Raw genomic sequence first — 57,671 nt, forward strand, 5'->3', positions numbered from 1 at the left:
TCTCAAGGAGTTTTCCGTTTCGACTGCGCCGGAAGTGGGGCGAATTATAGACTTCTAAAATTCGCCGTCAACCCTTATTTCAAACTTTATTCAGCTTTCAGTGTGATACGTGCAAATGCCTTCTTGCCCGCCTGGCAAACGTGGGTCGCGCCCAGCACATATATAAAGGAGCGATCAACCACCTCGCCATCCACACGCACACCACCAGAAGCCAACAGATCACGCGCCGCTGCCGAGTTCTTCACCAGGCCTGCCTTATTAAGGACGGCCGCAATTGGCATATCTTCAGCAGAGGCCAGTTCGATCTCCGGCAGATCATCCGGCAGTTCGCCATCCTTCATACGATTACCGGCAGCGCGATGAGCATTGGCCGCAGCCTCCTCACCATGGAAGCGCGCGACAATCTCTTCCGCCAACTTGATCTTGATGTCGCGCGGGTTAGCCCCCGCCTCGACATCTGCACGGAAGGCATTGATCTCATCCATCGAACGGAAGCTGAGCAGCTCAAAGTAACGCCACATCAGCGCATCCGGAATCGAAACCAGCTTGCCGTACATCACACCTGGCGCTTCCTGGATACCGACGTAATTGCCCAACGACTTGGACATCTTCTTCACGCCATCCAGACCTTCCAGCAACGGCATGGTCAGAATGCACTGAGCCTCCTGGCCATACCCACGCTGCAGCTCACGCCCCATCAGCAGGTTGAATTTCTGATCGGTACCGCCCAACTCAACATCCGCGCGCAGAGCAACCGAGTCATATCCCTGAACCAGCGGATAGAGAAACTCGTGAATAGCGATCGGTTGGTTGGTGGTGTAACGCTTGTCGAAGTCATCACGCTCAAGCATGCGAGCGACAGTGTATTGCGAAGTCAGACGAATGAAGTCCGCCGGCCCCATCTGATCCATCCAGGTGGAGTTGAAAGCAACTTCGGTTTTCGCCGGATCCAGAATCTTGAACACCTGTGACTTGTAGGTCTCGGCGTTTTCCAAAACCTGCTCGCGAGTCAAAGGGGGACGCGTAGCGCTCTTGCCGCTTGGATCACCGATCATCCCGGTGAAGTCACCAATCAGGAAGATCACCTGATGCCCCAATTCCTGGAACTGGCGCAGCTTATTAATAAGCACGGTGTGACCCAAGTGCAGATCCGGGGCGGTTGGATCGAAACCAGCCTTGATACGCAGCGGCTGGCCGCGCTTGAGCTTCTCGATCAGCTCGGACTCGACCAATAGTTCTTCCGCACCACGTTTAATCAGCGCTAGCTGCTCTTCAACCGACTTCATAACAGACCCGCAAGGCTCAGATTCAAAGGGAACCAACCATACAAGATCGTGCACCAATTACAAGTTTTGCCCGGCGCACGGACACCAATCTGCAGACAGGGTGTCTGTAGACTTGCTTCGGGGATGATTTGGTTATATTTTATACAGTTATTTCATCTTCATCATGTCATTCATCTTTTCCAATTCATCTTTTTTCAAAGTCAAAATTACTTATGACCACTGAACCGTCTAAAGCGCCACCGCTTTACCCGAAGACCCACCTGCTCGCCGCAAGTGGAATCGCCGCCCTTCTCAGCCTGGCGCTCCTGGTATTTCCTTCCAGTGATGTTGAAGCCAAAAAGACGACCCTGAGCCTGGAACTGGAAAGTCCTGCTGAACAACTGACACAAGATCAAGACGCTGCTGACGCGATTCAAGCCACAAATGAGCCAGCAGCCTCACCTTTCGCCCAGATCGAAAACAGCACCGAAGAAACCCCGAAAACCGCTGAAGCCGCACCTGCCCCAGCTCCGGCTGCAGAGAAATCAAAAGCCCCGGGGCACCGCGAAGTCGTCGTCTCCAAAGGCGATACGCTCTCTACATTGTTCGAGAAAGTCGGTCTGCCAGCCGCTGCTGTGCACGAAGTGCTGGCCAGCGACAAACAAGCCAAACAGTTCAGCCAGCTCAAGCACGGCCAGAAGCTGGAGTTCGAACTGAACCCGGAAGGCCAACTGACCAGCCTGCACAGCAAGGTCAGCGATGTCGAAACCATTACCCTGACCAAGAATGACAAGGGCTACGCATTCAACCGCGTAACAGCCAAGCCGACCGTTCGCACGGCTTACGTGCACGGCGTGATCAATAGCTCCCTGTCACAATCCGCTGCCCGTGCAGGCCTGTCCCACAGCCTGACCATGGATATGGCCAGCGTCTTCGGCTACGACGTCGACTTCGCTCAGGACATCCGTCAAGGTGACGAATTCGACGTGATCTACGAGCAGAAAGTGGTCAACGGCAAGGCAGTGGGCACCGGCCCGATCCTGTCTGCGCGCTTCACCAACCGCGGCAAGACCTACACCGCCGTGCGTTACACCAACAAACAAGGCAACAGCAGCTATTACACCGCTGATGGCAACAGCATGCGTAAGGCGTTCATCCGTACTCCGGTGGACTTCGCCCGCATCAGTTCGAAATTCTCCATGGGCCGCAAACACCCGATCCTCAACAAGATCCGCGCCCACAAAGGTGTCGATTACGCAGCGCCACGCGGTACGCCGATCAAGGCTGCCGGCGACGGTAAAGTATTGCTGGCCGGCCGCCGCGGTGGCTACGGCAACACGGTGATCATCCAGCACGGCAACACCTACCGCACGCTGTATGGCCACATGCAAGGCTTTGCCAAAGGCGTGAAAACCGGTGGCAGCGTCAAGCAGGGTCAAGTGATCGGCTACATTGGTACCACCGGCCTGTCCACTGGACCGCACTTGCACTATGAATTCCAGGTCAACGGTGTTCACGTCGACCCACTGGGCCAGAAGCTGCCAATGGCAGATCCGATCGCCAAGTCCGAGCGCGCGCGCTTCCTTGCGCAGAGCCAGCCGCTGATGGCGCGCATGGATCAAGAGAAGGCCACCATGCTGGCTTCGAGCAAGCGCTAAGCCATGGCTCTTTATATCGGCGTGATGTCCGGCACCAGTCTCGATGGGCTGGACATCGCCCTGATCGAGCAGACCTCGGCGATCAAACTGATCGCCACGCATTACATCCCCATGCCTGAAACCCTGCGCGCCGAGCTGCTTGGCTTGTGCGCCAGCGGCCCCGACGAGATTGCCCGCTCGGCGATCGCCCAGCAGCACTGGGTCAAACTCGCTGCACAGGGCATCCATACCCTCCTCGATCAGCAGCAACTAAAGCCTGAGGCCATTCGTGCAATCGGCAGCCATGGCCAGACCATTCGTCATGAGCCCGCTCGTGGCTTCACTGTGCAAATCGGCAATCCCGCACTCCTGACAGAGCTGACCGGCATCACCGTGGTCAGCGACTTCCGCAGCCGCGACGTGGCTGCTGGCGGTCAGGGTGCCCCGCTGGTACCAGCCTTCCATGAGGCTTTGTTCGAAGAGCGTAACGGTAACCGTGCAGTCCTGAATGTCGGCGGTTTCAGCAATCTCAGTCTGATAGAACCGACCAGGCCTGTAGCCGGTTTCGACTGCGGCCCTGGGAATGTGCTGATGGATGCCTGGATTCATCAGCAACGCGGCGAGAACTATGATCGCAACGGCCAGTGGGCAGCCACCGGCACGGTCGAGCCAGTCTTGCTGAAAGCTCTGCTCGGCGACCCGTTCTTCGTGACCAAAGGCCCGAAGAGCACTGGCCGGGAAGTGTTCAACCTGCCGTGGCTGGAGCACCACCTCTCAAGTTTGCCGAGCTTCGCTGCTGAAAACGTTCAGGCAACGCTGCTCGAACTGACGGCGCAGACCATCGTCGAGTCGCTGCAAAGCGCTCAATCCGATACGCGGGAAATGTTGGTCTGCGGCGGCGGCGCTCACAACGCTACGCTGATGAAACGTCTTGCCGACCTGCTGCCTAACGCCACCGTCGCCAGCACCGCCACTCACGGCGTCGATCCGGACTGGGTCGAGGCAATGGCCTTCGCCTGGCTGGCCCATTGCTGCCTCGAAGGCATTGCCGCCAATCGCCCGAGCGTCACCGGCGCCAAAGGCCTGCGGGTACTCGGCGCCATCTATCCCAACTGAATAAAACGCCAGCAACAAAAAACGCCGCAGAACCGTAAGGCTCTGCGGCGTTTTGTTGTGCGCAGCGAGGTGCGATCAGATCGAGAACGAAGAGCCGCAACCACAGGTCGTGGTGGCGTTCGGGTTCTTGATCACGAAGCGCGAACCTTCCAGACCTTCCTGATAGTCCACTTCGGCACCCGCCAGGTACTGGAAACTCATCGGATCGACCACCAGACTCACGCCTTCGCGCTCGACGATGGTGTCGTCCTCGGCCACATCCTCATCGAAGGTGAAGCCGTACTGAAACCCTGAACAACCGCCGCCCGTAACGAATACGCGCAGCTTCAAGCGATCATTCCCCTCTTCATCGACCAGGCTCTTCACCTTGTGCGCAGCACCTTGGGTGAATTGCAAAGCCGTGGGGGTGAAGGATTCGACGCTCATGCTGACTATCTCCCGGCGTTACGCCGCCATAATGCGTGATGACGCGCATTATCCGCTTGTCCTAGAAAATCGGTCAACTATTGTTACGGTATATCAATAAACCCGACCAACTGCCCAGAATGCAAAAAGGCCCGTTTGACGGGCCTTTTTGCTGTGTTGCCGAACGTGTTACGGCAGCATACCGGCGTGGGAGAGGCCGAAGCGCTCATCCAGGCCGAACAGAATGTTCATGTTCTGCACCGCCTGACCCGACGCGCCTTTGACCAGGTTGTCGATCACCGACAGCACCACCACCAGATCACCATCCTGCGGACGATGCACAGCGATGCGGCAGACGTTGGCGCCACGTACGCTGCGGGTTTCCGGATGGCTACCGGCCGGCATCACGTCGACGAACGGCTCGTTGGCATAACGCTTTTCGAACAGTGCCTGCAGATCCACCGAACGATCAACCACGGTCGCGTAGAGCGTGGAATGAATGCCACGAATCATCGGGGTCAGGTGCGGGACGAAGGTCAGACCGACATCCTTACCGGCAGCGCGACGCAGACCCTGGCGAATTTCCGGCAGATGACGGTGACCTTTCACCGCGTAAGCCTTCATGCTTTCCGACGTCTCGGAATACAGCGAGCCTACAGCTGCGCCACGACCGGCACCGCTGACGCCGGATTTGCAGTCGGCGATCAGACGCGAAGTATCAGCCAGACCCGCTTCAAGCAGTGGCAGGAAACCCAACTGTGTGGCGGTTGGATAGCAACCCGGTACGGCGATCAGACGCGCCTTCTTGATCTGCTCGCGATTGACTTCCGGCAGGCCGTAGACCGCCTCGTCCAGCAACGCCGGCGCACCGTGTGGCTGTCCGTACCATTTGGCCCATTCTTCAGCGTCCTGCAACCGGAAGTCCGCTGACAGGTCGATGACCTTGGTGCCCGCAGCCAGCAGTTCACCGGCCAACGCATGGGCAACGCCGTGCGGGGTTGCGAAGAACACCACATCGCAAGCGCCAAGGGTTTTGATGTCCGGCACGCTGAACGCCAGGCCGTCGTAGTGGCCGCGCAGGTTCGGGTACATGTCAGCCACGGCCAGACCGGCCTCGGATCGGGAAGTGATCACCACCACTTCTGCCTGCGGATGCTGTGCCAACAGACGCAGCAGTTCGACACCGGTGTAACCCGTGCCGCCGACGATACCGACCTTGACCATAAACCTGCCCTCAACGAACCCACTGGAAAGCCGTCGATAATAGGGGCCGCGCGCCCCTGCGACAACCATCAAGGTGACGTGCGGACGCTCAAGCCTCTACTATCCCGGCTACCGTGAACCTGGGAATAACCAAAAATGCTCTATCTGTGGATCAAAGCGTTTCACATCGTCAGCGTCGTCTGCTGGTTTGCCGGGCTGTTCTACTTGCCGCGGCTGTTCGTTTATCACGCGCAAAGTGAAGACGCGATCAGCAAGGAACGCTTCAGCCTCATGGAGCGCAAGCTGTATCGCGGCATCATGGGCCCGGCGATGATCGCCACGCTGATCTTCGGCGGCTGGCTCATCTACCTCAATCCGGGCATCTTCAGCATGGACGGCTGGATTCACGCCAAGTTGACCCTGGTGGTGCTGCTGATCGGCTACCACCACATGTGCGGCGCGCAGGTAAAACGCTTCGCCCGTGGCGAGAACACCCGCAGCCATGTCTTTTATCGCTGGTTCAATGAAGTGCCGGTTCTGATATTGCTGGCTATCGTAATTCTGGTCGTGGTCAAGCCGTTCTAACTTCATAACAGCATCACACCTCGGGGGATTTCCAATGTCGCTGCCCGCTTTGCTCGAACAACGTCTGCGCTTGCCGATAGTGGCGGCGCCGATGTTCCTGATCTCCAACCCGGAGCTGGTGCTCGCCTGCTGCCGTAACGGCGTGGTTGGCAGCTTCCCGGCGCTGAACCAGCGTGAAAGCAGCGGCTTCAAGGCCTGGCTGGAGGAGATTGAAGCGGGCCTGGCGACACTGGACAACCCGGCGCCGTATGCAGTGAACCTGATCGTGCACAACAGCAATCCGCGCCTGCAGGCGGATCTGAACATCTGCGTCGAGCATAAGGTGCCGATTGTCATCACCAGCCTCGGCGCAGTGAAGGAACTGGTCGATGCCGTGCACAGCTATGGTGGACTGGTGTTCCACGACGTGACCACGCGCCGGCATGCCGAGAAAGCCGCCGAAGCCGGAGTCGACGGCTTGATCGCCGTCGCGGCGGGCGCCGGCGGCCATGCCGGCACCTGGAGTCCGTTTGCACTGATCGCCGAGATCCGTGAGTTCTTCGATAAAACCCTGTTGCTTGCCGGATGTCTTAACCACGGCCATGAGATTTTGGCCGCACAGCTGCTCGGCGCGGATTTGGCCTACTTCGGTACGCGATTTATCGGCACCACCGAAAGTCATGCGCCTGACGCCTATAAGGACATGCTGCTGACGGCCAAGGCGGCGGACATCATTCATACTCCTGCAGTCTCCGGAGTACCGGCCAGCTTCATGCGTCAAAGCCTGGAGGCGGCGGGTTTCGACATGGCCGCGCTGCAAGGCAAGGGCGAAGTCAATTTCGGTGACAAGCTCAAACCGATCAACGATGAAGCCAAGGCCTGGAAGACCGTGTGGTCGGCCGGCCAGGGCGTAGGCCAGATCGACGACCTGCCGAGCGTCGACCAGTTGATCGCCCGGCTCGACGCGGAATATCGTCAGGCGCTGGAACGCGTGGCGCAATTGCCCAAACGCTGGCCGCGCTGAGAAAAATCAGGCCAGTGATCGACCGACTGGCCTTACACTTGCTGACTTTCAATTGATTCGCGACAAGGATGCCCCGACCATGAGCGAACCTCGCTACAAGATCGTTTTCGACGGTGCTCTACAGCCCGGTGTCGATCTCACCACCGCCAAGCTCAATCTGGCGGCCCTGTTCAAAAGCGATGTTGCCGCCATCGAGCGCCTGTTCAACGGCAGCACCGTCGCTCTCAAACGCGACCTGACCCACAGCGATGCGCAGACTTATCTGCAAGCACTGAGCAAGACCGGGATCGACGCACGGATCGAAAGCGAAACGGCGATCGAACTGAGTCTGTCAGACGTGCATGAACAACCGGCGACTTTCAACGAACCCGCATCACCCTATGCGCCACCTCGGGCCAATGTCGGCGAAAACCTGCCAGCATTCGCAGTGCTCAAGCCCTTCAGCGTCGAAGGCCGGATCGGTCGCCTGCGGTTTCTGGCCTGGACGATGGTGCTGAGTCTGGTGACTCTGCCGATCGTGGGCATATTCGCCCTGCTCGCTCTCGGACTGGTCAGTGGCGACTCCACCACCGGCCTGATCATTGGCGGGATATTCGCGTTCTTCCTGTTCCTCGGCTTCATCATTGTCAGCATTCTGTTCAGCGTACAGCGCCTGCACGATATCGGCTGGTCCGGCTGGCTGTGGCTGCTGAACCTGGTGCCGTTCGTGGGCAGCTTCTTCCCGCTGGTGATCATGGTCGTGCCGGGCAACACCGGCGCTAACCGCTACGGCCCGCCACCGCCACCCAACAGCACCGCGGTCAAAGTGCTGTGCTCGTTGTGGATCGTGTTCTTCGCCCTGGTATTTGCCGGTGGCATGCTCGGCGGTATCTCGGCGATCCAGCAGGAATACGAAAGCAACCTTGAGAGCAGCTACGAAAGCGGCTCGGTCACTACCGATGAAGTCGAGGTCGAGACTGAACCGGCGAATTCCGTGGACGATGCAGCCGAAGCGGCCCCGGCCCCTGTAGACTCTGCGAAAGAATGAACAACGCTCCCCGCCGTGACACCTGCGTCGCTGGCGCGGAGCTGTTGCGATGGAGAATTGCATGACCCGTTACGCTCTGATCACTGGCGCCTCCAGTGGCATCGGCCTGGCCATGGCTGAAGCGCTGGCCCGGCGCGGCCGCAGCCTGATTCTGGTGGCCCGCCAGCGTGATCAGCTGGAAAGTATCGCGATCGAACTGACCCAGCGCTTTGGCGTGGAGGTGTTGTTCCGCGCCTGCGACCTGGGCGAGCCATTGCGCTTGTCCGGCTTCCTGCTGGAACTGGAAGAAGGCGACCGGCAGATCGATCTGCTGGTCAATTGCGCCGGCATCGGCACCTGCGGCCCGTTCCTCGCCCAGGACTGGATGACCGAGCAGGATCTGATCGAAGTCAACATCCTCGCCCTCACCCGCCTGTGCCACGCCATCGGCAACAGCATGGCGCTGCAGGGCGGCGGACAGATCCTCAACGTCGCCTCGGTGGCGGCGTTCAATCCCGGCCCGTGGATGAGCACTTACTACGCCAGCAAGGCTTACGTATTGCACTTCTCCGAAGCGCTGCGGGTTGAACTGAAACAGAGCGCGGTCAAAGTCTCGGTACTTTGCCCCGGCCCGACCCGCACCGCATTCTTCCGCACCGCGCAGCTCAACAGCGACAAACTCAAGGACAGCAAACTGCTGATGAGTCCCGAGGAAGTCGCGCTGTACACCGTGCGTGCACTGGAGAAAAACCGCGCCATCATCATTCCGGGACGACGCAACCGGTGGCTGGCCTTCCTGCCACGCCTCGGCTCGCGCTGGCTCAATCGCACCATCGTCGGCATGGTCAACAAGGCTTACTGCCCGCGCTGAACTGTCCTACGGCAAAACACTGGGCGGGGGCATTTCCCATGCGTACACTCAGGCCAGCCCCCACAACGGAGAAAACAGCAGTGGATACTCTGTTCACCAAGATCATCAACCGGGAGATCCCGGCCAAGATCATTTACGAGGACGACCAGGTTCTGGCGTTCCACGACATCGCCCCTCAGGCACCGGTGCATTTTCTGGTGATCCCGAAGAAACCGGTGCGCACCCTCAACGACCTGACCGAAGACGACAAGGCACTGGCCGGGCACATCCTGTTCACTGCCCAGCGTCTGGCGCTGGAGCTGGGCTGCGAGGAAGGCTTCCGGGTGGTGATGAACTGCAATGAAAAAGGTGGCCAGACCGTCTATCACATTCATATGCACGTACTTGGTCAGCGCCAGATGAACTGGCCGCCGGGCTGATTCACTGCATCCGCCCCTGTAGGAGCGGGCTTGCTCGCGAAAGCGGAGCGTCTGGCATTGATATTCTGAAGGTGCCGGCGCCTTCGCGAGCAAGCCCGCTCCCACCAAAAGCATGACCGCGTGGCAAATGACCCAGCGCAAACCTTCCCCGGCCGATTCGGTTAAACTGGCGGTCGAGATTTTTCCCGGAGGTCAGCATGACTACCCAACGTCACTACTCGCCGATTGACCGTCTTCTGCTGCAAGCCGATGCCGCGATGCGCACTCTGCTGCCCTTCAGTGGCCAGCCGTACCGTCCGTCGCCAGCCATTGTGCAGCCGGATGTGCAGATGAGCGATGAAGACACCCGCCACGTCGCCGGCCTGATGCGCATCAACCACACCGGTGAGGTCTGCGCCCAGGCGCTGTATCAGGGCCAGGCGCTGACCGCCAAGTTGCCGCAGGTGCGTGCTGCCATGGAGCATGCCGCCGAAGAAGAAATCGATCATCTGGTGTGGTGCGAGCAGCGCATCCATCAGCTGGGCAGTCACACCAGCGTGCTCAATCCGCTGTTCTACGGGATGTCGTTCGGCATTGGCGCCGTGGCCGGTCTGATCAGCGACAAGGTCAGCCTTGGTTTCGTCGCGGCTACCGAGCATCAGGTGTGTAAGCACTTGAACGAGCACCTGGAACAATTGCCGGCCGAGGACGAGAAGTCCCGGGCGATTCTGGAACAGATGCGCATTGATGAAGAGCATCATGCGGAGAGCGCACTGGATGCGGGCGGTTTCCGTTTTCCGGCGCCGGTGAAGTTCGGGATGAGTCTGTTGGCAAAGGTGATGACCAAGAGTACTTATCGGATCTGAGATCTGTATTGCCACAAAGGGCCTCTTCGCGAGCAAGCCCGCTCCCACAGGGTTCTGTTTTTCGGCAATAAAAAAGGCGACTACCGCACGGTAGTCGCCTTTTTTGTGCCCGGGAATCTTACGCTGGCATGTTGCGCGCGTAGAAGATTTCCAGCATTTCGTGTTTCACACGCTCGGTCACCTGAGCACGCTGCTCGGAGGACAGGTTGCTGGTGGCGTCGCCGAACAGGTAGTTATCCAGTTCGAAGTTCTTCAGCAGCATTTTGGTGTGGAACAGGTTTTCCTGGTACACGTTCACGTCGGTCATCTGGTACGCGTCGCGAGTGTCTTCGGAAAGGTAGTTCTGGATCGAGTTGATCTCGTGGTCGATGAAGTGCTTGTTGCCTTCAACGTCACGGGTGAAGCCGCGCACACGGTAATCCACAGTCACGATGTCCGAATCGAACTGGTGAATGAGGAAGTTGAGCGCTTTAAGCGGTGAAATGACACCACAGGTCGACACGTCGATGTCCACACGGAACGTCGCAATACCGGCGTCCGGATGGATTTCCGGATAGGTATGCACCGTGATGTGACTCTTGTCGAGGTGGGCAAGGATGATTTCGGGCAATGGACCCGGGGACTCTTCGATCTGGCTGTCAGTCGGGGTCACCGGCTCTTCCGAGATCAGAATCGTGACGCTGGCACCCTGAGGCTCATAGTTCTGACTCGCGATGTTCAGAATGTTGGCACCAATGATTTCGACAACTTCCGTGAGGATCTGCGTCAGGCGTTCGGCGTTGTACTCTTGATTGATGTACTCGACGTAAGCCTGCTGGTCTTGCGGGGTTTCCGCGTAGCAGATGTCATAGATGTTGAAGCTCAAGGTCTTTGTCAGGTTATTGAACCCGTGGAGCTTGAGTTTGCTTTTCACCGTTAAAAACTCTCTATGTATGCGGCGCAGCCGCGTGATCAAGCATGCCCGTCAAGTGCGAACAACGCACCTGCGTAGGACGGTTAACACCTCTTCGCGATGGCGATTTTGGTTATCTGTTCAGGCGGACGATCCGTCGGTTGACCGATCACTGCCCTGAAAAAAGTGGCGCATTATGCAGACGTCAGCGAGGGATCGCCAGAGTCTGCACTGCTTTTATGATAGTTGAATGTCGATTCAACCGAGCTCGACGATTTCATAATCGTGAGTGATCGCCACGCCGGCCGCGCCGAGCATGATCGAGGCCGAGCAATACTTCTCGGCAGACAGTTCGATGGCGCGCTTGACCTGGGCTTCTTTCAGGCCACGGCCCTTGACCACGAAGTGCATGTGGATCTTGGTGAACACCTTCGGATCTTCGATCGCGCGCTCGGCTTCGAGGAACGCTTCGCAGCTTTCAACCGCCTGACGCGACTTCTTCAGGATGCTGACCACGTCGAAGTTGCTGCAACCGCCAACGCCCAGCAGGAGCATTTCCATCGGGCGAACACCCAGATTACGACCACCGGCGTCCGGTGGTCCGTCCATGACCACAACATGACCGCTACCGGATTCGCCGAGGAACATGGCTTCGCCAGCCCATTGGATGCGTGCCTTCATCGCCAAGACTCCACTGTAGAAAAAAGGGTCGCCAGCTTAGCACAGGCCTTTGCTCTGGCAGCGCCCGGCGTTCCTAGGACGGATGCCTCAGCTGCGTAGGTAATTTCTCGAATTTTCGACGAAGTGTCTGGTAAGCTGGCGCCAATTCGCTGGCGCCAATTGTCAGCCTGTGTAGCGACCGCCTTCAGCGCCTCATAAAAAAACCAAACATCACCGTGCAGTCTTTTCGGGATACAACCATGGTTGCTATTACCCCCACACCCAAAATCAAGAACCTCGACAAGCTCTTGATGCATTGCCAGCGCCGTCGCCATGCGGCCAAGAGCAACATCATCTGCGCCGGCGATCGCTCGGACACGCTGTACTTCATCATCAAGGGCTCGGTCACGATCCTGATCGAAGATGACGACGGTCGGGAAATGATCATCGCCTACCTCAACGGCGGGGACTTCTTCGGCGAGCTGGGTTTGTTCGAGCAGGCGGGCCAGGAACAGCAACGCAGCGCCTGGGTGCGGGCCAAGGTCGAATGCGAAATCGCCGAAATCAGCTACGTGAAGTTCCGCGAATTGTCGCAGCAGGATCCAGACATTCTTTACGTCCTCAGCGGACAAATCGCGCAGCGTCTGCGCAATACCACGCGCAAGGTCGGCGACCTGGCGTTCTTCGACGTTACCGGTCGCGTAGCCCGCTGCCTGCTGGAGCTGTGCAAACAGCCTGATGCGATGACGCACCCGGACGGCATGCAGATCAAGGTAACCCGTCAGGAAATCGGCCGAATTGTCGGTTGTTCGCGGGAGATGGTCGGTCGCGTGCTCAAGGATCTTGAAGAACGCAACCTGGTCGATGTGAAAGGCAAGACCATGGTGGTCTTCGGTACGCGCTAAGCGCGCAAAATCAGACGCTGTAGACCTGCGTCAGCATCAGACGAAACAGCTCATCCAGACGCGCCAAAGCCGTTGGCGCGACGAACTTCTCATGCAGGGCGATATGGCTTTCGGCGCGCACCCGTTGCTCCAGACCGCAAGCCTCGTTGAAGCGATTGACCGCCGCAACCATCGACTCGCGCTCGTTATCCATCAGCATCGCCCCGTGCACCAGGCCCACCGGACGCTGACCACCCTGACTCTGGCGCCAGCGCTGAGCGGTGCCGACCATCTTGCGGCCGTCGAGATTGACGTTGAAACGACCGTCGCAGAACGCGCCGTCGATTTCGCCCAACGACGACACACCGCCCAACTCATCGAGCAATTCACAGATCGGATCACACAGGCGCCGGTAACCGGTTTCGATGCGGTTCAGATCGCCCTCGCTGCGGGGCGGGGCGTAGACCAAGGCGATGTTGATGGTTGAAGCGGATTGCGGGACCGGTTCACCGCCGGTTTCCCGCAGCAAGACTGGCCAACCGGCAGCAGCGGAGACTTCGCAGGCGTGTTCGAATCCGGGCAGACGATTGAGGCGGCGCGGCATGACCAACGCGCGATCGCTGGGTTGCCAGAACAGCAGGCCGAATTCGGCGTCGCCGGCGCAGACGGAAGCGAGCAAGTCTTGTTCGGCTTGCAGGCCGGCTTCGATGGGGAGGCAAACTGGAGTCATAAAGAAATCCGTTAGACGAGCAGTCTGTAGTGAATCTTATGACCCCTTCGCGAGCAGGCTCGCTCCCACATCAAGAATACATTTCCTGTGGGAGCGAGCCTGCTCGCGAAAGGGGCGACTCGGTCTGAAGCAGATCAGTCGAGGGTCGAACCACTGACCGGAACGCCGCGCTCCGGGAAGAACAGGCGCTGCAGTTCGGTGCCCGGGCTTTCCGCGCGCATGAACGCTTCGCCGACCAGGAACGCATAAACGTCGCTGATTTCCATCAACTCGACATCGGCACGGTTGAGGATGCCGCTCTCGGTAATCACCATACGGTCGCGCGGGATGCGCGGCAGCAGGTCGAGGGTGGTTTCCAGGCTGACGTCGAAGGTGTGCAGATTGCGGTTGTTGACCCCGACCAGCGGCGTGTCGAGGGTTTTCAGTGCGCGTTCCAGCTCATCGTCGTCGTGCACTTCCACCAGCACGTCGAGACCGACGCCTTTGGCGACCGAGGCCAACTCAGCCATTTTCACGTCGTCCAGTGCGGAGACGATCAACAGCACGCAGTCGGCGCCCAGTGCGCGGGCTTCGACGATCTGGTACGGATCGATCATGAAGTCCTTGCGGATTACAGGCAGTTTGCACGCGGCGCGGGCCTGTTGCAGGTAGGCATCGGCGCCCTGGAAGTAGTCGATATCGGTCAGTACGGACAGACAGGTCGCACCGCCCTTCTCGTAGCTCTTGGCAATGTCGGCAGGCACGAAGTTCTCGCGGATCACGCCCTTGCTCGGCGAAGCTTTCTTGATTTCAGCGATGACCGCCGGCTGCTTCTTCTTGGCCTGCGCCAGCAATGCCTGGGCAAAACCACGGGGTGCATCGGCCGCCTTGGCCAGACTTTCCAGCTCGCTCAGGCTGACGCGAGCGCTGCGCTCGGCGACCTCCTGGACTTTGCGCGCCAGAATGTTTTCCAGAACCGTCGGTACACTCATCCCTCATTCTCCACTTTGAATACCGCGGTAAAGGCACCCAACTCCTCGAGTTTTTCCCGAGCAAGACCGGTGTGCAGTGCGTCGTGCGCAAGCGCCACGCCTTCTTTGAGACTGGTCGCCAGGTCAGCGGCATACAGCGCCGCACCGGCATTGAGCACTATCATTTCGGCAGCTTTCTGGCCGTTTTCGGTCTTGCGCTTGCCCAGCGCATCGCGGATCAGCGCCAACGACGCTTCCGGACCTTCGACCGACAGACCGTGCAGGCTCTGGCTCTTCATGCCCAGATCTTCCGGCTCGACCCAATACTCAGTGATCTCGTTGTTCTTCAGTTCAGCGACGAAGGTCGGCGCGGCAAGACTGAATTCGTCCAGACCATCCTTCGAATGCACCACCAGCACATGTTTGCTGCCCAGGCGCTGCAAGACTTCGGCCAATGGCCGGCACAGCGCAGGGGTAAACACGCCCACCACCTGATGTTTGACACCGGCCGGATTCGTAAGCGGGCCGAGCATGTTGAACAGCGTACGCAAGCCGAGATCGCGGCGCGGGCCGGCGGCGTACTTCATGGCTTTGTGGTGAGTCTGGGCAAACATGAAACCGATGCCGACGTTGTCGATGCAACGGGCGACCTGCACCGGCGTCAGGTTCAGGTAGATGCCGGCGGCTTCGAGCAAGTCGGCGCTGCCGCTCTTGCCAGATACTGCGCGGTTGCCGTGCTTGGCCACGGTGCAACCGGCTGCTGCGACGACGAACGCGGACGCGGTCGACACGTTGAAAATATTCGCACCGTCACCGCCGGTACCGACCACGTCGACCACGCCGTCGAGGGTCTTGAGTTCGACCTGATCGGCCAGCTCACGCATCACCGAAACGGCGCCGACGATTTCGTCGATGCTCTCGCTCTTCATGCGCATGGCCATCATGAATGCGCCGATCTGCGCTTCGGTGCATTGGCCGGTCATGATTTCGCGCATCACGTCGCGCATTTCTTCGGTGCTGAGGTCGAGGTGTTCGACGATACGGCTCAGGGCTGTCTTGATGTTCATGGGAGTCCTTAGCGCGTGCCGCCGGTTTGTTTGAGGAAGTTGGCAAACAGTTCATGGCCCTGCTCGGTCAGGATCGATTCAGGGTGGAACTGCACGCCCTCAATGTTCAGGGTCTTGTGCCGCAGGCCCATGATTTCGTCGACTGAACCATCATCGTGCTGCGTCCACGCGGTCAGCTCAAGGCACTCGGGCAAAGTATCGTGCTTGACGATCAGCGAGTGGTAGCGGGTAACCGTCAGCGGATGATTCAGACCGGCGAAAACGCCCTTGTCCTCATGGAATACCGGGCTAGTCTTACCGTGCATCACCTGACGGGCACGCACCACATCGCCGCCGAACGCTTGGCCAATCGATTGATGGCCGAGGCAGACGCCGAGGATCGGCAGTTTGCCGGCGAAATGCTTGATGGCTTCAATGGAAATGCCGGCTTCGGTCGGCGTGCACGGGCCTGGCGAGACCACGATGCGCTCGGGGTTGAGCGCTTCGATTTCGGCGACGGTCAGTTCGTCGTTGCGCACCACTTTGACCTCGGCACCCAGCTCGCCGAGGTACTGCACAACGTTGTAAGTAAAGGAGTCGTAGTTGTCGATCATCAGCAACATGGCGTTTCGAACCTCTTGAATTCTGACTTGAAGACAGCCTTCGAATGACTTGCCCGCAGGGCGCTGCACGATGTCGGACGCGCAGGTGACGTCGGCACAGCGGCATTTCAAACGGGTAAGGAAGGCAAAGCGATACAGATCCGGCCGGGCCGGCAGAAAAGATTCAGGCGCGCCAACGCCAACGGGCGTGTGCCTTGATGACTTGATCCAGAAGTTTGCTGACGATCAACACGGGGAAGGTCTCGTTCATACGTTCCGGCACAGTAACTTAGCTGGACGGAGCGTGCAATATGGCGGGGCTGACGGGGGACAAAACTAAGGGAGGCTTCGCGACCGATGGCAAAACGCCGGGAGTTTTTGGTACTGTCGTTTCGTTCACCTACAACAATAAATAAACGGACTTGCTCATGATCAAACAGACGTTGTTTGTACCGCTCGCCGGTTGCCTGCTCGCCATGGCTTGCGCCCAGGCCTACGCAGCACCCGCTCCCTATTCGAACTTCATCGTGTTCGGCGACAGCCTGAACGATGCCGGGACCTTCAAGGACAGCGGCGGCCCGGCCGGTGCCACGCAGCGCTACACCAACCGCACCGGCCCGCTGTACAAGGATGGCACCGGGGAAAACCGCGACCTCAACGCCACCCAGATCATCGGCGGCAAACTCGGTTTCAGCCCCGATCAGACCGCCTCCTCGTCATCGGCCGTGCGTGCCGGTGAAGGTCTGGCCGATGGCAACAACTGGGCGGTGGGCGGTTACCGTACCGACCAGATCCTCGACTCGATCACCACGCAGTCCGCCACCGGCGAACGCACCCGCAGCGGTTACCTGCCGTCGAACGGCTTCCGTGCCGATCCGAACGCGCTGTATTACCTGTCCGGGGGCGGCAATGACTTCCTTCAGGGCCGCGTACTCAGCCTTGATCAGGCCAGCTCGGCGGCCGATCGCCTGGCCGACAGCGCTCGCACGCTGCAAGGCGCCGGCGCCAAATACATCATGGTCTGGCTGCTGCCGGACATCGGCCTGACCCCGGCCATCAACGGCTCGCCGCTGCAGGGCTTCACCTCGCAGCTCAGCGCCCAGTTCAACACCGAACTGGTCAGGCAGTTGCAGGGCATCAACGCCGAAATCATTCCGCTGAACATTCCGGTGCTGCTCAAAGAAGCCTTCGCCAACCCGGCGCAGTTCGGCCTCGCGACCGACCAGAACCTGACGGCCACCTGCTTCAGCGGCAACAGCTGCCCCGAGAACGCCAAATACGGCATCAACAGCGCCACGCCGGATCCGACCAAGCTGATCTACAACGACGCAGTGCACCCGACCGAAGCCGGCCAGCGCCTGATTGCCGACTACGCCTATTCGCTGCTGGCCGCCCCTTGGGAGCTGACCTTGCTGCCGGAAATGGCCCAAGGTTCGTTGCGCGCGCATCAGGATGAACTGCGCAATCAATGGCTGGCCGACTGGGAAAACTGGCAAGCCGTGGGCCAATGGCGCGCCATCGTGGCTGGCGGCGGTCAACATCAGGATTTCGACGGCCAGCACAGCGCCGCCAGTGCCGATGGCAACGGCTACAACCTGAACATCGGCGGCAGCTATCGCGTCAACGAAGCCTGGCGTGTAGGTCTGGCCGCGGGCCTCTACCACCAGAAACTCGAAGCCGGCGACGCCGATTCGGAATACAAGCTCAACTCCTACATGGGCACCGCGTTCGCCCAGTACCAGCAAAACCGCTGGTGGGGCGACCTGGCGATGACCGCCGGCAAACTCGACTACGACAGCCTCAAGCGTAAATTCCAGCTTGGGGTCAACGAGCGCGGAGAGAAAGGCGATACCGACGGTTACGTGCTGGCGATCAGCGGCCGCCTCGGCTACGACATCGCGCAGCAGGCCAGCAGCCCGTGGCACCTGTCGCCGTTCGTCAGCGCCGATTTTGGCAAGACCGAAGTGGATGGTTACTCGGAAAAAGGCGCGGATTCCACAGCGCTGACCTTCGATGACCAGTCGCGCAACTCGCGGCGCCTGGGCCTGGGGATCCAGGGCAAGTACCAGATCACCGCGCAGACCGAAGTCTTCGGCGAGTTCGCTCACGAACGTGAGTACAACGATGACCGTCAGGATCTGACCATCAACCTCAACAGCCTGCCGAACAATCGCTTCACGCTCGAAGGCTACGAGCCGCAGACCAACCTCAATCGCCTGAACCTGGGCGTGAGCCACAAGCTCACGCAGGATCTGGCGTTGCGCGCCAGCTACAACGTGCGCAAGGATGATGACTTTACCCAGCAGGGGGTTAATGTCGGGGTCAGTCTCGATTTCTGAGGTTGAAAAGCAAAAGATCGCAGGCTGCGCCAGCTCCTGCAGGGTTAGCGCAGGCATAAAAAACGCGGCGTCCTAATGGGCGCCGCGTTTTTTTATGGCTGAACACAAAGTCCATGTGGGAGCGAGCCTGCTCGCGAAGCGGAGTATCAGCTGACTTCTATAGCGACTGGCACGCCCACTTCGCGAGCAGGCTCGCTCCCACAGGAGACAATGTGGATCAGGCGTCCGGGGTTTGCTCGGCCAATGCCACGGCACGGAACATTGCGCCGCGCTTGTTCAGGGTTTCTTCCCATTCGAGCGCCGGCACCGAGTCGGCGACGATGCCGCCACCGGCCTGCACGTGCAGTTCACCGTTCTTGATCACCGCGGTACGAATCGCAATCGCGGTGTCCATATTGCCGTTCCAGGCGAAGTAACCGACCGCCCCGCCATACACGCCACGCTTGACCGGTTCCAGCTCGTCGATGATTTCCATCGCACGGATCTTCGGCGCGCCAGACAAGGTGCCCGCCGGCAGAATCGCCCGCAGCGCGTCCATCGCGGTCAGCCCGGCCTTCAACTGGCCGGTGACGTTGGAGACGATGTGCATCACGTTGGAATAACGCTCGATGACCATTTTCTCGGTGAGCTTCACCGAACCGATTTCCGAAACCCGACCGGTGTCGTTACGACCGAGGTCGATCAGCATCAAATGCTCGGCGATCTCTTTGTCGTCCGACAGCAGATCTTCTTCCAGCGCCAGATCCGCTTCCTCGGTGGCGCCACGCGGCCGCGTACCGGCAATCGGGCGCACGGTGATCAGGTTGTCTTCGACCCGCACCAGCACTTCCGGCGAACTGCCAACGACGTGGAAATCGCCGAAGTTGAAGAAGTACATGTACGGCGTCGGGTTGAAGCAACGCAGGGCACGATACAGATCGATTGGCGCGGCCTTGAAGTCGATCGACATGCGCTGCGACGGCACCACCTGCATGCAGTCGCCCGCGAGGATGTATTCCTTGATGGTGTCGACGGCTTTTTCGTAATCGTCCTGAGTAAAACTGGAGCGGAATACCGGGTCAGCCGCTTGTTGCTTGCTGAAATCCAGGCCACGGCGCGGGGTGATCGGCTGGCGCAGTTTCTCCAGCAGTTCCTGCAATTGCGCCTGCCCCTGCTCGTAAGCATCGGCTTGCGCCGGGTCAGCGAGGACAATCGCGTGCATCTTGCCGGCGAGGTTGTCGAACACCACTACCGCATCGGACACCATCAGCAGAATGTCCGGCACGCCCAGCGGATCCGGGTTCGGGCATTTGCCCAGACGTTTCTCGACATAACGCACACAGTCATAACCGAAGTAACCGACCAGGCCACCGTTGAAACGCGGCAGACCGGCGATGGTCGGCACGTTGTAGCGGGCCTTGAAGGTTTCGACGAAAGCCAGCGGGTCTTCGACGTCATGGCTTTCGGTCTCGACGCCATCGACGGTGATGCTCACGTGATGGTCGTGCACCCGCAGCACGGTGCGGCACGGCAGGCCGATGATCGAGTAACGACCCCATTTCTCACCACCCTGCACCGATTCGAGCAGGTAGGAGTTTGGCTGGTCGGCCAGTTTCAGGTAGATCGACAGCGGGGTGTCGAAGTCGGCCAGGGTTTCGCAGGCCAACGGAATGCGGTTGTAGCCGTCAGCGGCCAAGCGCAGGAATTCTTCGCGGATCATGAGGTGCCTCGTGGTGTGAGGTGCTAACAGTCAGGTGTGCAAACGCGCCGGCAAGCCGGCCAGGCATCAGTCAGGCGCGCCAACGCCAGCGGGCCAGGGCCTTGATGACTTTCATCCAGAGTTTGCGGGTGACCACCACGATGGCGTTTCCAGAATGGGATTGAGAAGCGTCGGGCAACGTTATCTCAGCGGCTGTACCGAGGCAACCGGGAATTAGCTTGCGCAGATCGTCGATCACCAGTGCCGGGGATTCTTCGGCAATCGGGCGGCCGTGGTTGTAGCCGTAGCTCAGCGCCACGCACTTGACCCCCGCCGCTTTCGCCGCCAGCACGTCGCTGCGCGAATCGCCGACGAACAGCGATTGCGAGGCCGGGATGTTGGCCATTTTCATCACGAAGAACAGCGCGGCCGGGTCAGGCTTCTTTTGCGGCAGGGTGTCGCCGCCGATGATCCACTTGAAGTAGCGGCCGATCTTCATCTGATCCAGCAGCGGCGCGACAAAACGCTCCGGCTTGTTGGTGATCAATGCCATGGCCACGCCCTGTTTGTGCAGCCATTTGAGAGTGTCGCGTACGCCGGGATAGACCACGGTCAACTCGTGGCTCGCGCCATAGGCTTCCATGAATACTTCCAGCGCGTGCTCGGCTTCGACGTCATCCACCGCCGAATGATCGATGCCGCCGGCCAGCGCCCGGCGCACCAGCACCGGTGCGCCATTGCCGACCCACTCGCGTACCGCCTCGATGCCGGCGGGCTTGCGGCCGAGGGAGAGCAGCATGGTGTCCACCGCCGCCGCCAGGTCGGGAACCGAGTCGATCAACGTGCCATCCAGATCGAACATCACCAACCGTGGCAGTTGCCCCGGGAACAGCTGCTCAAAACCGCTCATGGGCGCGCCAGCGCCAGTTCGGAACGCATCTTGTCGATGACTTCCTGATAGTTCGGCGCATTGAAGATTGCCGAGCCGGCCACAAAGGTGTCAGCGCCAGCGGCCGCGATTTCACGGATATTGTTGACGTTGACGCCGCCGTCGATTTCCAGACGGATGTCGCGCCCCGAAGCATCAATGATCGCCCGCGCTTCGCGCAGTTTGTCGAGGGTGCCAGGAATGAACTTCTGCCCGCCGAAGCCCGGGTTGACGCTCATCAGCAAGACCATGTCGACCTTGTCGATCACGTACTTGAGCACGTCCAGCGGGGTCGCCGGGTTGAACACCAGGCCGGATTTGCAGCCGCCTTCACGGATCAGTTGCAGCGAACGATCGACGTGCAGCGTGGCTTCCGGGTGGAAAGTGATGTAGGTCGCGCCGGCCTCGATGAAGTCGCCAACGATGCGATCCACCGGGCTGACCATCAGGTGCGCGTCGATCGGCGCGGTGATGCCGTACTTGCGCAGTGCCGCGCAAACCATCGGGCCGATGGTCAGGTTCGGCACGTAGTGGTTGTCCATGACATCGAAGTGGACGAAGTCGGCACCGGCGGCCAGAACATTGTCCACTTCTTCGCCGAGGCGGGCGAAGTCGGCGGAGAGAATCGACGGAGCAATTACGAAGGGCTGCATGACGCACCTTTTCTGAGCTAAATCACGATGGCGCGCATTGTATACCTCAAGTTTCCGTGCGCGCACCGTGACCGCGATGATCAGTACGCCGCTCGGTAGATCTTCTCGATATCCGCAGCGCTGAGCTTGCGCGGGTTGTTGCGCATCAAACGCTCGATTCCCGCGGCCTCCATGGCCATGGCCGGGATCGCCTCTTGCGGAACGCCAAAACTGCGCAGCCCGGCCGGAATTTCCACCGCCGCGCACAGTTCGGTCATTGCCTGCACGGCTTTGTCCGCCGCCTCGGTGGCGCTCAGATGCGCGGTCTTCACCCCCATGGCCTCGGCGACATCCTGCATGCGCTCGACGCAGGCCATCTTGTTCCAGGTCATGACGTACGGCAGCAACAACGCGTTACTGACGCCATGGGCGATGTTGAAGCGCCCGCCCAACGGATAGGCCAACGCATGCACCGCGCCGACTCCGGCATTGCCGAACGCCATCCCGGCCATCAGGCTGGCGGTGGCCATGTCCTCACGGGCCTGCAGATTGGCGCCATTGGCATAGGCCTTGGGCAGCGACCTGGCAATCAACCTGATTGCGCCGAGCGCCAGCGAATCGGTGATCGGCGAAGCGTTGACCGACAGATAGGATTCGATGGCATGCACCAGCGCATCGACGCCACTGGCGGCGGTGACGCTGCGCGGGCAGGTCAGGGTCATTTGCGGACTGACCAGCGCCACGTCCGGCAACAGATAATCGCTGACGATGCCTTTCTTCAGTTGCGCGACCTTGTCGGAAAGAATGGCGACGTTGGTCACTTCCGAGCCGGTGCCGGCGGTGGTCGGGATGGCGATCAGCGGCGGGCCTTTGCGCGGCACCTGATCAACGCCGAACAGGTCTTCCAGCGCGCCGTGGTATCCGGCATACGCGGCGACACTCTTGGCGATATCGATGGCACTGCCGCCGCCGAGACCGATCAAGCCGTCATGCCCGCCCTCGCGATACACGCGCATGCAATCTTCGACGATGGCGATTTCCGGGTCCGGCAGCACCCGATCAAAAATCTCGTACTCGCGCCCGCCCAATTGGCACAGCGCCAGCTCCACGGTGCCGGACTTGACCAGCGCGGCGTCGGTGACGATCAGCGGGTTGTCGATATCGAGGCGGGTGAGTTCGGCGGCCAGTTGCTCGATGGCCCCGGCGCCGGTGATCAGTTTGTGAGCGATTTTGAACTGGGACAGACTCATCGTGCGCAGCCTCTTATAGATGTGGGAGCTGAGCACAAGCGTAGTTGAGGGTTTCGGGTTGTCTGGTATTCAGTTGGTGAATAATCAGGAGCAAAAGCCCCTCACCCTAACCCTCTCCCGTAGGGAGAGGGGACTGACCGAGCTGCACTCTCGAAGTCCATCGACGTGCAATACCGAGTCGAACTCAGATTCTGAACAGCATGAAGATCTGCCCCCTTTCCCCCTCGCCCCCTTGGGGGAGAGGGCTGGGGTGAGGGGTGGCTTTTGATCTGGGCGTCAGACCTGCGCGGTACGCAGTTTTTCGCTGCGACCACGCAGCCATTCCAGGGTCAGCAGCAGAATGACGGAAAAAGCGATCAGCAAGGTTGCCGCCGCCGCAATCGTCGGGCTGAGGTTCTCGCGGATCCCGCTGAACATCTGCCGTGGCAGAGTCGCTTGCTCGGGGCCGGCGAGGAACAGCGTCACTACCACCTCATCGAACGACGTCGCGAAGGCAAAAAGCGCCCCGGAAATCACCCCCGGTGCAATCAGCGGCAAGGTCACCCGGCGGAACGCCGTCAGTGGCGATGCACCAAGACTCGCCGCAGCGCGTACCAGATTGTGGTTGAACCCCTGCAACGTCGCCGACACGGTGATGATCACGAACGGCACACCGAGCACCGCGTGCACCACGATCAACGAGAAGAAGCTGTTGCCCAGCCCCAGCGGCGCGAAGAACAGATAACTCGCCACACCAATGATCACCACCGGCACCACCATCGGCGAAATCACCAGCGCCATCACCAGGGATTTGCCGGGGAAGTCGCCACGTGTCAGGCCGATCGCCGCCAGCGTGCCGAAGACCATCGCCAGTACCGTGGCCGCCGGGGCGACGATGATGCTGTTCTTCAGCGCGCGCATCCACTCTGCCGAAGCGAAGAAGTCGTGATACCACTGCAGCGAAAAGCCCTGCAGCGGATACACCAGGAAACTGCCCGAGTTGAACGACAGCGGCACGATGACCAGTACCGGCAGAATCAGGAACAGCAGGATCAGGCCGCAGAGGATCCGCAAGCTGTAGAACCACACCCGTTCGATGGGCGACATGTAAGGACTCAGCATTTCAAATTCCCCTTAGCTCAGGCGCAGGCGACTGGCGCCCACCAGCCAGCTGTAGATCAGATAAAGCACCACGGTCGCCAGCAGCAACAAGCCGCCCAGCGCAGTGGCCATGCCCCAGTTGATGCTGGTGTTGGTGTAGAACGCGACGAAGTAGCTGACCATCTGATCGTTCGGGCTGCCGAGCAGCGCCGGGGTGATGTAGTAGCCGATGGCGAGGATGAACACCAACAGGCAACCGGCGCCGACGCCGGCATAAGTCTGCGGGAAATACACCCGCCAGAAACTGGCGAACGGATGGCAGCCCAGCGAGATGGCGGCGCGCATGTAGGTTGGCGAGATGCCTTTCATCACGCTGTAGATCGGCAGAATCATGAACGGCAGCAGAATGTGCACCATCGAGATGTAGACCCCGGTGCGGTTGAACACCAGCTCCAGCGGCTTATCGATGATGCCCATCGCCATCAGTGCGCTGTTGATCAGTCCACCCGATTGCAGCAACACGATCCACGCCGCGACCCGCACCAGAATCGAGGTCCAGAACGGCAGCAGCACCAGAATCATCAGCAGGTTGCTCTGCCGTGATGGCAGGTTCGCCAGCAGGTAGGCCAGTGGATAGGCGAGGAGCAGGCAGATCACGGTGATGATCAGGCCCATCCAGAACGTGCGGGCGAAGATGTCGAGGTAGATCGCCTGATCCGGGGTGGCCGGGGCCAGTTCGCCGAGATCATCGATACGGTGATCCACCGCCGCCAGCAGGTAGTAAGGCGTGATGCTGCTGGTGTTGCGTTTGACCGCTTGCCAGTAGGCCGGATCGCCCCAACGCTCATCGAGCGCTTCGAGGGCTTCTTTATAGGAGGCCGGTTCGCTGGCGAAGGGCAGCGCCCGGGCGGTTTTGGTCAGCAGGCTGCGATAGCCGGCCAACTCCATGTTCAAGCGCTTGGACAGATCGCCCAGCGTCTGGTTTTTGCGGGCTTCGGCGAGATCTTCGCCGGCCGCTTTGTACACCGGTTCAGCGGGCAGGCCACGGCCGTCCCAACTGGCGATGGCCGCCACGGTGCGCGGCATGCCGCCGACCACTTCCGGGTTGCCGACGCTTTTGTAGAGCAGCGCCACGATCGGCACCAGAAACACCAGCAACAGAAACAGCACCAGCGGCGCAATCAACGCCTGGGCCTTCCAGCGGTTGACCCGCTCGGCGCGCTTGAGCTTCTGCTTCAAGGTGGGGCTGGCGCCCTCGTTCAGGGGAACGGCGATGGCCATGACGTACTCCGCAAATCTTTGATCGTTACAGAGGTGGCGAACCACCTCTGTTGTGTTGAAACACAGCTACCTGTGGGAGCGAGCCTGCTCGCGAAGAGGCCAGCACATTCAACATCTATGCTGGTTGATCTACCGCTTTCGCGAGCAGGCTCGCTCCCACAGGGGTAGGCAAGCCCACCATCACCAGGCCTTGCTTATTTCGCAGCCCAGGAATTGAAGCGCTGCTCCAGTTGCTCGCCGTTGTCAGCCCAGAAGCTGACGTCGATCTGCACCTGGTTGGCGATGTTTTCCGGGGTGGTTGGCATGTCTTTCAGCACGTCCTTGCTCAGCAGCGGTACGGCTTGGGTGTTGGCCGGGCCGTAGGCGATGTTTTCCGAGTAGGTCTTCTGTTGCTGCGGCTGAACCGAGTAGGCGATGAATTTCTTCGCCGCTTCGGCGCGCTTGGCGTCCAGACCTTTCGGGATGGCCCACGCATCGAAGTCGTAGATGCCGCCGTTCCACACCACTTTCAGGTTGGATTCTTTCTGCACGGCGGCGATGCGACCGTTGTAGGCCGAGCTCATGACCACGTCACCGGAAGCAAGGTATTGCGGTGGTTGCGCGCCGGCTTCCCACCACTGAATGCTCGGCTTGAGTTCATCGAGTTTCTTGAACGCGCGATCCTGCCCTCCCTTGCTCGCCAGCTCTTTATAAACGTCCTTCGGTGCAACACCGTCGGCCATCAGCGCGAATTCCAGGGTGTACTTGGCGCCTTTGCGCAGGCCACGCTTGCCCGGGAATTTCTTGGTGTCCCAGAAATCGGCCCAACTGGTTGGCGCGGTTTTCAGCTTGTCGGCGTTGTACGCGAGCACGGTCGACCAGACGAAGAAGCCCACGCCGCATGGCTGAATCGCGCCTTTGACGTAGTCTTCAGTCTTGCCGAACAGCGCCGGGTCGAGCTGTTCGAACATGTCTTCATCGCAACCACGGGACAGCTCTGGCGATTCGACTTCCACCAGATCCCACGACACGCTCTTGGTGTCGACCATGGCTTTGACCTTGGCCATTTCGCCGTTGTACTCGCCGGCAACGATCTTACCGTTGCCCGCCGCTTCCCACGGTGCGTAGAAGGCTTTGACTTGCGCCGCCTTGTTCGCCCCGCCAAACGACACCACAGTCAGATCGGGACCGGCGGCCATAGCGCTGGCCGCACCCATCAGGCCCAGGGTCAGGGCGGTGAACTTCAGGGATCTCAACATTTATTGTTCTCTCCACGTGCAGGGTTGGTGTTGGTATTGCCGGGGCGCTTAGTGCGCCTCTAGAAGAGGATCGAGTGCGCGAACGTGCTCGACCTGCCAGCCAAGCGGAACCACGTCGCCGACCGCGAGCGCTGGATCGAGCTCGGCAATCGGCTGTTTCACGAAGAAGTCGGTCTTGCCGCAGACTTCCAGGCGCACCCGGACGTGGTCGCCCAGATAGATGAATTCCGCCACCCTCCCTGAGAAGCGGTTGACGCATTGGTCGCTCGAACCGTTGAGGCTGACGCGCTCCGGACGGATCGACAGGGTCACCGGTTCGCCGGTCTGGCCGACGTTGACCGCCAGCGCCTCGACCTTCTCGCCCCGGCCCAACTCGACCACGCAACGCTCGCCGCTCTGGCTGAGCAGTCGGCCGTTGAGGCGGTTGTTCTCGCCGATGAAGTTGGCGACGAAAGTGTTTTTCGGTTCTTCGTAGAGCGTGCGCGGTGGCGCGATCTGCTGGATCTCGCCCTGATGAAACACGGCGACGCGGTCGGACATGGTCAGGGCTTCACCCTGGTCGTGGGTCACATAGACCACGGTCACGCCGAGGCGCTGGTGCAGGTGTTTGATCTCCATCTGCATGTGTTCGCGCAGTTGCTTGTCGAGTGCGCCCAGCGGTTCGTCCATCAGCACCAGTTGCGGTTCGAACACCAGCGCCCGGGCCAGCGCTACACGCTGCTGCTGACCGCCGGAGAGTTGTGCCGGATAACGCGAAGCGAAGGCGTCGAGCTGGACCATGCTCAGGACTTTCTTGACCTTGTCGCTGACGTCGCTCTTGTTCAGGCCACGTACGGTCAGCGGGAAGGCCAGATTCTCGGCCACGGTCATGTGCGGGAACAGCGCGTAGTTCTGGAACACCATGCCGATGTCGCGCTTGTGCGGCGGCACGTTGTTGATTGCACGGCCGGCCAGGAGGATTTCGCCGGCGGTCGGGGTTTCGAACCCGGCGAGCATCATCAGGCTGGTGGTCTTGCCCGAGCCGGACGGTCCGAGCAGAGTCAGGAACTCGCCTTTGCGAATGTCCAGGTTGAGGTCTTTGACGATCAGGTTCTCGCCGTCGTAGCTCTTCTGCACTCCACGAAAGCTGACCAGCACGTCACTGGCCCCTGCGTTTGAATCGACCTGGCTCATACCCACACCTTTGTTATTGGTAACTGCTGTGGATTAAGCCTAGTGGCTGGCGCCAGCCACGCAAATCGGGGCGCAGGAGAGAATCGCCTCAGCCGGATGGAAGGTTGGGGGTAGGGATTGCCCTACAAGGATGGCGCGTTTTGGCAAGCGAGCGACGAGCGCCATGCTGCGAGCCGCAAGAACAGGCAAAAGCGCCTGTCGCTAATGGATATGCCCGCAATGGCAGGCCAGATTGAGATTCCCTGTGGGAGCGGGCTTGCTCGCGAATGCGGTGTGTCAGTCAATGAATGAGTGGATGACCCACCGCATTCGCGAGCAAGCCCGCTCCCACAATTTTGATTGCGGTAATCTTTAGAGGAGTTTGTGTTCCATCGCGTATTTCACCAGTTCGGCCAGCGAGGTGATATTGAGCTTCTGCATCAGTCGCGCCTTGTGGGTGCTGATGGTCTTGCTGCTCAGCGCCAGTTGCTGGGCGATGTCGTTGACGTTGGCGCCCTGGGCCAGGCGTTCGAACACCGAGAACTCACGCTCGGACAGCAGCGAATGCAACGGACGCGTGTCGGTCAGGCCGACTTCGAAGACCATGCGGTCGGCCAGTTCCGGGTCGATGTAGCGTCCGCCGGCCGCCACTTTGCGAATCGCCGTCAACAACAATGCCGGATCGCTGTCCTTGGTCGCATAGCCGGCGGCGCCGACCTTCAGCGCACGGGCGGCCATTTGCGCCTCGTCGTGCATCGACAGCACCAGAATCGCGGGTGGATTGTTCAGCGCGCGAATCCGCGGGATCGCCTCCAACCCATTGACGCCAGGCATCGAGATGTCCAGCAACACCACTTCACACGGCACGCTGCGTAGGGTTTCGAGGAGCTGCTCGCCATTGCTCGCCTCCCCCACCACTTGCAGGTCCTTGGCCAGGCCGATCAATTGCTTGATGCCTTCACGGACGATGGTGTGGTCTTCGGCTACCAATACACGGATCACGTTCTTCTCCATTATTCTTATTCAGCGCCAAGGTCATTCGCGAGCAGGCTCGCTCCCACAGGGAAGTGCATTCCAATGTGGGAGCGAGCCTGCTCGCGATAGCGTCAGCTCAAACACCACAAACCTTCAAACCTCACTCACCGGCACCCACACATTCAGACTGGTGCCCTCCCCCGGCTCACTCTCAAGCAACAAGCGTCCGCCCATGATCAGCACCCGCTCGCGCATACCGACCAAACCAAAGGACGTCGGCCGATCCGCCGCAGCGACAAAGCCTACGCCATCGTCGCTGACCGTCAGACACAACTCGTCGCCTTCCAGCGCCAGTGTCAGCTCCACAGTATGCGCCTGAGCATGGCGCATGACGTTGGTCAGCGCCTCCTGCAGGATTCGGAACAGCCCGATCGCCTTGGCATCGCTGAGCGCCGGCAGATTGTCCGGCACCTGCACCAGACACGGAATCTGCGTACGCGCCTCGAAGCGCCGCGCCTGCCACTCGATCGCTGAAGCAATCCCGGCATCGAGAATCGGCGGGCGCAACGCCGTCGCCACATCACGCACCAGTTGGAACAACTGGGCGATCAGGCGCTTCATGCTGTTCAAGCGCTCGTGCAGCCCCGGGTCGAGCTGCGCATAGGCCAGTTCGCACATCGAGGTTTCCAGTTTCAGCACCGTGAGCATCTGCCCCAGTTCATCGTGCACTTCCCGGGCGATCCGCGCCTTTTCTTCTTCGCGCACGCTTTCCAGGTGCGCCGACAATTCGCGCAGTTGCTCGCGGGAGGCGGCCAGCTCCAGCTCGATACGTTTGCTTTCGCTGATGTCCCAGACGATGCCGTCCCAGACATAGGCGCCATCCTCCAGCTGTCGGGTGATTGCCTTGATCTCGGCCCAGCGCTGCTCGCCCTGACGGGTGAGGATGCGACCCTGCCACGACCAGTCACTGTCGGTGTCCAGCGCCTGATCCTGGGTCTGGTGATAACTGGCCTTGTCGTCCGGGTGCACCAGACTGCGCAAGCCCATGTCGCGATGGGCGATGGCGGCCGGCGCATAGCCGACCAGACTCTCGCTGCCCTCGCTGATGTAGGCGAAATCGATCTGCCCGGTCACCGGCGCCCGCTCCAGGCGAAACACCAGCCCCGGTACGTTGGCGGCGATGCCTTGCAGGCGCGCTTCACTTTCCTGCAACGCGGCCAGGGCGCGGCGGCGCTCGGTGACGTCGGTGAGATAAACCACCAGATACTCGCTGTCGCGAAAACGCAGAAAACTCAGCGAGACGTCCGCCGGCAGGATGCTGCCATCGGCGCGCACGCAACTGGTTTCAAAACTCAGCGGCCCTTCTTCACTGGCCCGCGCGCGTTTCCACAGGTTGAGCCAGCGATCCATGTGCAGGCCGGGTTCGAAGTCGATCAGCGGCCGTTCGATCAGCGCGCCCTGTGGATAACCGAGCATGTGTTCCGCCGCGCGGTTGGCGTAGCGCACATGGCTGTCCCAGTTGACCCAGAGAATGCCGACGGTGCTTTGATCGATGGAAAACTGGGTCAGGCGCAAGGCTTCTTCGCTGGCCGCGCGCAGGGCGATGTCTTCACGTGCAGCCAGCAGACGCTGTTCGAGGCTGTGTTGCTGGCGTCGTTGCCAGACCACGATGGCCAGGCAACTGAGCAACAACACCGCAAACAACAGGCTGAGGTTCTGCCAGAACCCCGGCGATTCCGTCAGCCGTGGGTACTTGGGTTGCAGCCATTGGCTGTGCAGGCGCTCCAGATCCTTGGCCGGGATCGCTCGCAAGGCGCTTTCGATGATCCCGGCCAATTGCGGCCAGTCGCGCCGCGTGGCAACCCGCAACAGCTGCGGCAAGCCGATATCGCCGACCACCACCAACCCGGCGAACTCAGGTTCGGCGGACAACCGCCCGAGTTGCGCTTCATCTATCACGGCGTAGGACGCTTGTTGAGTCAACAACAGTTGCAGCGCCTGACGCTCCAGCGGCACGCCTTGCAGATTCAGGTGCGGATAATTGCTGCGCAAATAATCGGCGGTGACGCTGGGCATGCGCACCGCGACGCGGGACAGGCTGTCAAGCTTTTCCAGCTCGACCACGCCGCCGCTCTTCTGGTCGCTGACCACCAGTTGCGGCACACGCATGTAAGGATCGGAAAACAGCCACAGGCGCAGCGCACCCGGGGTCTGGGTCAGGCCCGGGGCGATGTCGATTTCGCCTTCGCGGGCGGCGTCTTCCAGTTGCGCCAAGTCCTGAAAATTGCGCCAGCTCAGCTCGACGTTCAGCGTCTTGGCCAGCGCCTTCATCAATTCGACATTGGCCCCGGACAGTCGCTGCAAGCGCCGGTCGTATTGCGCGTACGGCGCCTGCAATACCAGGCCAACACGCAGCTCACGGTGCTGCGCCAGCCATTGCTGCTCGCCGGGCGTCAACAGCGCTGCATGCGCCGCCGGCGCAGACGCCGCCCAGCCCATCAAGGGAAAACACAACCAGCCGATAACCCACAGGCAGCAAAAACGCATCATTGAAGTCTCTTGCACTGACAAATTCTGACCAACCCATTAGGCTGCCGGGATACTTTTCTGGCCTGGAATAACCGATGCCCTCTGTCTACCGCCTGGCAATGCCAGCATTGTGCCTGTCGCTGATCCTGCCTTGTGCGTTTTCCGTCGAAGCCGCCGATCCGGCGCCCGCCTCCACCGCCGAGCAACCGGCCGCCGAAAAACCGGCCGAACGCCAGCCACTGCTTGAGCGTAGTCAGGAAGAAGCCGCAGCACTGGAACGCAAAGTCCCGGCACAAGAACAGCAGCAATTGCAGGCCGGCGCCGATACTTTCCTCGCCCTGTGGAAACCGGCCAACACTGCCGAGCCCAAAGGTGCGGTGATTATCGTCCCCGGCGCCGGCGAAACCGCTGACTGGCCGCAAGTGATCGGCCCACTGCGCAGCAAATTGCCCGATGTCGAGTGGAGCAGCCTGAGTATCACCCTGCCGGATCTGCAAAGCGATGTCATTGCACCGCGGGTGATTGCGCCCGCCGCCGCGCCGAAAGCCCCGGAAACTGGCAGCAAGGATTCCACCACTGCGCAACCGATCGAACAGGCGGCGGGCGGTGAAGCGGAAGTGGCGGATCAGGTGGTCGCCGAAACGACTGAAGAACAATCCAAGGCTGATGCCGAACGGATCTTTGCGCGGATCGATGCGGCGATCGCCTACGCCGAGCAGCAAAGCGCACGCCGGGTCGTGGTCCTCGGTCACGGTACGGGCGCGTACTGGGCAGCGCGCTTTCTCAGCGAGCGGCAGAGTTCCCAGGTCGAGAAACTGGTGATGGTCGATGCGCAAACGCCGAGCAAGGCCAAGCCACAGCTGGCAGAACTGACGCCGACCTTGAAGTTGCCGACCGCCGATATTTTCTACATGGACAAGGCGCTGGATCGCAACGCGGCGCTGGAACGCATGCAGGCCAGCAAGCGTTTGAAGACTTCGACCTTCAGCCAGGTGGCGCTCAAGGCGTTGCCGGATAAAAAGGCTGAGCAGGAACAAATGTTCCGGCGGGTGCGTGGCTGGTTGAATCCGCAGAAGACGGACTGACTGGAAGACCGAGTCGCCCCATTCGCGAGCAGGCTCGCTCCCACCCTGATCGCATTCCTACAGAAGGAATGCATTCAAATGTGGGAGCGAGCCTGCTCGCGAAGAGGCCATTTCAGCCAACCCATATTTAACGGCAACGATCAGCGAAAATCCCGCCGCGCCCGAATCAGGGTAAACGCGTTGTGCAGCTCGCGGGTTTTCTCGGTCGCGTCACGCACCTGCTCCGGCGTCGCGCCGCTGCCGGCGATCTTGTCCGGGTGATGACGACTGAGCAGCCGGCGATAGGCGCGCTTGATCTGCGCCGGCTCGCTGGTCGCCGACACCCCGAGCAGGCGCATCGCTTCCTGATAACTCACCGCGGCACTGACAATCGGCCGTTTATTGGGCTCGTAATCATTGGCCAGCGCCTGAATCTGGTGGGTTGTCCAACCCAGCCACTTGCCCCACTGCGCCAACAATTCACGCTCACTGACGCCCGCACGACCGTCGGCCCAGACCATCCGCCAGCAGGCGCGCAACACGCCTTCGGCGGCATGCGGCTGAGCACTCAGGCGGCGCAGATAACCGCGCAGGCGGTCGCCGCCGGACTTGCCGCGATTAAACGCAGCAATCGCCCGCCGCCGTGCCGGCTCGCTCATTTCCAGGGCGTTCATTTCATGGCGCGCCTGCTGGATATGGCCGTCCGTCACTCGCCCGTCACTTTTGGCCAGACGCCCGAGCAACACGAACAGCAATTCGTCGTTACGCAACATCGGCCGTCCGCCGAGTTTTTCCCGCAAGTGCCCCCAGCTTTGCAGGTGCAGGCGCCGATCCAGCGCCTGTCCCAACAATGCCCCAAGCATGGCCCCCGGAATGCTGGCGATCGCAAAACCCGCTCCGGCTCCAATCAGAGTCCCTGGCCACAACATATCAACGACTCGCTTCTATCAATGCTTCAGCTTCGGCCAGACGCTCATGCGTACCGACATCCACCCAGTGACCTTTCAGACGCTCACCGCTGACCTGTCCGTCAGCCATGGCTTTGCGCAGCAGTGGTGCGAGCTTGAATGCGCCGTCCGCGCAGCCATCGAACAGCTGCGGATGGAGCACGGCGATGCCGCTGTAGGTCAGAGTTTGCGCGCCTTGCTGGCCATCCTGTACCCGGCCGTCAGTCAGGGTGAAATCGCCCGTCGGATGATGAGCCGGGTTGTCCGCCAGTACGAGATGCGCCAGACCGTTGATCGGTTGATGCAGCACGCTGAAGTCGTAATCGGTCCAGATATCGCCGTTGACCACCAGGAACGCATCGTCACCGAGTAACGGCAAGGCGCGGAAAATGCCGCCGCCGGTTTCCAGCGGCTCACCTTCCGGCGAGTACTGGATGCTCACACCGAACTGCGAACCGTCGCCCAGGTAATCTTCGATCTGCTGACCGAGCCAGGCATGGTTGATCACGATCTCGCTGAAACCAGCCGCCGCCAGCGCGCGCAGGTGATATTCGATCAACGGCACGCCGCCGGCACGCACCAGCGGCTTGGGGGTGGTCAGGGTCAGCGGGCGCATGCGCTCGCCCTTGCCTGCCGCCAGAATCATCGCCTTCATGCAGTCACTCCGCCACGCAGACTGGCGAGCAACGCCTGCAGATCCGCCAGTTCAGGACGACGCGCAAGCACCGCTTCTATATAGGCGAAGAAACGCGGCACGTCGGCCAGGTAGCGCGGCTTGCCATCGCGATGGCAGATGCGGGCGAAGATGCCGATGACTTTCAGGTGGCGTTGTACGCCCATCAGGTCGCTGGCACGCAGGAAGTCTTCGAAATCCGCTTGCACCGGGATGTCCAGCGCCGAGGCTTGCTGCCAGTAGCTTTCCAGCCAGCCACGCACGCGCTCTTCAGGCCAACTGAGGAAGGCGTCCTTGAACAGGCAGGTCACGTCGTAGGTGACCGGGCCGTAGACCGCATCCTGAAAGTCCAGTACGCCCGGATTCGGCTCGCTGAGCATCAGATTGCGCGGCATGTAGTCGCGGTGCACCAGCACTTTCGGCTGAGCCAGGGCGCTGTCGATCAGCAGATCGCTGACGGCTTGCCATTGTTGCTGCTGTGCCGCGTCGAACTCGACGCCGAGTTCGCGCTTCACATACCACTCGGGGAACAGTTCCAGCTCGCGGCGCAGCAGTGCCACGTCGTAACTCGGCAGCGGTGCGACCATCGGCAATTGCTGAAAAGCCAACAGCGCCTGCAAGGCATCGCTGAACAAAGCGTCGGCATTTTCGCTGTCGATTACGTCCAGATAGGTCTTGTTGCCCAGGTCATTGAGCAAAAGAAATCCGCGTTCGAGGTCTTCTGCATAAATTTTCGGCACGTTAATTCCGGATTTCGCCAGCAAAAAGGCGATATCCACGAACGGTTTGCAGTTTTCCTGGGGCGGTGGCGCGTCCATCACGACGAAACTGCGACCCGCGCCTTCCCAACGGAAATACCGGCGGAAACTCGCGTCGCTGCTGGCCGCGGTCAACGTGGCCGGGGGCACGGCGCCCCAGCCCTGATCTGCAAACAGGATTGCCAACTGCTCATCGAGCCAAACTTTCAGGTGTTGCAAGCGTACATCTTGGTCAGGCATTGCAAGGGTCTCCGACGGCGCTAGCCGTCAAGCGGGTCATGCTTTATTATCCAGCATCTTTTTCAGACCATCGAGAGGCGTGCGGCCCACACCGCGGGCAGATGGCACGCAGGAAGCCCGGACTAATAAGATGGCATTGAAATCCCCCGCGTTTCGTAAAAAATTTCCGTTGTTGGTAACCGGCAGTCTGCTGGCTATGCAACCTCTGGCCAGTCAATTCGTTGTTGCCGCCGAGCAGTATGACTGCGCCGTCTCGGCAACGGGTGGCTGGGCGTGTGCGCCCAAGACGCCGGCAGCTGCATTGCCGCCGCGTCCGGTGCATGACGGCAGCGCTGTCAGCGCCGCCGGCGAAGCCCCGACCCAGAACGGTTCCACATCCGACACCGGCGCCAAGCCTGTGCTGGTCACCGAAGCCAAAGGCCGCGGCCTGAAATCCCGTAGCGAAGACTACAGTCACCTCGACTGGGTTCCGCGCGAGAAGCTCACCGCCGCCCAATTGGCCGAGACCGGTCCTTACTGCTCTGGTTCCTATATCGAACCAATTCGTCCTGGCATGAATGACAAGACGAATAAAAGTGACGCACCGACCTTTATTGGCGCCAAGGCCTCGCGCTACAACACCGAAGATCAGGTGGGTACGCTGGCCGGCGACGTGGTCCTGCGTCAGGGCAGCATGCAGGTCGAGTCCGACGAGGCCAGCCTGTATCAGGCCGAGAGCCGCGCCGAACTCAATGGCGACGTGCGCATTCGCGACAACGGCGCACTGATCGTCGGCGACCACGCCGATGTGCAGCTCGACACCGGTGAAGCCAAGGTCGACAACGCCGAATACGTGATGCACAAATCGCGCATCCGCGGTAACGCGCTGTACGCCAAGCGTGCCGAAAACGCGATCATTCGCTTGAAGGACGGCACGTACACCACGTGCGAACCGAACAGCAACGCCTGGCAGCTCAAGGGCAACAACATCACCCTGAACCCTGCCACCGGCTTCGGTACCGCGACCAACGTGACACTGCGGGTCAAGGACATTCCGATCCTGTACACGCCGTACATCTACTTCCCGATCGACGATCGTCGTCAATCGGGCTTCCTGCCGCCGACCATCGGCACCGGCAGCGATACCGGCTTCATGCTGGTGACCCCGTACTACTTCAACCTGGCGCCGAACTACGATGCCACGTTGTACCCGCGTTACATGAGCAAGCGCGGCATGCTGGTCGAAGGCGAGTTCCGTTACCTGACCAAGTCCAGCGAAGGCCAGTTTGGTGCGGCGTATCTGAACGACGAAGATACCGATCGCAGCAAGCAGTCCGATTACGAAAAAAATCGCTACATGTACAACTGGCAGCACAAGGGCGGTCTCGACTCCCGTGTGATGACTCAGGTCGACTACACCAAGATCAGCGATCCGTATTACTTCCAGGATCTGACCACTGATCAGATCGGCGTGAAGAGTGCTGACTACGTGAACCAGCAGGGTTCGGTGACCTACCGCGGTGACAGCTATACCGCACGCCTGAATGCTCAGCAGTATCAACTGGCTACCGTTTCGAACGTCACGCCGTACGGTCGCCTGCCGCAGATCACCTTCAATGGTCAGTTGCCGTACCATCCGGAAGGTTTGAATTTCGATTACGAGACCGAGCTGGTGCGCTTTGATCGTGACTTGAAAGACGGCAACTTCGTGAACGAAGACGGTACTATCGAGCCTCGCCTGGACAACAACATCCAGGGTCTGGCCCGTGCAAACGGCGATCGACTGAACCTGAAACCGGGTGTCAGCCTCCCGATGAACTGGACTTATGGCTTCCTCAAGCCATCGCTCAAGTACCAGTACACCCAGTATCAACTGGATCTGGACGGCACCGGCAAGTCGCAGATTGCTGCGCAAAGTCCCGAGTCGGACAAACTCAACGGCACCTTCGACAGCAACCAGAACCGCGGCGTACCGATCGCCAGCGTCGACAGCGGCCTGTACTTCGACCGCGACACGTCCTACTTCGGCAAGAACTATCGCCAGACTCTGGAACCGCGTCTGTTCTACCTGTATGTACCGAAGGTCGATCAGGAAGACATTCCGGTATTCGATACCAGTGAATACACCTTCAACTACGCATCGCTGTTCCGTGACAACCGCTTCTCCGGCTCCGACCGCGTCGGCGACGAGAACAAGCTGTCGCTGGGTGTGACCAGCCGCTGGATCGAAGACGACGGTTTCGAGCGTCAGCGCATCAGCGTCGGCCAGGCTTACTACTTCAAGGATCGTGAAGTACAACTGCCAGGCATCGCGTTCAACGATCGTAAAGACGCCCAATCCGACGTATCACCGTACGCTCTGGAATACGAATATCGCTGGAACCGTGACTGGCGCACCACTGCCGACTACAACTGGGATCCGGACAGTCGCAGCCCGCGTTCCGGCAGCGCGATGTTCCATTACCAGCCTGAAGACAACCCGAACAAGGTGGTCAACGTCGGTTATCGCTATCGCAACGACCAGATCCGTTACGACCAGAACACCGGTAAGTGGGCCGTTGGTGGCGGTGACTATGGCACCCCGGGCCAGCCTGGCTACGTGAAGGACTACTACAAGATCCAGCAGCATGACTTCTCGGTCATCTGGCCAATCGTTCCGCAGTGGAGCGCGATCAGCCGCTGGCAGTACGACTACAACCGCAACCGTACGCTGGAAGCCTTCGGTGGTTTCGAATACGACAACTGCTGCTGGAAACTGCGCCTGATCAACCGTTACTGGGTTTCCTACGACGAATTCAGTCAGGAAGCTCCGCAAAACGAAAAAGGCGACCACGGCGTCTTCCTCCAAATTGTTCTGAAGGGACTCGGCGGCCTGACTGGCGCCAAGGTAGAGAGCTTCCTCGACAAAGGCATCCAAGGTTATCGTCAACGTGAAGACCAAGCTTTCTGATTCTCTGCGCCCGCTGCTGCTGGGCGCGCTGTTCCTGGGTACTGCGGCCAACGCCGCAGTACAGTCCATCGATAAAGTGGTCGCGATCGTTGATAACGACGTGGTCATGCAGAGCCAACTGGACCAGCGCGTCCACGAAGTTCAGCAGACCATCGCCAAGCGTGGCGGCGGCATGCCGCCTCCGGGCGTGCTGGATCAGCAGGTGCTCGAGCGCCTGATCGTCGAAAACCTGCAACTGCAGATCGGCGAGCGTTCCGGCATCCGCATTACCGATGAAGAGCTGAACCAGGCGGTCGGCACCATTGCCCAGCGCAACAACATGACCGTGGATCAATTCCGCGCCGCCCTGGCACACGACGGTTTGTCCTATGACGACGCCCGTGACCAGATCAAGCGCGAGATGATCATCAGCCGTGTGCGTCAGCGCCGTGTGGCAGAGCGCATCCAGGTCTCCGAGCAGGAAGTGAAGAACTTCCTCGCCTCCGACCTGGGCAAGATGCAACTGTCCGAAGAACTGCACCTGGCCAACATCCTGATCCCGACGCCGGAAAGCGCCAACTCTGATGCGATTCAGAGCGCTTACCGTCAGGCGATGGACGTTTACCAGAAGCTCAAGCAAGGCGCCGACTTCGGTCAGATGGCCGTTGCCAAATCCGGCAGCGACAACGCCCTGGAAGGCGGCGACATGGGCTGGCGTAAAGCTGCGCAACTGCCACCGCCGTTCGACCGCGAGTTGAGCAGCATGGCGGTTGGCGACATCACTCAGCCTGCACGCACTCCGGGTGGTTTCATCATCCTCAAGTTGCTGGCCAAACGTGGTGGCGAAGCGCAGATGCGTGATGAGGTGCATGTGCGCCACATCCTGGTCAAGCCAAGCCCGATCCGTGACGAAGCCAAGACCAAGGCCCTGGTACAGTCGCTGTATGATCGCATCCTGGCCGGTGAAGACTTCGCTGAACTGGCGAAGAACTACTCCGAAGACCCGGGTTCGGCGCTCAACGGTGGCGACCTGAACTGGATCGACCCGAACGCACTGGTACCGGAATTCCGCGAAGTGATGGCCAAGACCCCACAAGGTCAGCTGTCCAAGCCGTTCCAGACTCAGTACGGCTGGCACGTACTGGAAGTCCTTGGCCGCCGCGCCACCGACAGCACCGAGTCGGCTCGCGAGCAACAGGCAATGAATGTTCTGCGCAACAAAAAATACGATGAAGAGCTGCAAAACTGGCTGCGTCAGATTCGTGAAGAAGCCTACGTAGAAATCAAACTCCCTGGTGCAGACCAGGCAGCGCAGTGAAACCCAAGCGTTTCGCGCTGACACCCGGCGAACCGGCCGGCATCGGTCCCGACCTGTGCCTGCTGCTCGCCTCGCAAGCCCAGCCACACCCCCTGATTGCCATCACCAGCCGCGACCTGCTCACCGAGCGGGCCGCGCAGCTGGGGCTGGCCGTCACTTTGCTGGAAGTGGCACCCGGTCAATGGCCGGATGCGCCAGCAGCGGCCGGCAGCCTGTACGTCTGGGACACCCCGCTGAGCGCTCCCGTGGTTGCCGGGCAACTGGACAAGGCCAACGCTGCCTTCGTTCTGGAAACCCTGACCCGCGCCGGCAACGGCTGCCTGAACGGCGACTTCGCCGGGATGATCACCGCCCCTGTACATAAAGGCGTGATCAATGAATCCGGCATCGCGTTCTCCGGTCACACAGAGTTTCTCGCTGACCTGACCCATACCGCCCAAGTGGTGATGATGCTCGCTACTCGCGGTTTGCGCGTAGCCCTGGTCACCACTCACCTGCCCCTGCGCGAGATTGCCGATGCAATTACGCCGGAGCGGCTGGAAAGGGTCACGCGGATTCTGCACGCCGACCTGCATGAAAAATTCGGCATCGCCCGGCCACGTATCCTGGTCTGCGGACTCAACCCGCACGCCGGCGAAGGTGGACACCTGGGCCATGAAGAAATCGACATCATAGAACCGACATTAGAGCGCCTGCGCGGCGAGGGCATGGACCTTCGTGGCCCGCTGCCTGCCGACACTCTGTTTACCCCCAAATATCTGGAGCACTGCGACGCAGTGCTGGCGATGTACCACGACCAGGGCCTGCCCGTGCTGAAGTACAAAGGCTTCGGCGCCGCAGTCAACATTACCCTTGGCCTGCCGATCATCCGCACCTCGGTCGATCACGGCACCGCCCTGGATCTGGCCGGCAGCGGCAAGATCGACACCGGCAGCCTGCAGGTCGCCCTGGAAACCGCCTACCAGATGGCCGAGACCCGTTTATGACCGAGCAATACCAACACAAGGCGCGCAAACGCTTTGGCCAGAACTTCCTGCACGACGCCGGCGTCATCGACCGCATCCTGCGCTCCATCAGTGCCAAATCCGGCGACCGCATGCTGGAAATCGGCCCGGGCCAGGGCGCGCTGACCGCTGGCCTGCTCAACTCCGGTGCGCAGCTCGACGTGGTGGAACTGGACAAGGACCTGATCCCGATCCTCAACCAGCAGTTTGCCGGCAAGAGCAACTTCAACCTGCATCAGGGCGATGCGCTGAAGTTCGACTTCAACACCCTCAACGCTGCGCCGAACAGCCTGCGCGTGGTCGGCAACCTGCCGTACAACATCTCAACGCCGCTGATTTTCCACCTGCTGAACAACGCCGGCATCATTCGCGACATGCACTTCATGCTGCAGAAGGAAGTGGTCGAGCGCCTGGCCGCAGGCCCGGGTGGCGGGGACTGGGGTCGTCTGTCGATCATGGTTCAATATCACTGCCGTGTGGAACACCTGTTCAACGTCGGCCCGGGCGCGTTCAACCCGCCGCCGAAGGTCGACTCGGCCATCGTCCGTCTGGTGCCGCACGCGGTACTGCCGCACCCGGCCAAGGATCATCGCCTGCTCGAGCGCGTCGTTCGCGAAGCCTTCAACCAGCGTCGCAAGACCCTGCGCAACACCCTAAAGCAATTGATGACCGCTGCCGAGATCGAAGCCGCCGGCGTCGATGGCAGCCTGCGCCCCGAGCAACTGGACCTGGCCGCATTCGTGCGCCTGGCCGACAAGCTCGCCGAGCAGGTTCCTGCCGCCCCCGCCGCCGACTGACCGGCGATGAACGCTATCGGGCAGGCCGCCACTCTGGTTTACTGCCCGATACTTGCCTAGACTGATTCCCCATCAGCTACGCCTCGCGTCCGCTTTGCTTAAGGCCCTTTTGCATGTCCGATTCTCGTTATCAGGTCGACGTCAGTGTCGTTACCCGCTACCTGGCAGAACAATCGCAACCCGAGCACAACCGCTTCGCCTTCGCCTACACCATCACCGTGCAGAACAATGGCGAGCGCCCTGCCCAGCTGATGTCACGACATTGGGTGATTACCGACGGTGACGGGCATGTCGAAGAGGTTCGCGGCGCTGGCGTCGTCGGCCAGCAACCGCTGATCGAGGCTGGCAAAAGCCACACCTACAGCAGCGGCACGGTGATGACCACCAAGGTCGGCACCATGGAGGGCACTTACGAAATGGTCGCCGATGACGGTAAACATTTCGACGCGATCATCAAACCTTTCCGCCTCGCCGTCCCCGGAGCCCTGCACTGATGACGACGTACGCCGTCGGCGACCTGCAAGGCTGCCTCGAACCGCTCAAATGTCTGCTCAAGCAAGTGGCTTTCGACCCGAAGCTCGATCGGCTGTGGCTGGTCGGCGACCTAGTCAACCGCGGCCCGCAATCGCTGGAAACCCTGCGTTTTCTCTACGGCATGCGCGATTCGCTGGTTTGCGTACTGGGTAACCATGACCTGCACCTGCTCGCTGCAGCCAACAACATTGAGCGCCTGAAGAAGTCCGATACCCTGCGCGAGATCATTGAACCCCCCGACGCAGCCGATCTGCTCGAGTGGCTGCGCCAGCAGAAACTCATGCACTACGACGAACAACGCGAAGTAGCCATGGTGCACGCAGGCATCCCACCGCAGTGGTCCTTGCGCAAGGCCCTGAAGTACGCGGCCGAGGCCGAAGCGGCACTGCGTGACGACAACCTGTTTCCGCTGTATCTCGATGGCATGTACGGCAATGAGCCGGCGAAGTGGGACAGCGAGCTCACGGGCGTGACCCGCCTGCGCGTCATCACCAACTATTTCACCCGCATGCGCTTCTGCACCGCCGAGGGCAAGCTCGACCTCAAGAGCAAGGAAGGTCTCGACACTGCCCCGCCCGGCTATAAGCCATGGTTCCAGCACAAAGAGCGCAAGACCCGCGGTCTGCGCATCATTTTCGGCCACTGGGCCGCGCTGGAAGGCGATGTCCGTGAACCGGGCATCTCGGCACTGGACACCGGTTGTGTCTGGGGCGGCAGCCTGACCCTGATGAACGTCGACAGCGGCGAGCGCGTGTCATGCAAATGCGATGAACACGGCGGGCTTGCGCCATCAGTCGCACCACTTATCCCCGAAACTCCACCAGTCAGCGCCCCGCGTTAGACTGCGCACTCTGCCGAGCTACAGGAACCCGCCATGAGCGAATTCAAACGAATCCCCCCGGAACAGGCCCATGCCCTGCGTGAGCAAGGCGCAGTCGTGGTCGATGTCCGTGATCCTGCAACTTTTGCCACCCTGCATATCAGCGGTTCGAAGCATCTGGACAACCACTCGCTGCACGCCTTCATTCAAGGCGCCGACCTCGATGCACCGACCGTTGTCGTCTGCTACCACGGCAATTCCAGCCAGGGCGCGGCCGCCTACCTGATCAGTCAGGGTTTCTCCGACGTCTACAGTATGGACGGTGGCTTTGAGTTGTGGCGTACGACTTATCCGTCGGAAACCGCGCAAGGCGCCGCCGAATAATTTTTTTGTCACGTGCAGGCCCCGGCTGCCGTGGGCCTGCGCGGGGCAGACGAACGGTCTGCCACAACTAATTACGTATCTCGCCTTTACCTCCCGAATTCCCAACTATCCTTAAGCCCAGGCCATCCAAAACAGGGGAGAGCCGGTACACCGGCGCACGGGTCATCGGGAGTGACTTTCAAGGTTGTCGACCGCGAAAGTGTTCTGGGGGGTAAACAGGCAGCCACCACGGCTGCTTGCCAGCATCGACTGAGTGATCCGGCGTCGGCTCCACGTATCGAGCGAGGTGACGTCATGAGTATCTTTAGCCACTTCCAACAACGCTTCGAGTCCACACGCCAGGAAGAACTCTCGCTGCAGGAGTACCTGGAGCTGTGCAAAAAGGACCGCAGCGCTTACGTTTCCGCCGCCGAGCGTCTATTGATGGCCATCGGCGAACCCGAGCTGCTCGACACGTCGACCAACTCGCGGCTGTCGCGGATCTTCTCCAACAAGGTGATTCGTCGCTATCCGGCCTTTGAAGACTTCCACGGGATGGAAGAATGCATCGACCAGATCGTCTCGTATTTCCGCCATGCCGCCCAAGGCCTGGAAGAGAAGAAACAGATCCTCTACCTGCTCGGCCCCGTCGGTGGCGGTAAATCGTCCCTGGCCGAGAAGCTGAAACAGTTGATGGAAAAAGTGCCCTTCTATGCGATCAAGGGCTCGCCGGTATTCGAATCGCCTCTGGGTCTGTTCAACGCCACCGAAGATGGCGCGATCCTCGAGGAAGACTTCGGCATCCCGCGGCGCTACCTGAACACCATCATGTCGCCGTGGGCGACCAAACGCCTGGCCGAATTCGGTGGCGACATCAGCCAGTTCCGTGTGGTCAAACTGTATCCGTCGATCCTCAACCAGATCGCCGTGGCCAAGACCGAACCGGGCGACGAGAACAACCAGGACATCTCGGCGCTGGTCGGTAAGGTCGACATCCGCAAACTCGAGGAATACCCACAGAACGACGCCGACGCCTACAGCTACTCCGGTGCGCTGTGCCGGGCCAACCAGGGCCTGATGGAATTCGTCGAAATGTTCAAGGCACCGATCAAGGTGCTGCACCCATTGCTGACCGCCACGCAGGAAGGCAACTACAACAGTACCGAAGGGCTGGGGGCGATTCCGTTCACCGGGATCCTGCTCGCGCACTCCAACGAATCGGAGTGGCACACCTTCCGCAACAACAAGAACAACGAAGCGTTCATCGACCGGATCTACATCGTCAAAGTGCCGTACTGCCTACGGGTCAGCGACGAGGTGAAGATTTACGACAAATTGCTGTTCAACAGTTCGCTGGCCAAAGCCCACTGCGCCCCCGACACTCTGAAGATGCTGGCGCAGTTCACCGTGCTGTCGCGCCTCAAGGAACCGGAAAACTCCAACATCTATTCGAAGATGCGCGTCTATGACGGGGAAAACCTCAAGGACACCGATCCAAAGGCCAAGTCGATCCAGGAATACCGCGATTCGGCGGGCGTCGACGAAGGCATGAACGGTCTCTCGACCCGTTTCGCGTTCAAGATTCTGTCCAAGGTGTTCAACTTCGATCCGCATGAAATCGCCGCCAACCCGGTGCACCTGTTGTATGTGCTGGAACAACAGATCGAGCAGGAACAGTTCCAGGCCGAGACCCGCGAGCGCTATCTGCGCTACCTCAAGGAATACCTGGCGCCGCGTTATATCGAGTTCATCGGCAAGGAGATCCAGACCGCTTATCTGGAGTCTTACAGCGAATACGGGCAGAACATCTTCGACCGCTACGTGCTGTATGCGGACTTCTGGATCCAGGATCAGGAATACCGCGATCCGGAGACCGGCGAGATTCTCAACCGTGTCGCCCTGAACGAAGAGCTGGAGAAAATCGAGAAACCGGCGGGCATCAGCAATCCGAAGGATTTCCGCAACGAGATCGTCAACTTCGTATTGCGCGCTCGGGCCAACAATAACGGCAAGAACCCGACCTGGCTCAGCTACGAGAAACTGCGGGTGGTCATCGAGAAGAAAATGTTCTCGAACACCGAAGACCTGCTGCCAGTCATCAGCTTCAATGCCAAGGCGAGCAAAGAGGATCAACAGAAACACAACGACTTCGTTACTCGAATGGTCGAACGCGGCTACACCGACAAACAGGTAAGACTTCTGTCCGAATGGTACCTACGGGTCCGGAAATCGCAGTAAAACAGCTACAAGCTTCAAGCTACGAGCTGCAAGAAAAAAGCATGTGAACGCTGTGCTTCTACTTGCGGCTCGCAGCTCACAACTTGAAGCTGCCCGGAGGGCCACGTATGAGCTATGTGATCGACCGACGTCTCAATGGCAAGAACAAGAGCACGGTTAACCGCCAGCGCTTCCTGCGGCGTTACCGTGATCACATCAAGAAGGCTGTCGAAGAGGCAGTCAGCCGCCGTTCCATCACCGACATGGAACACGGCGAACAGATCAGCATTCCCGGTCGCGATATCGACGAACCGGTGCTTCACCACGGTCGCGGCGGCAAGCAGACCGTGGTTCATCCCGGCAACAAGGAATTCACTGCTGGCGAACACATCGCCAGGCCTCCGGGGGGCGGCGGTGGACGCGGTCCCGGCAAGGCTGGCAATTCCGGCGAGGGCATGGACGAATTCGTCTTCCAGATCACCCAGGAGGAATTCCTCGAGTTCATGTTCGAGGACCTTGAACTGCCGAATCTGGTGAAACGCAACCTGAGCGGTACCGACACCTTCAAGACCGTGCGCGCGGGGATCAGCAACGAGGGCAACCCGTCACGGATCAATATCATCCGCACCCTGCGCTCGGCCCACGCCCGGCGCATTGCGCTGTCCGGCAGCAGCCGTGCCAAACTGCGCGAGGCCAAAGAGGAACTGGCGCGATTAAAGCGCGAAGAGCCGGACAACTTCGGCGATATTCAGGAACTCGAAGCGGAAATCGAGAAACTCAGCGCGCGCATTCACCGCGTGCCGTTCCTCGATACTTTCGACTTGAAATACAACCTGCTGATCAAGCAACCCAACCCCAGCTCGAAAGCGGTGATGTTCTGCCTGATGGACGTGTCCGGCTCGATGACCCAGGCGACCAAGGACATCGCCAAACGCTTTTTCATCCTGCTGTACCTGTTCCTCAAGCGGAACTACGACAAGATCGACGTAGTGTTCATCCGCCATCACACCAGCGCCCGGGAAGTGGACGAGGAAGAGTTCTTCTACTCGCGGGAAACCGGCGGCACCATCGTCTCCAGCGCCCTGAAGCTGATGCAGGAGATCATGGCCGAGCGCTACCCGAGCAACGAATGGAATATCTACGCCGCGCAGGCTTCCGACGGCGACAACTGGAACGATGACTCGCCGATCTGCCGCGACATCCTGATCAATCAGATCATGCCGTTTGTGCAGTACTACACTTATGTGGAGATCACCCCGCGCGAACACCAGGCCCTCTGGTACGAATACGAACGCATCGCCGAAGCCTTTTCCGACACGTTTGCCCAGCAGCAACTGGTCTCGGCCGGGGATATCTATCCGGTCTTCCGTGAACTCTTCCAGCGCAGGTTAGTGACATGACCGCCAAAGAGCAGAAACGCCAACCCATTTCCACCGGCTCCGAATGGACGTTCGAGCTGATCCAGGCCTACGACCGCGAAATCGCCCGGATTGCGGCCGGCTATGCCCTGGACACCTATCCCAACCAGATCGAAGTGATCACCGCCGAACAGATGATGGACGCCTATGCCTCGGTCGGCATGCCCCTGGGCTATCACCACTGGTCCTACGGCAAACACTTCCTCAGCACCGAGAAATCCTACAGCCGCGGCCAGATGGGACTGGCCTACGAGATCGTGATCAACTCGGATCCGTGCATTGCCTATCTGATGGAAGAAAACACCATCTGCATGCAGGCGCTGGTGGTGGCACACGCGTGCTATGGCCATAACAGTTTCTTCAAGGGCAATTACCTGTTCCGCACCTGGACCGATGCCAGTTCGATCATCGATTACCTGGTGTTCGCCAAGCAGTACATCATGCAATGCGAGGAGCGCCACGGTATCGATGCGGTGGAGGACCTGCTCGACTCCTGCCATGCGCTGATGAATTACGGGGTCGACCGCTACAAACGCCCTTACCCGATTTCCGCCGAGGAAGAACGCCGGCGGCAGAAGGATCGCGAAGAGCACATGCAAAAGCAGATCAACGATCTGTGGCGCACCATCCCCAAAGGCGCGGACAAATACAGCGACAAGGACAACGCCCGCTTCCCCGCCGAACCGCAGGAAAACATCCTGTATTTCATCGAGAAGCACGCGCCGTTGCTGGAGCCGTGGCAACGGGAGATCGTGCGGATCGTGCGCAAGATCGCCCAGTATTTTTATCCACAGCGTCAGACGCAGGTGATGAACGAAGGCTGGGCCACCTTCTGGCACTACACCCTGATGAACGACCTGTACGACGAGGGCCTGGTGACCGACGGGTTCATGATGGAATTCCTCACCTCGCATACCAGCGTGGTGTTCCAGCCAGGCTTCGACAGCCCTTACTACAACGGGATCAACCCCTACGCATTGGGTTTTGCGATGTATCGCGACATCCGACGCATGTGCGAAAACCCGACCGAGGAAGACCGGCGCTGGTTTCCGGACATCGCCGGTTCCGACTGGCTGTCGAGCATCAAATTCGCCATGAGCAGTTTCAAGGATGAGAGCTTCATCCTCCAGTACCTGTCACCCAAAGTGATCCGCGACCTGAAGCTGTTCAGCATCCTCGATGACGACCAGAAGGACGATTTGCTGGTGCCAGCGATCCACGACGAAACCGGTTACCGGATCATCCGCGAAACCCTGGCCGCGCAGTACAACCTCGGCAACCGCGAACCAAACGTGCAGATCTACAGCATCGACCGCCGCGGCGACCGCTCGCTGACCCTGCGTCACCAGCAACATGACCGCAAACCCTTGGGCGATTCCACCGACGAGGTACTGAAACATCTGCACCGGTTGTGGGGCTTCGACATTCACCTGGAAACCCTTCAGGGCGACCAGATCATGAAAACTCACCACGTACCGCCGCGAAGTGAACACAGCGAGGGTGATTACGGTCGACTCGACCTGGCCGTGATTCATCTCTAGATGCGGTTCTGACCTCCGAAAGTCCGACACAAGGGTTATCCTGTCGGGCTAACGGAGGTTTTTTATGCAGATTTTCAAGGTTGGCGGTGCGGTACGCGATCGCTTGCTGGGTATACCGGTCACCGACGTTGATCGGGTGGTGGTGGGCGCGACCACTGAGGAAATGCTCGCCCAGGGCTTTCGCCCCGTGGGTGCGGATTTTCCGGTATTCCTTCACCCGAAAACCGGCGAGGAATACGCCCTTGCCCGCACCGAACGCAAAAGCGGTCGCGGTTATGGCGGGTTCACTTTTCACGCAAGCCCCGAAGTCACTCTGGAAGAAGACCTGATCCGCCGCGACCTGACCATCAATGCAATGGCCGAGGACGACCAGCAAAACCTCACCGATCCCTATCATGGGCAACGCGATCTCGAAGCGCGCATCCTGCGCCACGTTTCCCCCGCATTCGCCGAAGATCCGCTCCGCGTGCTGCGCGTTGCGCGCTTTGCTGCCCGTTATGCCAGTCTTGGCTTCACTGTCGCACCAGAAACACTGGAACTGATGCGCCAGCTCAGCGAGTCCGGCGAACTGCAGGCGCTGACCGCCGAACGCAGCTGGAAAGAAATCTCCCGCGCACTGATGGAAGATCAGCCGCAGGTATTCATCCAGGTGCTGCGCGATTGCGGCGCACTGAAAGAACTGATGCCGGAAGTCGACGCGCTGTTTGGCGTGCCACAACCGGAAGTGCATCACCCGGAAATCGACACCGGCCTGCACACTCTCAGCGTTCTGGAGCAATCAGCGCTGCACAAACAACCGCTGACAGTACGCTGGGCTTGCCTGCTGCATGACCTCGGCAAAGGCCTGACGCCGGAAGAAGAGTGGCCACGACATATCGCCCATGAACACACTGGGTTGAAGCTGATCAAAGCGGTCAACGAACGCTTCAAGGCACCGAAGGATTGTCAGGAGTTGGCCTTGCTTGTCGGCAAGTACCACACCCACTGTCACCGGGCGCTGGAATTGAAGGCCTCAACATTGCTGGAGCTGTTGCAGAGCTTTGATGTGTATCGACGACCGCAGCGGTTTGAAGAGTTTATCGGCGCATGCGAAATGGACGCCCGAGGCCGTAAAGGGCTGGAGCAGAGAAGTTATCCACAGGCCGATTATTTACGCGGCGCTGCCCAGGCTGCGCGGGAAGTCGCGGTGCAGCCGTTGCTGGAGAAGGGATTCAAAGGCCCGGAACTGGGCGAAGCGCTGAAGCGAGAACGACTGAAGGCGCTAAAAGCCTACAAAGACAAGGCGTCAGCCTGAAAAGCTTCGCGAGCAAGCCCGCTCCCACAAGGGGAATGCATTCCAAATGTGTGGGCTTGCTCGCGAAAGCGGCCGTTAATTCAACGTAAATCCGAAGACGTCAGTTGCTGCCCACGCCACTCAAAGGCCACCGGCGCCAACACCTGATCAATCTGCGCCTCGGCCCACAACGTCGCGAAGCTTTTTCCCACACCCGGATGCACTCGATCCGGCGCAATCAGCGACAGCGGCCACAACACAAAGGCGTTTTTCAGGATTTCGGCACGCGGCAGGATCAAGCCGTCGAAGTTACCGGTCAGATCGCCGTATAACAGCACGTCGATATCCAGCGGCAGCCCCTTGCGATCCGGCGCATAGCGACCGTTATCGGCTTCGATGAATTTCAGGCGCCGATCCAGCTCCATCAAGGGCAGATCGGTAAGCGCCGAGACCACGAAGTTGAAGAAAGGCCCGCTCTTTATCCCCACCGGCTGACTCTCGAACACCGCCGAACAGCGGATATCCACCAGAAACATCGCCAAAGCGTCGAGCCCGGCGCGCAAATGGGTTTCGCGCTCGATATTGCTACCGAGCCCGAGGTACACCTGAGTCAGCGACATCCGCGCTCAATCTCCACACCCACGCCACCCTTGGCGGCCGGCACGGCGCCCGGCTTGGTCAGCTTGAGGCGAACCCAGGTGATCTTGAATTCGGCCATCAGCACTTCGACCAGGCGCTCGGCAAAGGTCTCGACCAGTTGATATTGGGATTGCTCGGCAAACGCCTGGATGCGCGTGGAAACGCTGGCGTAATCGAGCGCCAGGGTCAGGTCGTCACCCGCGGCGGCCGGGCGATTGTCCCAGGCGAAGCTCAGATCAAGACGCAGGCACTGTCGAATGCCCCGCTCCCAGTCGTAAGCACCGATCACGGTGTCGACTTCCAGGCCCTCGATAAACACTCTGTCCAAGCACTTTTCTCCGCTGCACGACAAGGGCGCAATGCGCCGTTAGAATCAGGGCGTCCTCGCCCGGAATAGTTAGCATGTTTTGGTTACTGGCGACTCTCGCCTACCTGCTCGGCTCTCTGTCCTTCGCCATTTTGCTCAGCCGCCTGACCGGAAACCCGGATCCGCGAATGAGTGGCTCGGGTAATGCCGGCGCCACCAACATGCTGCGCCTGGTCGGTCGCAAACTGGCGATCCTGACCCTGCTCGGTGATCTGTGCAAAGGCCTGGTACCGGTGCTGATCGCAGCGGCCGCAGGCCTTTCGCTGCAGGATCAGGCCTGGATCGGCGTGTGCGCCGTGATCGGTCACCTGTTCCCGCTGTATTTCCGTTTTCGCGGCGGCAAAGGCGTCGCCACGGCCGCCGGCATGCTGTTGGGCCTGTATCCACCCGCCGCGCTGCTGGCGGTGTGCGCCTGGCTGCTGACGTTCTACCTGACCCGTACCAGCTCGCTGGCGGCGTTGATCGCCACGCCCCTGACCTTGCCCTTACTCGCGTGGCAAGAACCGGAAGCGCTGCTGCCGATGAGCGCGTTGACATTGCTGATCGTCTGGCGCCACCGCGGCAATCTACGCGACCTGTTTGCCGGGCGCGAACGGCATTTTTAAATACCGCTCAGCCACACCGCCAATCGCACCGCCAATCACAGTGCCGACAACTGCTCCATCGGCCAGCGCGCCTGCACGCTGATCGCCAGACTTTCCTGCTGACCGGCCTGCAAACGCTGACAACCGGCAAACGCGATCATCGCGCCATTGTCGGTGCAGAACTCCGGGCGGGCGTAGAACACATCGCCCTGCATGTCGCCGAGCATCTTTTCCAGCGAAGCGCGCAAGGCCTTGTTGGCGCTGACGCCGCCAGCGATCACCAGACGCTTCATGCCCGCGTGTTTCAGGGCGCGCTTGCACTTGATGGTCAAAGTCTCCACCACGGCCTGCTGGAACGCCAGCGCGATGTCGCAACGGGCTTGCTCGCTGTCGTCCCCGGCGTTGACGCATTGCTGCCAGGTATTGAGAGCAAAGGTCTTCAAGCCGCTGAAGCTGAAATCCAGGCCCGGGCGATCACACATCGGACGCGGGAAGGTGAAACGTCCTACGACGCCCTTCTCGGCCAGCTTGGCGATTTCCGGCCCGCCCGGATAATTGAGGCCCATCATTTTCGCGGTTTTGTCGAACGCTTCGCCGGCAGCATCGTCGAGGGTCTCGCCGAGCAGGCTGTATTGGCCAATGCCGTCGACCTGAACCAGCTGCGTATGCCCCCCGGAAACCAACAAAGCGACGAACGGAAATTCCGGCGGTTTTGGCTCCAGCATCGGCGCCAGCAAGTGGCCTTCCATATGGTGCACACCGAGTGCCGGAATGCCCCAGGCAAATGCCAGCGCCTGAGCGCACGAGGCACCGACCAGCAGCGCCCCGACCAGGCCCGGGCCCGCGGTGTAGGCGATCGCATCAATCTCGGTCGGCACGCAGTCAGCCTCGGCCAACACCTGACGAATCAAGGGCAGCATGCGTTTGACATGGTCACGCGAGGCCAGCTCCGGCACCACGCCGCCATAGACGCGGTGCAGGTCGATCTGGCTGAACAGCGCGTCGGCCAGCAGGCCGCGTTCACTGTCGTATAATGCGACGCCGGTTTCGTCGCAGGAGGTTTCTAATCCCAGTACTAGCATGGGTTTGCGCCTTGTTTAGGCTGAATTCGAAGGCGCGCATAATAGTCGCCATGCGATGCCCCGACTAGCGGTTTTCGATCAGAGGCTTTGCATTCCGAGCGATGAGGGGTTAACATCCGCAACCCTTAAAAACCGACGTCTTCAAGTGCTCTTTTGCCGCGAGGATGTTGACCCCGGTAATGAATGAAGGTAGCTCTGGATGCCAGCCGTCAAAGTTAAAGAGAACGAACCCTTCGACGTAGCTCTGCGTCGTTTCAAGCGCTCCTGCGAAAAAGCCGGTGTACTGGCTGAAGTTCGTAGCCGCGAATTTTACGAGAAGCCAACTTCTGAGCGTAAGCGCAAAGCAGCAGCCGCTGTTAAGCGTCACGCCAAGAAAGTTCAGCGCGAACAGCGCCGCGCCGTTCGTCTGTACTAATACACAGACGATCGTAGCAAGCTTCTTGCCTAAGCCCGGCCCTCAGCCGGGCTAATGGCATTTGCGTAAAACGCTTGATGCTTCACCGTCGAAGCCGCACACGCGACCGAGACAAATCTGCTTCACGCGTCAGACCTGGCTCTTTTGCCAGCGGTGCACGTCTTTTCTGACGAGCCTTTCAAGGCTACTGACGAGCACACCCACTGATTCCTCTTACGACGATCAGCCCAAGGCACCTGCATGCGTGCCCGTTTTATTGAGCTATCCGGGGCCATTTATCGGCCGTCAGCGGATTCAGCGCAACACTTTCAAATAGTCGAAAACTGATGAGTACTAACGTCAGTGGTTTTTCGGCAGATACACTTCCCGACAGCGATCACGCAACCGAACCCGGTCGAGCCGCCCATTTTGTGCGCCTCACTCAAGACCTGCGTCCGGCCGCCCTTCGCATCGGACTCATTACAGCGCAGACGAGAACGCCATGGCCGGGCTGATTCCCCAGAGCTTTATTGACGACCTCCTGAACCGCACCGACATCGTCGACGTGGTCAGCTCGCGTGTGCAACTGAAAAAGGCCGGCAAGAACTACACCGCCTGCTGCCCGTTCCATAAAGAGAAAACCCCATCGTTCAGCGTCAGCCCGGACAAGCAGTTCTATTACTGCTTCGGTTGCGGCGCCGGTGGCAACGCCCTCGGCTTTCTCATGGACCACGACAACCTGGATTTTCCCCAGGCGGTTGAGGACCTGGCTAAAGCCGCCGGCATGGAAATCCCCCGCGAAGAAAGTGGCCGCCCGCACAAACCGCGGCAGCCAACCGATTCGCCGCTGTACCCGCTGCTCACCGCCGCCGCCGATTTTTACCGGCAGGCGCTCAAGAGCCATCCGGCGCGCAAGGCTGCGGTGGATTACCTCAAGGGCCGCGGGCTGACTGGTGAGATCGCCCGGGACTTCGGTCTCGGTTTCGCGCCGCCGGGCTGGGACAACTTGTTCAAGCATTTGAGCAGCGACACTTTGCAGCAGAAGGCCATGATCGACGCCGGCCTGCTGATCGAGAACGCCGAAACCGGCAAACGCTATGACCGCTTCCGCGATCGCGTGATGTTCCCGATTCGTGATACCCGCGGCCGCATCATCGCTTTCGGTGGCCGGGTACTCGGCGACGACAAGCCGAAATACCTGAACTCGCCGGAAACCCCGGTCTTTCATAAAGGCCAGGAGCTCTACGGCCTCTATGAAGCACGCAAGAACAACCGCAACCTCGACGAAATCATCGTCGTCGAGGGTTACATGGACGTCATCGCCCTCGCCCAGCAAGGTTTGCGCAATGCCGTCGCGACCCTGGGCACCGCAACCAGCGAAGAACACCTCAAGCGTCTGTTTCGGGTAGTGCCGAACGTTTTGTTCTGCTTCGACGGTGACCAGGCCGGCCGCAACGCCGCATGGCGCGCACTGGAAGCAACATTGCCGTGCCTGCAGGACGGGCGCCGCGCGCGCTTTCTGTTTTTGCCCGAAGGCGAAGACCCGGACACCCTGGTTCGCGCCGAAGGCACTGATGCCTTCAAGGCCCGAATCAACCAACATGCGCAACCGCTGGCCGATTATTTCTTCCAGCAACTGACCGAGGAAGCCGATCCGCGCTCGCTCGAAGGCAAGGCCCATATGGCCACCCTCGCCGCGCCGCTGATCGACAAAGTGCCGGGCGCCAACCTGCGCATCCTGATGCGCCAGCGCTTGACCGAAATTACCGGTCTGAGCAGCGAAACCGTCAGCCTGCTGGCGCAAAGCGCGCCGCAGGAAGCGCCGCCCGCCTACGATCCGGGCATCGATTACGACGCAATGCCGGATTACAGCGACTACCATCAGCCGCAGGCACAAGACATGTATGTGCCGCAGCAGGAGTGGACGCCGAAGAAACCCGGCGCCGGCGGCAAGAAATGGGACAAGAAACCCTGGGACAAGAACGGCAAGCGTGGCGGCGATCGCGATCAACAACGCCCGCGCACGCCGATTGGCGTCGAATCACCGACCCTGACCGCCCTGCGAACATTGCTGCATCACCCGCAACTGGCCGAGCGCGTCGAGGACGCCGGGCACATTGCGGACGAAAATCAGACCAACGCACAGTTGCTTGTGGCGCTGCTCGAAGCCGTACAGAAGAATCCCAAGCTAAACTCATTTCAGTTGATCGCGCGATGGCACGGCACTGAACAGGGTCGCTTGTTGAAAGCGCTGGCGGAAAAGGAGTGGCTGATTGACGGAGAAAACCTTGAACAACAGTTTTTCGACACCATTACTAGCTTGTCAGCCCGCCAACGCGAGCGAAATCTGGAACAGTTGCTCAGGAAAGCGCGTCAAAGTGAACTGAGCGCCGAAGAGAAAAATCAACTGCGCGACCTTTTAAGTCGCAATGTTTCCGCATCAAACCCGACCTCAACTGGCGCGTGAGGTCATAGCTCAGGTATAATCCTCGGCTTGTTTTTTGCCCGCCAAGACCTTCAGTGGATAGGGTGTTATGTCCGGAAAAGCGCAACAGCAGTCTCGTATTATTGAGTTGATCAAACTGGGTCGTGAGCAGAAGTATCTGACTTACGCCGAGGTCAACGACCACCTGCCCGAGGATATTTCAGATCCGGAGCAGGTGGAAGACATCATCCGCATGATTAACGACATGGGGATCCCCGTACACGAGAGTGCTCCGGATGCGGACGCCCTTATGTTGGCCGACGCCGATACCGACGAGGCGGCTGCGGAAGAAGCAGCCGCCGCGTTGGCAGCGGTGGAGACCGATATCGGTCGCACCACTGACCCGGTGCGCATGTACATGCGTGAAATGGGTACGGTCGAGCTTCTGACTCGTGAAGGCGAAATCGAAATCGCCAAACGTATCGAAGAAGGCATCCGTGAAGTGATGAGCGCGATCGCGCACTTCCCTGGCACGGTTGACCACATTCTCTCCGAGTACACTCGCGTCACCACCGAGGGTGGTCGCCTGTCCGACGTGTTGAGCGGTTACATCGATCCGGACGACGGCATTGCGCCGCCGGCTGCCGAAGTGCCGCCGCCGATCGACGCGAAAGCCGCCAAGGCTGACGACGATACCGACGACGATGACGCCGAATCTTCGGATGACGAAGAAGAAGCCGAAAGCGGTCCGGATCCGGTCATCGCGGCCCAGCGTTTCGGCGCTGTGTCCGATCAGATGGAAATCACCCGCAAGGCCCTGAAAAAGCACGGTCGTCACAACAAGGCAGCGATTGCCGAGTTGCTGGCCCTGGCCGAGCTGTTCATGCCGATCAAACTGGTGCCGAAGCAATTCGAAGCCTTGGTCGAGCGTGTTCGCAGCGCCCTGGATCGTCTGCGTCAGCAAGAGCGCGCGATCATGCAACTGTGTGTACGTGATGCACGTATGCCTCGCGCCGATTTCCTGCGTCAGTTCCCGGGCAATGAAGTCGACGAAAGCTGGTCCGACGCCCTGGCCAAAGGCAAGAGCAAATACGCCGAAGCCATTGGTCGCGTCCAGCCGGACATCATCCGTTGCCAGCAGAAACTGATCGCGCTGGAAACCGAGACCGGCCTGACCATCGCTGAAATCAAGGACATCAACCGTCGCATGTCGATCGGTGAGGCCAAGGCCCGCCGCGCGAAGAAAGAGATGGTTGAAGCCAACTTGCGTCTGGTGATCTCGATCGCCAAGAAGTACACCAACCGCGGCCTGCAATTCCTCGATCTGATCCAGGAAGGCAACATCGGTCTGATGAAAGCGGTGGACAAGTTCGAATACCGTCGTGGTTACAAATTCTCGACTTATGCCACCTGGTGGATCCGTCAGGCGATCACTCGCTCGATCGCCGACCAGGCCCGCACCATCCGTATTCCGGTGCACATGATCGAGACGATCAACAAGCTCAACCGCATTTCCCGCCAGATGCTGCAGGAAATGGGTCGCGAACCGACCCCGGAAGAGCTGGGCGAACGCATGGAAATGCCTGAGGACAAGATCCGCAAGGTATTGAAGATCGCTAAAGAGCCGATCTCCATGGAAACCCCGATCGGTGATGACGAAGACTCTCATCTGGGCGACTTCATCGAAGACTCGACCATGCAGTCGCCAATCGATGTTGCAACCGTTGAAAGCCTGAAAGAAGCGACCCGCGAAGTGCTGTCCGGCCTCACTGCCCGTGAAGCCAAGGTCCTGCGCATGCGCTTCGGTATCGACATGAACACCGACCACACACTCGAAGAAGTGGGCAAACAGTTTGACGTAACGCGTGAGCGGATCCGTCAGATCGAAGCCAAGGCGCTGCGCAAGCTGCGCCACCCGACGCGAAGCGAGCATCTGCGCTCCTTCCTCGACGAGTGATACCAGAACCCCCGGCCCAGGCCGGGGGTTTTGTTTATGCGGCAGATTAAATCCCTCGCACCGCCCCTCCCCGGCATACCCCGTCTACACTCGAAACAATGAATCCCGTGCCATAACGAGACGGTTATGCCCAGACTGGCGCCCGTGCTTTTCTTGCTGTCACTGATGATCTGGACCGCAACGGCTGACGCGCTGACTCTGACCGATGAAGAACGTAGCTGGCTGGCGGCTCACCCGGACTTGCGCCTGGGTGTCGATGCATCGTGGCCGCCGTTCGAGTTCCGCGATGAACAGAATCGCTATCAAGGCCTGGCCGCCGACTATATCGACGTGATCCGCCAGCGCCTGTCGATCAAACTCAATCCGGTCGAGCCCTCGAGCTGGACCGAAGTGCTGGCGCAGGTGAAAACCGGCAAGATCGACCTGCTGCCAGGAATCATGTCCACGCCGGAGCGCCAGAACTATCTGTCGTTTACCCGCCCCTACCTCGATTTCCCGATCGTGATCCTCGCCCATATCGGCGGCGCACAACCGCGCAAAATCGAGGACCTGTACGGTCTGAAGATCGCCGTGGTGGAAAACTACGCCCCCCACGAACTCCTGCGCACCCACCATCCCGACCTGAATCTGGTGGCCATGCCCAATGTCAGCTCGGCCTTGCAGGCTCTGGCTACCGACGAGGTAGACGCCGTGGTCGGCGACCTTGCCTCCAGCGTCTGGAGTCTGCGCCAGCTCAAGCTCGACGGTTTATACGTCAGCGGCGAAACCCCGTATCGCTATCAGCTGGCAATGGGCGTACCCCGCGACAACAAAATGCTGGTGGGTATTCTGGACAAAGTCCTGGCGGACATGAGCCCCGAGGAAATCAGCAGCATTCAGGAACATTGGGTCGGTAATGTTCTGGACCATCGGACATTCTGGTCGGATCTTCTGATCTATGGCCTTCCGGGCCTGTTGCTGCTGGTCAGCATTCTGGCGGTGGTCATTCGCATCAATCGCCGCTTGAGTTCGGAAATCGCCCGCCGCGTCGACCTAGAACAGGAATTGCGCAGCAGCGAATATCATTACCGCGGATTGGTCGAGAGCCTTTCGGCCATCGCCTGGGAAGCGCGCATGAGCGACTTCACCTACAGCTATGTGTCGCCCC

Annotated in this window: 52 protein-coding genes (1 of these 52 running past the window's edge); 27 read left to right on the forward strand and 25 right to left on the reverse strand. The window is 60.1% G+C overall.

The window, feature by feature from the left end; translation table 11 throughout:
* Positions 1 to 86 precede the first annotated feature (86 nt).
* Entirely contained in the window at positions 87 to 1,286 is a 1,200-nt protein-coding gene (tyrS, locus tag QRN61_RS00005; RefSeq protein ID WP_027610745.1) for a tyrosine--tRNA ligase, read from the reverse strand.
* 212 nt (positions 1,287 to 1,498) lie between these two features.
* Here tyrS and QRN61_RS00010 point away from each other — a divergent pair, with 212 nt between their 5' ends.
* Together QRN61_RS00010 and QRN61_RS00015 are read left to right on the forward strand one after the other, a co-directional pair.
* On the forward strand, positions 1,499 to 2,923 hold the full coding sequence (locus QRN61_RS00010; RefSeq protein ID WP_098965877.1) for a peptidoglycan DD-metalloendopeptidase family protein: 1,425 nt from the start codon (positions 1,499 to 1,501) through the stop codon (positions 2,921 to 2,923).
* A gap of 3 nt (positions 2,924 to 2,926) precedes the next feature.
* Entirely contained in the window at positions 2,927 to 4,018 is a 1,092-nt protein-coding gene (locus QRN61_RS00015; protein ID WP_135296672.1) for an anhydro-N-acetylmuramic acid kinase, read from the forward strand.
* Positions 4,019 to 4,093: 75 nt separating this feature from the next.
* Here QRN61_RS00015 and erpA read toward each other — a convergent pair whose 3' ends face one another.
* Both erpA and argC read right to left on the reverse strand, forming a co-directional pair.
* Positions 4,094 to 4,444: an iron-sulfur cluster insertion protein ErpA gene (gene erpA, locus QRN61_RS00020; RefSeq protein WP_003228776.1), complete on the reverse strand. Its 351-nt coding sequence runs from the start codon at positions 4,442 to 4,444 to the stop codon at positions 4,094 to 4,096.
* A 168-nt stretch (positions 4,445 to 4,612) separates the two neighbouring features.
* Positions 4,613 to 5,647, reverse strand: coding sequence for an N-acetyl-gamma-glutamyl-phosphate reductase (argC, locus tag QRN61_RS00025; protein ID WP_064589472.1), 1,035 nt, complete (start codon positions 5,645 to 5,647; stop codon positions 4,613 to 4,615).
* A 135-nt stretch (positions 5,648 to 5,782) separates the two neighbouring features.
* Between argC and hemJ the strand changes: the two genes are divergently transcribed.
* From hemJ to coq7, 6 genes are all read left to right on the forward strand, one after another.
* On the forward strand, positions 5,783 to 6,211 hold the full coding sequence (hemJ, locus tag QRN61_RS00030) for a protoporphyrinogen oxidase HemJ (protein ID WP_285372948.1): 429 nt from the start codon (positions 5,783 to 5,785) through the stop codon (positions 6,209 to 6,211).
* A 34-nt stretch (positions 6,212 to 6,245) separates the two neighbouring features.
* The gene (locus QRN61_RS00035; RefSeq protein ID WP_285372949.1) at positions 6,246 to 7,214 is read left to right on the forward strand and encodes an NAD(P)H-dependent flavin oxidoreductase; all 969 of its coding nucleotides are present in this window, start codon (positions 6,246 to 6,248) and stop codon (positions 7,212 to 7,214) included.
* A 79-nt stretch (positions 7,215 to 7,293) separates the two neighbouring features.
* Positions 7,294 to 8,241: a DUF805 domain-containing protein gene (locus QRN61_RS00040; RefSeq protein ID WP_103368672.1), complete on the forward strand. Its 948-nt coding sequence runs from the start codon at positions 7,294 to 7,296 to the stop codon at positions 8,239 to 8,241.
* A 61-nt stretch (positions 8,242 to 8,302) separates the two neighbouring features.
* Complete coding sequence (locus QRN61_RS00045) at positions 8,303 to 9,091, forward strand: SDR family NAD(P)-dependent oxidoreductase (RefSeq protein ID WP_027610739.1); 789 nt, start codon at positions 8,303 to 8,305, stop codon at positions 9,089 to 9,091.
* A gap of 80 nt (positions 9,092 to 9,171) precedes the next feature.
* On the forward strand, positions 9,172 to 9,510 hold the full coding sequence (locus QRN61_RS00050) for a histidine triad nucleotide-binding protein (RefSeq protein ID WP_003228789.1): 339 nt from the start codon (positions 9,172 to 9,174) through the stop codon (positions 9,508 to 9,510).
* Positions 9,511 to 9,707: 197 nt separating this feature from the next.
* The gene (gene coq7 / locus QRN61_RS00055) at positions 9,708 to 10,355 is read left to right on the forward strand and encodes a 2-polyprenyl-3-methyl-6-methoxy-1,4-benzoquinone monooxygenase (RefSeq protein ID WP_027610738.1); all 648 of its coding nucleotides are present in this window, start codon (positions 9,708 to 9,710) and stop codon (positions 10,353 to 10,355) included.
* Between the two features lie 118 nt (positions 10,356 to 10,473).
* On the opposite strand, the gene speD is transcribed toward coq7, so the two are convergent.
* Together speD and QRN61_RS00065 are read right to left on the reverse strand one after the other, a co-directional pair.
* Positions 10,474 to 11,268 carry an adenosylmethionine decarboxylase gene (gene speD, locus QRN61_RS00060; protein ID WP_027610737.1) on the reverse strand — a complete coding sequence of 265 codons (795 nt, stop codon included), beginning with the start codon at positions 11,266 to 11,268 and terminating at the stop codon, positions 10,474 to 10,476.
* Positions 11,269 to 11,505: 237 nt separating this feature from the next.
* Entirely contained in the window at positions 11,506 to 11,928 is a 423-nt protein-coding gene (locus QRN61_RS00065) for an OsmC family protein (RefSeq protein ID WP_285372950.1), read from the reverse strand.
* A gap of 239 nt (positions 11,929 to 12,167) precedes the next feature.
* Here QRN61_RS00065 and crp point away from each other — a divergent pair, with 239 nt between their 5' ends.
* Complete coding sequence (gene crp / locus QRN61_RS00070; RefSeq protein WP_285372951.1) at positions 12,168 to 12,812, forward strand: cAMP-activated global transcriptional regulator CRP; 645 nt, start codon at positions 12,168 to 12,170, stop codon at positions 12,810 to 12,812.
* A gap of 10 nt (positions 12,813 to 12,822) precedes the next feature.
* On the opposite strand, the gene QRN61_RS00075 is transcribed toward crp, so the two are convergent.
* From QRN61_RS00075 to QRN61_RS00090, 4 genes are all read right to left on the reverse strand, one after another.
* Positions 12,823 to 13,521 carry a lipoate--protein ligase family protein gene (locus QRN61_RS00075; RefSeq protein WP_285372952.1) on the reverse strand — a complete coding sequence of 233 codons (699 nt, stop codon included), beginning with the start codon at positions 13,519 to 13,521 and terminating at the stop codon, positions 12,823 to 12,825.
* A 134-nt stretch (positions 13,522 to 13,655) separates the two neighbouring features.
* The gene (gene trpC, locus QRN61_RS00080; protein ID WP_027610735.1) at positions 13,656 to 14,492 is read right to left on the reverse strand and encodes an indole-3-glycerol phosphate synthase TrpC; all 837 of its coding nucleotides are present in this window, start codon (positions 14,490 to 14,492) and stop codon (positions 13,656 to 13,658) included.
* Complete coding sequence (trpD, locus tag QRN61_RS00085; protein ID WP_003228800.1) at positions 14,489 to 15,538, reverse strand: anthranilate phosphoribosyltransferase; 1,050 nt, start codon at positions 15,536 to 15,538, stop codon at positions 14,489 to 14,491. Before trpD ends, trpC begins: the two co-directional genes overlap by 4 nt.
* Positions 15,539 to 15,546: 8 nt before the next feature.
* Positions 15,547 to 16,140: an aminodeoxychorismate/anthranilate synthase component II gene (locus QRN61_RS00090; RefSeq protein WP_047596412.1), complete on the reverse strand. Its 594-nt coding sequence runs from the start codon at positions 16,138 to 16,140 to the stop codon at positions 15,547 to 15,549.
* 407 nt (positions 16,141 to 16,547) lie between these two features.
* Here QRN61_RS00090 and estP point away from each other — a divergent pair, with 407 nt between their 5' ends.
* Complete coding sequence (estP, locus tag QRN61_RS00095) at positions 16,548 to 18,458, forward strand: esterase EstP (protein ID WP_285372953.1); 1,911 nt, start codon at positions 16,548 to 16,550, stop codon at positions 18,456 to 18,458.
* Between the two features lie 217 nt (positions 18,459 to 18,675).
* Here estP and trpE read toward each other — a convergent pair whose 3' ends face one another.
* The 10 genes from trpE to QRN61_RS00145 form a co-directional block, all read right to left on the reverse strand.
* A complete protein-coding gene (gene trpE, locus QRN61_RS00100; protein ID WP_285372954.1) occupies positions 18,676 to 20,157 on the reverse strand; it encodes an anthranilate synthase component I in 1,482 nt (493 codons plus the stop codon).
* A 70-nt stretch (positions 20,158 to 20,227) separates the two neighbouring features.
* The gene (locus QRN61_RS00105; RefSeq protein WP_047296963.1) at positions 20,228 to 21,046 is read right to left on the reverse strand and encodes a phosphoglycolate phosphatase; all 819 of its coding nucleotides are present in this window, start codon (positions 21,044 to 21,046) and stop codon (positions 20,228 to 20,230) included.
* A complete protein-coding gene (rpe, locus tag QRN61_RS00110; RefSeq protein WP_003228808.1) occupies positions 21,043 to 21,717 on the reverse strand; it encodes a ribulose-phosphate 3-epimerase in 675 nt (224 codons plus the stop codon). Before rpe ends, QRN61_RS00105 begins: the two co-directional genes overlap by 4 nt.
* Before the next feature lie 80 nt (positions 21,718 to 21,797).
* Entirely contained in the window at positions 21,798 to 22,946 is a 1,149-nt protein-coding gene (locus tag QRN61_RS00115) for an iron-containing alcohol dehydrogenase (RefSeq protein WP_285372955.1), read from the reverse strand.
* 276 nt (positions 22,947 to 23,222) lie between these two features.
* A complete protein-coding gene (locus tag QRN61_RS00120) occupies positions 23,223 to 24,047 on the reverse strand; it encodes an ABC transporter permease (protein ID WP_095137404.1) in 825 nt (274 codons plus the stop codon).
* A 12-nt stretch (positions 24,048 to 24,059) separates the two neighbouring features.
* Positions 24,060 to 25,307 carry an ABC transporter permease gene (locus QRN61_RS00125; protein ID WP_027610728.1) on the reverse strand — a complete coding sequence of 416 codons (1,248 nt, stop codon included), beginning with the start codon at positions 25,305 to 25,307 and terminating at the stop codon, positions 24,060 to 24,062.
* Between the two features lie 194 nt (positions 25,308 to 25,501).
* Positions 25,502 to 26,545 (reverse strand): ABC transporter substrate-binding protein, encoded by a 1,044-nt coding sequence (locus QRN61_RS00130; RefSeq protein WP_027610727.1) that lies wholly within the window; start codon positions 26,543 to 26,545, stop codon positions 25,502 to 25,504.
* A 48-nt stretch (positions 26,546 to 26,593) separates the two neighbouring features.
* Complete coding sequence (locus QRN61_RS00135) at positions 26,594 to 27,718, reverse strand: ABC transporter ATP-binding protein (protein WP_007966453.1); 1,125 nt, start codon at positions 27,716 to 27,718, stop codon at positions 26,594 to 26,596.
* 351 nt (positions 27,719 to 28,069) lie between these two features.
* Positions 28,070 to 28,699, reverse strand: a complete 630-nt coding sequence (locus QRN61_RS00140) for a response regulator (RefSeq protein WP_003228820.1) — start codon at positions 28,697 to 28,699, stop codon at positions 28,070 to 28,072.
* A gap of 126 nt (positions 28,700 to 28,825) precedes the next feature.
* Positions 28,826 to 31,222, reverse strand: a complete 2,397-nt coding sequence (locus QRN61_RS00145) for a PAS domain-containing sensor histidine kinase (RefSeq protein ID WP_285372957.1) — start codon at positions 31,220 to 31,222, stop codon at positions 28,826 to 28,828.
* Between the two features lie 74 nt (positions 31,223 to 31,296).
* On the opposite strand from QRN61_RS00145, the gene QRN61_RS00150 reads away from it, so the two are divergent.
* Entirely contained in the window at positions 31,297 to 32,286 is a 990-nt protein-coding gene (locus tag QRN61_RS00150; RefSeq protein ID WP_285372958.1) for an alpha/beta hydrolase family protein, read from the forward strand.
* Positions 32,287 to 32,426: 140 nt separating this feature from the next.
* On the opposite strand, the gene QRN61_RS00155 is transcribed toward QRN61_RS00150, so the two are convergent.
* The 3 genes from QRN61_RS00155 to QRN61_RS00165 are packed head-to-tail and all read right to left on the reverse strand — an operon-like array spanning position 32,427 to position 34,883.
* Positions 32,427 to 33,194: a TerB family tellurite resistance protein gene (locus tag QRN61_RS00155; protein ID WP_027610724.1), complete on the reverse strand. Its 768-nt coding sequence runs from the start codon at positions 33,192 to 33,194 to the stop codon at positions 32,427 to 32,429.
* A gap of 1 nt (position 33,195) precedes the next feature.
* Positions 33,196 to 33,867 (reverse strand): N-acetylmuramate alpha-1-phosphate uridylyltransferase MurU, encoded by a 672-nt coding sequence (gene murU, locus QRN61_RS00160; protein WP_027610723.1) that lies wholly within the window; start codon positions 33,865 to 33,867, stop codon positions 33,196 to 33,198.
* Positions 33,864 to 34,883 carry an aminoglycoside phosphotransferase family protein gene (locus QRN61_RS00165; RefSeq protein WP_285372959.1) on the reverse strand — a complete coding sequence of 340 codons (1,020 nt, stop codon included), beginning with the start codon at positions 34,881 to 34,883 and terminating at the stop codon, positions 33,864 to 33,866. The genes murU and QRN61_RS00165 overlap by 4 nt, the downstream gene beginning before the upstream one ends.
* A gap of 130 nt (positions 34,884 to 35,013) precedes the next feature.
* Between QRN61_RS00165 and QRN61_RS00170 the strand changes: the two genes are divergently transcribed.
* The 11 genes from QRN61_RS00170 (at position 35,014) to QRN61_RS00220 (ending at position 49,097) form a co-directional block, all read left to right on the forward strand.
* Positions 35,014 to 37,812, forward strand: a complete 2,799-nt coding sequence (locus tag QRN61_RS00170) for an LPS-assembly protein LptD (RefSeq protein ID WP_285372960.1) — start codon at positions 35,014 to 35,016, stop codon at positions 37,810 to 37,812.
* Positions 37,793 to 39,109 (forward strand): peptidylprolyl isomerase SurA, encoded by a 1,317-nt coding sequence (surA, locus tag QRN61_RS00175; RefSeq protein ID WP_183785569.1) that lies wholly within the window; start codon positions 37,793 to 37,795, stop codon positions 39,107 to 39,109. Before QRN61_RS00170 ends, surA begins: the two co-directional genes overlap by 20 nt.
* Positions 39,106 to 40,095 carry a 4-hydroxythreonine-4-phosphate dehydrogenase PdxA gene (gene pdxA, locus QRN61_RS00180; RefSeq protein ID WP_285372961.1) on the forward strand — a complete coding sequence of 330 codons (990 nt, stop codon included), beginning with the start codon at positions 39,106 to 39,108 and terminating at the stop codon, positions 40,093 to 40,095. Before surA ends, pdxA begins: the two co-directional genes overlap by 4 nt.
* A complete protein-coding gene (gene rsmA, locus QRN61_RS00185) occupies positions 40,092 to 40,910 on the forward strand; it encodes a 16S rRNA (adenine(1518)-N(6)/adenine(1519)-N(6))-dimethyltransferase RsmA (RefSeq protein ID WP_027610718.1) in 819 nt (272 codons plus the stop codon). Before pdxA ends, rsmA begins: the two co-directional genes overlap by 4 nt.
* Before the next feature lie 113 nt (positions 40,911 to 41,023).
* Entirely contained in the window at positions 41,024 to 41,404 is a 381-nt protein-coding gene (apaG, locus tag QRN61_RS00190; RefSeq protein ID WP_027610717.1) for a Co2+/Mg2+ efflux facilitator ApaG/CorD, read from the forward strand.
* Positions 41,404 to 42,285, forward strand: coding sequence for a symmetrical bis(5'-nucleosyl)-tetraphosphatase (locus QRN61_RS00195; protein ID WP_285372963.1), 882 nt, complete (start codon positions 41,404 to 41,406; stop codon positions 42,283 to 42,285). Before apaG ends, QRN61_RS00195 begins: the two co-directional genes overlap by 1 nt.
* A 33-nt stretch (positions 42,286 to 42,318) precedes the next feature.
* Positions 42,319 to 42,648 carry a thiosulfate sulfurtransferase GlpE gene (gene glpE / locus QRN61_RS00200; RefSeq protein ID WP_285372964.1) on the forward strand — a complete coding sequence of 110 codons (330 nt, stop codon included), beginning with the start codon at positions 42,319 to 42,321 and terminating at the stop codon, positions 42,646 to 42,648.
* Positions 42,649 to 42,942: 294 nt separating this feature from the next.
* Positions 42,943 to 44,865: a PrkA family serine protein kinase gene (locus QRN61_RS00205; protein WP_003228848.1), complete on the forward strand. Its 1,923-nt coding sequence runs from the start codon at positions 42,943 to 42,945 to the stop codon at positions 44,863 to 44,865.
* 107 nt (positions 44,866 to 44,972) lie between these two features.
* On the forward strand, positions 44,973 to 46,244 hold the full coding sequence (locus QRN61_RS00210) for a YeaH/YhbH family protein (protein WP_003228849.1): 1,272 nt from the start codon (positions 44,973 to 44,975) through the stop codon (positions 46,242 to 46,244).
* Positions 46,241 to 47,803: a SpoVR family protein gene (locus tag QRN61_RS00215; protein ID WP_003228850.1), complete on the forward strand. Its 1,563-nt coding sequence runs from the start codon at positions 46,241 to 46,243 to the stop codon at positions 47,801 to 47,803. The genes QRN61_RS00210 and QRN61_RS00215 overlap by 4 nt, the downstream gene beginning before the upstream one ends.
* A 64-nt stretch (positions 47,804 to 47,867) precedes the next feature.
* Entirely contained in the window at positions 47,868 to 49,097 is a 1,230-nt protein-coding gene (locus tag QRN61_RS00220; RefSeq protein WP_285372965.1) for a multifunctional CCA addition/repair protein, read from the forward strand.
* A gap of 80 nt (positions 49,098 to 49,177) precedes the next feature.
* Here the strand turns inward: QRN61_RS00220 and folK are convergent, their stop codons facing one another.
* Together folK and folB are read right to left on the reverse strand one after the other, a co-directional pair.
* Positions 49,178 to 49,696: a 2-amino-4-hydroxy-6-hydroxymethyldihydropteridine diphosphokinase gene (gene folK / locus QRN61_RS00225; RefSeq protein ID WP_285372966.1), complete on the reverse strand. Its 519-nt coding sequence runs from the start codon at positions 49,694 to 49,696 to the stop codon at positions 49,178 to 49,180.
* Positions 49,687 to 50,043, reverse strand: coding sequence for a dihydroneopterin aldolase (gene folB, locus QRN61_RS00230; RefSeq protein WP_003228857.1), 357 nt, complete (start codon positions 50,041 to 50,043; stop codon positions 49,687 to 49,689). Before folB ends, folK begins: the two co-directional genes overlap by 10 nt.
* A 74-nt stretch (positions 50,044 to 50,117) precedes the next feature.
* On the opposite strand from folB, the gene plsY reads away from it, so the two are divergent.
* On the forward strand, positions 50,118 to 50,687 hold the full coding sequence (gene plsY / locus QRN61_RS00235) for a glycerol-3-phosphate 1-O-acyltransferase PlsY (RefSeq protein WP_027610711.1): 570 nt from the start codon (positions 50,118 to 50,120) through the stop codon (positions 50,685 to 50,687).
* Between the two features lie 35 nt (positions 50,688 to 50,722).
* Here plsY and tsaD read toward each other — a convergent pair whose 3' ends face one another.
* Positions 50,723 to 51,748, reverse strand: coding sequence for a tRNA (adenosine(37)-N6)-threonylcarbamoyltransferase complex transferase subunit TsaD (tsaD, locus tag QRN61_RS00240; RefSeq protein ID WP_027610710.1), 1,026 nt, complete (start codon positions 51,746 to 51,748; stop codon positions 50,723 to 50,725).
* A 199-nt stretch (positions 51,749 to 51,947) separates the two neighbouring features.
* On the opposite strand from tsaD, the gene rpsU reads away from it, so the two are divergent.
* The 4 genes from rpsU to QRN61_RS00260 form a co-directional block, all read left to right on the forward strand.
* A complete protein-coding gene (gene rpsU, locus QRN61_RS00245; RefSeq protein ID WP_002551877.1) occupies positions 51,948 to 52,163 on the forward strand; it encodes a 30S ribosomal protein S21 in 216 nt (71 codons plus the stop codon).
* A 481-nt stretch (positions 52,164 to 52,644) separates the two neighbouring features.
* Positions 52,645 to 54,609 (forward strand): DNA primase, encoded by a 1,965-nt coding sequence (gene dnaG, locus QRN61_RS00250; RefSeq protein WP_285372967.1) that lies wholly within the window; start codon positions 52,645 to 52,647, stop codon positions 54,607 to 54,609.
* Positions 54,610 to 54,676: 67 nt separating this feature from the next.
* A complete protein-coding gene (gene rpoD, locus QRN61_RS00255) occupies positions 54,677 to 56,524 on the forward strand; it encodes an RNA polymerase sigma factor RpoD (RefSeq protein WP_027610709.1) in 1,848 nt (615 codons plus the stop codon).
* Between the two features lie 126 nt (positions 56,525 to 56,650).
* Positions 56,651 to 57,671: the beginning of a bifunctional diguanylate cyclase/phosphodiesterase gene (locus QRN61_RS00260; RefSeq protein ID WP_103368686.1), read on the forward strand. The gene runs 2,726 nt beyond the window's last position; 1,021 of the gene's 3,747 nt are visible here — the first part of the coding sequence; it begins with the start codon at positions 56,651 to 56,653; its stop codon lies beyond the right edge, outside the window.

The sequence above is a fragment of the Pseudomonas sp. lyk4-TYG-107 genome, from assembly GCF_030209055.1.
Classification (GTDB): Bacteria; Pseudomonadota; Gammaproteobacteria; order Pseudomonadales; family Pseudomonadaceae; genus Aquipseudomonas; species Aquipseudomonas putida_A.

Coding starts and splice junctions, on each gene's coding strand:
- tyrS (WP_027610745.1), bottom strand. CDS start 1,286: ATGAAGTCGGTTGAAGAGCAGCTAGCGCTGATTAAACGTGGTGCGGAA.
- QRN61_RS00010 (WP_098965877.1), top strand. CDS start 1,499: ATGACCACTGAACCGTCTAAAGCGCCACCGCTTTACCCGAAGACCCAC.
- QRN61_RS00015 (WP_135296672.1), top strand. CDS start 2,927: ATGGCTCTTTATATCGGCGTGATGTCCGGCACCAGTCTCGATGGGCTG.
- erpA (WP_003228776.1), bottom strand. CDS start 4,444: ATGAGCGTCGAATCCTTCACCCCCACGGCTTTGCAATTCACCCAAGGT.
- argC (WP_064589472.1), bottom strand. CDS start 5,647: ATGGTCAAGGTCGGTATCGTCGGCGGCACGGGTTACACCGGTGTCGAA.
- hemJ (WP_285372948.1), top strand. CDS start 5,783: ATGCTCTATCTGTGGATCAAAGCGTTTCACATCGTCAGCGTCGTCTGC.
- QRN61_RS00035 (WP_285372949.1), top strand. CDS start 6,246: ATGTCGCTGCCCGCTTTGCTCGAACAACGTCTGCGCTTGCCGATAGTG.
- QRN61_RS00040 (WP_103368672.1), top strand. CDS start 7,294: ATGAGCGAACCTCGCTACAAGATCGTTTTCGACGGTGCTCTACAGCCC.
- QRN61_RS00045 (WP_027610739.1), top strand. CDS start 8,303: ATGACCCGTTACGCTCTGATCACTGGCGCCTCCAGTGGCATCGGCCTG.
- coq7 (WP_027610738.1), top strand. CDS start 9,708: ATGACTACCCAACGTCACTACTCGCCGATTGACCGTCTTCTGCTGCAA.
- QRN61_RS00065 (WP_285372950.1), bottom strand. CDS start 11,928: ATGAAGGCACGCATCCAATGGGCTGGCGAAGCCATGTTCCTCGGCGAA.
- crp (WP_285372951.1), top strand. CDS start 12,168: ATGGTTGCTATTACCCCCACACCCAAAATCAAGAACCTCGACAAGCTC.
- QRN61_RS00075 (WP_285372952.1), bottom strand. CDS start 13,521: ATGACTCCAGTTTGCCTCCCCATCGAAGCCGGCCTGCAAGCCGAACAA.
- trpC (WP_027610735.1), bottom strand. CDS start 14,492: ATGAGTGTACCGACGGTTCTGGAAAACATTCTGGCGCGCAAAGTCCAG.
- trpD (WP_003228800.1), bottom strand. CDS start 15,538: ATGAACATCAAGACAGCCCTGAGCCGTATCGTCGAACACCTCGACCTC.
- QRN61_RS00090 (WP_047596412.1), bottom strand. CDS start 16,140: ATGTTGCTGATGATCGACAACTACGACTCCTTTACTTACAACGTTGTG.
- estP (WP_285372953.1), top strand. CDS start 16,548: ATGATCAAACAGACGTTGTTTGTACCGCTCGCCGGTTGCCTGCTCGCC.
- trpE (WP_285372954.1), bottom strand. CDS start 20,157: ATGATCCGCGAAGAATTCCTGCGCTTGGCCGCTGACGGCTACAACCGC.
- QRN61_RS00105 (WP_047296963.1), bottom strand. CDS start 21,046: ATGAGCGGTTTTGAGCAGCTGTTCCCGGGGCAACTGCCACGGTTGGTG.
- rpe (WP_003228808.1), bottom strand. CDS start 21,717: ATGCAGCCCTTCGTAATTGCTCCGTCGATTCTCTCCGCCGACTTCGCC.
- QRN61_RS00115 (WP_285372955.1), bottom strand. CDS start 22,946: ATGAGTCTGTCCCAGTTCAAAATCGCTCACAAACTGATCACCGGCGCC.
- QRN61_RS00120 (WP_095137404.1), bottom strand. CDS start 24,047: ATGCTGAGTCCTTACATGTCGCCCATCGAACGGGTGTGGTTCTACAGC.
- QRN61_RS00125 (WP_027610728.1), bottom strand. CDS start 25,307: ATGGCCATCGCCGTTCCCCTGAACGAGGGCGCCAGCCCCACCTTGAAG.
- QRN61_RS00130 (WP_027610727.1), bottom strand. CDS start 26,545: ATGTTGAGATCCCTGAAGTTCACCGCCCTGACCCTGGGCCTGATGGGT.
- QRN61_RS00135 (WP_007966453.1), bottom strand. CDS start 27,718: ATGAGCCAGGTCGATTCAAACGCAGGGGCCAGTGACGTGCTGGTCAGC.
- QRN61_RS00145 (WP_285372957.1), bottom strand. CDS start 31,222: ATGATGCGTTTTTGCTGCCTGTGGGTTATCGGCTGGTTGTGTTTTCCC.
- QRN61_RS00150 (WP_285372958.1), top strand. CDS start 31,297: ATGCCCTCTGTCTACCGCCTGGCAATGCCAGCATTGTGCCTGTCGCTG.
- QRN61_RS00155 (WP_027610724.1), bottom strand. CDS start 33,194: ATGTTGTGGCCAGGGACTCTGATTGGAGCCGGAGCGGGTTTTGCGATC.
- murU (WP_027610723.1), bottom strand. CDS start 33,867: ATGAAGGCGATGATTCTGGCGGCAGGCAAGGGCGAGCGCATGCGCCCG.
- QRN61_RS00165 (WP_285372959.1), bottom strand. CDS start 34,883: ATGCCTGACCAAGATGTACGCTTGCAACACCTGAAAGTTTGGCTCGAT.
- QRN61_RS00170 (WP_285372960.1), top strand. CDS start 35,014: ATGGCATTGAAATCCCCCGCGTTTCGTAAAAAATTTCCGTTGTTGGTA.
- rsmA (WP_027610718.1), top strand. CDS start 40,092: ATGACCGAGCAATACCAACACAAGGCGCGCAAACGCTTTGGCCAGAAC.
- apaG (WP_027610717.1), top strand. CDS start 41,024: ATGTCCGATTCTCGTTATCAGGTCGACGTCAGTGTCGTTACCCGCTAC.
- QRN61_RS00195 (WP_285372963.1), top strand. CDS start 41,404: ATGACGACGTACGCCGTCGGCGACCTGCAAGGCTGCCTCGAACCGCTC.
- glpE (WP_285372964.1), top strand. CDS start 42,319: ATGAGCGAATTCAAACGAATCCCCCCGGAACAGGCCCATGCCCTGCGT.
- QRN61_RS00205 (WP_003228848.1), top strand. CDS start 42,943: ATGAGTATCTTTAGCCACTTCCAACAACGCTTCGAGTCCACACGCCAG.
- QRN61_RS00210 (WP_003228849.1), top strand. CDS start 44,973: ATGAGCTATGTGATCGACCGACGTCTCAATGGCAAGAACAAGAGCACG.
- QRN61_RS00215 (WP_003228850.1), top strand. CDS start 46,241: ATGACCGCCAAAGAGCAGAAACGCCAACCCATTTCCACCGGCTCCGAA.
- QRN61_RS00220 (WP_285372965.1), top strand. CDS start 47,868: ATGCAGATTTTCAAGGTTGGCGGTGCGGTACGCGATCGCTTGCTGGGT.
- folK (WP_285372966.1), bottom strand. CDS start 49,696: ATGTCGCTGACTCAGGTGTACCTCGGGCTCGGTAGCAATATCGAGCGC.
- plsY (WP_027610711.1), top strand. CDS start 50,118: ATGTTTTGGTTACTGGCGACTCTCGCCTACCTGCTCGGCTCTCTGTCC.
- tsaD (WP_027610710.1), bottom strand. CDS start 51,748: ATGCTAGTACTGGGATTAGAAACCTCCTGCGACGAAACCGGCGTCGCA.
- rpsU (WP_002551877.1), top strand. CDS start 51,948: ATGCCAGCCGTCAAAGTTAAAGAGAACGAACCCTTCGACGTAGCTCTG.
- dnaG (WP_285372967.1), top strand. CDS start 52,645: ATGGCCGGGCTGATTCCCCAGAGCTTTATTGACGACCTCCTGAACCGC.
- rpoD (WP_027610709.1), top strand. CDS start 54,677: ATGTCCGGAAAAGCGCAACAGCAGTCTCGTATTATTGAGTTGATCAAA.